Raw genomic sequence first — 46906 nt, forward strand, 5'->3', positions numbered from 1 at the left:
AGTCTTGAAGCCCCGTTGTCAGCAGTTGCACCGTGGATAGCCGGGAATCGACCGAGTGAGCTGAAGCCAAACGTCGCGTGCAATTGAATCGAAGCCGTGTTGTGTTCGTTCGTGAAGTAGTAGGCGTGGTCGCTGAGGGACCAGATCCAGTTCAGTCGTGTTTGGGTCAGTGCTGCCGCGACGCCTCGGCGGCGGTGGGTTGGGGTGACCATGACGCCTCCGAGGTAGTGACCGGCTGGAGAGCCGCTGTCGGGCTCTCTATGGGAGTGGGTCTTGGCGACGCCCACGAGTTCACCTTCTAGTTCCGCGACGAGGACCAATCGATCAGGCATTGGGACGAACACGTTCGGTTCCCAGCGTTCGCGGCCGCTGGCCACACTGATGCGCCGCGCGCTCTCGACGTCGTCTGGTGTTGCCGACCTGATCAGCACCAATTTATTCCTCCTGGCATCAGTGAACGCGTGCAAGCAAATAGACCCCGTTGGAGGGCTCAGTGATCCGTGCGGCACGCGCCCGATCGCTCAGCGAACGAGGTCGTGAGATCTTGTTCTGCTCTGAGTGGTTCCGTCGTGGCGATGGCCCATTCTTGTGGTCTATGTCAACGGACGCATGGAGTCGAGAACCCGGGTAGGCATCATGGTGAGCTGTTCGGTGAGGTCGACCGGAGCAAAGGCGGAATCGATGCAGGACTCCCAAAATTCGGTGTGCTTCGCATCGAGCCAGTGTGAGGACTCGTGAAGCTCGATACCGTCCTCACCCTGGACGCTGTACCAGTAGAGGTAGTCCACGCCCTCGATGGTCTCCGAGAAGATTGTTTCCACGTACATTTGCTCAGGTTCGAGAGTTTCCTGCACTGCCTCCATGTTGGATCGGAGGAAGTCCATCCATTCGTCTACTTGTTGCTTTTTTCCTGCTTGGACGCGGAATCGAGTGAGTTCAATACGCATGAATCAAGGGTCTCATGTGTAGTTGCCCTTGAGACAGGCTCTTGGGTGCTTCCCCACTGCCCGTAAGACGGTCGCCTACGGACATTCATCGTCCGGTTAAGAGCTGGATGCCTGCAGAGGATTTCCCTAGGCACTGGGCAGGATGAAAATCCCGTCGGGTCCCTCATGGACTGCTGGTGTGCCAGGCGCTAAGTAGACACTTACACACCATGGATCCCCTTGAAACGGCCTTAGGTGCCAGTTGGAGAACCGCTGATACAGGGTGAGCCCAGAGTCATGTGCCGCCTTGTCTTGATCTCTGGGACCGCCCCGCGATTCAGTTGATGTGCCAGTAACCAAGTGTCCTGCCGGGACCAGCAGCTGCGCCGCGGTCATGAATATCGCGTGGAGCTCATCTGCCGTCAGGAATGCCGGGACATTTCCAGCCATGAGAAGTCCCTCGTACTTCGCTGGAAGCCCCAGTTCTGTGAGTGTCTGTCTCGATACTTCCTTGGCATCGAGCTGGTGATACCAACTTGGGTTGAATAGATCCGTTGCGACGTCGAGGACTGGTTGGGAGGGATCGATGCCGTAGGCCGGATGGTTGCGGTGCCTCAGAGCGTTGACGGCGGTTCCGACCCCACACCCAATGTCCAGGAGTCGAGCCTGAGGCTGGACGAGCATGTCGATGAAACGGGCATCGGCTTCCAGATTCACCCCTGAGGTGACAAGTCTGCGCATCTTGGCGGCGTAAGAGGTGTAGTTCGAAGAAACTTCCATGGGGCAAGTGTGTCAGCAGCGTTCAGCGCAATAGCGTTCGAACGCAAGGACATGCTCCAGGGCTGCCCGCAGGCAAGCCGGATCAAATGCTGCCGATCAGTGCGGCAGGCCCGCGCTATCTCAACACCTTTAGCTGAACCCCTGCCGCAACCTCGCATCCGGTCTATGTCACCTGCCCACAGAGGGATCCCTCTGCGTGCATTGAGCCGCCGACTGGAATACGCGCGCCCTCAAGACCCCCGGCTATCGCACAACGGTCGCGATCGTGCACCGTACACTCCTTCATCTCCGAGTAGTTCGAGTCTGCGAGTCGCAGCGACAGTCGCCGCAGGACCGACCATACGGTGACCCTTGAGATCCACGGCCACCGACCGTCCGGCTCCGACTGGAAAATCTATGAAAAAGTAGAATTGAAGCGGACGTTTTGGGCTCGGCCGGACATGTACTAGGTGAGAAGGTAGTCACCTACCAGTGGAAAGAGCGCAAGATGACTGGCTCACCTAATGACCACAGCCAACCACCAGACGGCGATGATCCTCTAGACGTCCGATTGGCCTCTTCCGCGCCCAACGGCACGCCGGCGACCGATGAACTTCAAGAAGAGCTGAACAGGCTCTCCGCCGCAACTCGCGAGCAGGTCCAGGGGCGCCGCCGGTCTGGGCGGTCTCGTCTCTCACGTGGTGCCGCTTTGGGGCTCGCTGCCTTCGCCCTGCTGGGCACCGCCACTGCGGCAGTGGCCGTGGTCGAGCTGCGCGACTTCTGGTCGGACAGAGGAATAGAACCGCACGCGAGCTACAGCTTCGAGCTCCCCAGCGGCGCCGAATGCGAAGTAGAGCTCCGGATGCTCAGCATGGGCCCGCCTGGCGTGGAGAACACCGGGGACTACTTGATGACCGATGAACAAGACGCCTTCGCCCGCGAGATGTACTCAGATGCCCAGGCCAGAGTTGATGAGCTGGTGGAAACCGACAGGTTTCAGGAAACACTCGAGATGCAGAGAAATTTCCCTGGCGCTCCAGATACAACCGAAGACGACGCATACTTCCATGCTGTAGATACCGAGCTGTCCCTCAGCGTCACAGCCGATTACTACGACGCCATGGAAGAGATTCGCGTAGGCGGATACCTCATGGGGCACTCCTGCCCCGGAGCAGATTTCGAAGGTAGCCCACTGACCGAGTACAACGATATGGACGCCCACGAAGACACCGGTGGGGGTGTTGGTGGATGACCCATTCACGAGAATCCCCAGTAGAGACCGCGCTGCGAGCCAACTCCATCGACCTGTTGCACTACTTCGAGCGCCGCACCGACCGAGACGCGGCAGCAGATCTGATGGCCGAGACCATGCTCACCGCGTGGCAACGCGAGAAGGACCACCCCGAAGGTACTGAATCTTCCCGGATGTGGCTCTTCGGCATCGCCCGGAACGTCTTGAAGAACTCCGAACGAGGAGCTCGTCGTCGCCACCGGTTGGCCAGCAAACTCAGAAAGCTGTTGCACCCGGATGAGGCATCACACTCGGCCGATGACGGTGTCGAAGTCCGCGACGCCATCGAACAACTCGACCCCGCTCTGGCTGAACTGGTGAGACTTATCCACTGGGAAGGCTTCAGCATCAATGACGCCGGTCAGATACTGGGCCTCCCCTCCTCCACCGCGCGAGGAAGCTACCAACGGGCGAAGCAACAACTTCGAGAAGCTCTCGAACCCGGTAACTCAGAGGCCCAGCACTGCCCAGCCACGCTCCCCCACGTGGACCTCAACACCTTTACTGGGAATGAACGCGTGACTGGCATCGACTGAATGAACGCCTAATGCCACATCCGCCAATGACTCAGGGGCACCGAGTGCACGGTCGGAGTGGCTCGCACGACGCGATGCTATCCAAGCAGCCGAGATGTCCGCACGTAGGCCGAAAGGCTAGATCTTCCCGAATGTTTTAGTTGGTGTCACTATTTTTATAGGCCTCTAATACGACCATAAGGATTGCGCAATAATGTCACTACACCCCCACCACACCACCCCTTTAGCTATTGCGACACTTGCCGGGCTGTTGCTGACTGCCTGTGCTTCTGGAGGCGACGAAACCGTGGAAAATGCCTCCGTACAGTCAGCCACACCCACTGCGACATCTACCGCAGGCGCAGGTGATTCGACCGAGGCGTGGGACCCGGCTGATCCTGAGAATGAGCTAACAGTTCATTGCACTGACGCTGACGCTCTGAACGAGAACGAAGACCGCGAACCAGCAGGATGGCCACAGGACTGGGAAGAAGGTGAGCCGATGCCCGACCCTGAGTGTCACCCGGATTTCATCGAAGTAGAAAGCTGGGCTCTCTACGAAGAATTCCGGGCCTGCTGGGAGGGCTCAGAGACCAGCACTGCCGTGCGCGAACCCGACATGACAGACCAAGACACATACGAGATCTTATGGAGTCAGTCCCAGGATCGAGCGGAGTGGGAGATGCCTAGTGGCGAAGGCGCCCCTTTCGAGGGGGCTAGCGAGGAATGCATCGCGCTCTATGAGGACGGTCAGGACAGTAACGACATTTGATCGTAGACCCGTGAGACTCAAGTTCGCGGGGCGCTGATGGTGGCATCCAGTGTCCCGCACGAAGAAGGATCCTTTTACCGGGCACAGAATCCTCGAGCGGGGCGTCAGTGCTCGCAAGACGAGCTTTCACGGGCGAGAGTTAGATTTCCAATGCGGCTCATATCGGCTCGCAAGTGGCGTCGGCATTTCGCGGGGAGCTACTTAATGACTCTTAGATCCAGCAGCGCGAGGTAGGGGTCTCCGTCGAGACCCAAGCTTCAGCGAATGCGGGCTCGGTCTTGAGTCCAGAGGCTTTGAGGCTCCTGATCTCCTCCTGGAAAACAGAACCATGGCGCTGGAGGAGGATGTACTCCACCACCAAGTGCCGGAATGCTCTCTGTTCACGGATCGCTGTGGTGTGGATGAAGAACTCAACCAGGTAGACCTCCGACCGGAACGACACACACCACGCGCCAGCCTCTTTCCCATGCGGCCACTCCGCAAAATCCGGCTTGTGAGCAAAGCGTGCGGTGAGAGCATCGCGGACAACTCCGGGTTCTGGCGCGCAGATCAAGATGTCTAGATCCGATTCTGGAAGGTCGACATCCAACGGAACAGTGCCCGCCAGCGCCCACTCCTGGACACCGGTGATCGTGTCGAGGCCCAACGCGTCCAGAGTCAGAGCGGCCGAACGATGTCGTGGGTTTCCGTCCCGAAGATAGTCGGTGTCCAGGAGTTTCTTCTCAGCGTCACCCACCACGCTGGTGCCTGCTGTCCGTTGGGCGACAGAGAGGGCACTTGCGCTGCTCGTCGTCGGCTCATCCATGGGGGTCCACGGAGATGTCTTGGAGCTGCTTGTGGGCGAACCTGCGGACGCCTTCTTTGGTTTCGCTCAGACCCAGGACCTCGTTCTTGGTGAACCAGCGAACGTCGTGCACTTCGGATTCCAGTGCCGTGAGATCGGCGTGATCGTCAGCAACCAGGAGGTACATCGCATCCATGTGGATGCGCTCGACGTCCTTCGGTGACTCTGGAATGAGCTGTGCCGCCATGGCGAGCGGGGTCGGCAGCTGAACCTCTGTCGGGTCATCCAGCTCCAAGTCCAGAGCACCCGCCCCAACATGTCTGGCTCGCACCCCGGTCTCTTCGAGCACTTCTCGGAGGGCAGCATCTGCGGGGTATTCGTCCGGATCGACGTGCCCGCCTGGGGGGAGCCAGCACTCCAGGGTCTTGTGAAAGATCATCAGCATGCGGGTGTGGTCCTGGTTCACAACATAGCCCGTGGCGGTGAACTGTTTCTTCATACCGGCTGAGTACTCGATCAGACTGCTCATCATTCCAGCCTAGCTTCCGCCACGCCTTGCCCTTCTCTGCCCCAGAAAGACAACCGGATCCACTGCAGCACGACAGCCTCGAACTCTGACATCGCACAGGGAACTTCTTCAGAACACCTGCCCAGATGGTTCTCGTCCATCTCTTGAGGACAAATGGGCGAACAACTCGAACCTCGCAGAGAACCGTGCGTCGTAGCGCCTCGTGCAGATCACTGCGGCTGGGCGCGAGATCCTGGACCAGGCGTGGACAATAGCGCTGGCCGCAAATGACCTCAGTGACCCGGGACTCAGTTGGGACGAGAGCGTCGAGCTCAACCGATTGCTGCCAAGGTCGCCCTGGCCACGAAGTTGTAGTTTTGCCGCGGTCACGGCTGTTCTCGTTGAGCCTAGACACTGTTCGGTAGAGGATCCCTCTGCGGGCATCAAGTCTTGGAGTACATGAAAAGTGCCCGCAAGCCGGCCGTCTTACGGGCAAGTGCTACTTCGGGCGCTCCAAGATCGTGTTGCCCCCATTGTTACGACTCACGGCTGGAGAATCTCGCGGATTTGGCAATCGGGGGTTAGGTGTTCCATCTACTGCCCCAACCTCTGGGTCCCGAGACGACGGATCGCTGCTCCGCGGTGATGGTGACACCGGTCACAAACATGACGAACGCGTTCAATACACAGCTGTCTCACCGTCCGGTGATCCCGTAGATGGCCAGGCCGATGCCGAAAAGTATGAATGCGGCTCCGGCGACGACCGTGGTTATGGGTGTGGTTCGTCTGCCGACCGATTCCCCTAGGGATCCATAGATATTGTCATTAATGGACACCGCCACCCTGCGGACGTGGTGTTTCCTCGCAATGAGGAGAGCTCCGAGAAACAAGGGGACCGGGGCGAGCAGCAAGGCAGGTAGATACATGGGGTGGTCGTTCCGTTCCTGAGGTTTCACGTTCGCGCTCTCACGTTTGACCCCTGGGTGGCTTCTGGATGTGAGAGCGGCCAGGTTGAGTCCTTCAGGCGGTTCTTAGTGCACCCCACTGGGGCGACGTTCCTCGTACCTGAGTGTCAACCCAGGGCCTGTGCTTAGCCGTCGAAGATCCCCATAGCGATGAAAACTAAGCCGCAGACTATAGCGCCAACTGATGGGATAATAACTTGAAAGGGCGCAAAATGCAGTCCATCTTTGTCAGTATTATATAATCGGTTGTGACTATTCCTGGCAGATATGGCGATTTTTCTACGGTTTATTAATCCAAGTATCCCTAGTACGAGCACCGTTACGCCTATGGCAACTTCCAAGATCTAACCCTTTCCCTTGAGTTGGAAGCCTTTCACGCCGCAACATGAAACGCCACCACCGAAAACTGCCCGGCAAGACCCACTTCAGTCTCTTTGGCGTCCTAGTTGGTGGCGCCGTTGAGGTCGACTCGTAGGCTCTACGGGAGTCTGCTAGAGCTAAGAAACCTTCGGTTCCATCATTAGCAGCTTCTATAGTTGCGCCACTCACTGGCTCCGGCGATTCACCGGACTCTCCTGAGCTGCGACTGCTGAGCTGATGCCGGCTCGGGTCAAAGAGTTTTTGCCAAATCCTGCACAAAGGGATCCCTCAGCGGGCGTTGAGTTCTCCACTGGGATACGAGTGCCCGCAAGATGCCCTCCTATCGGGCAACGGGCGCGATCGGCTCACCGAACTGTGGGTCACATCGATTTGAGAGCGAGTCCGCTAGATCCAGCTGTGGCCGTCCCAGTTCCTTGGCGCGGGACGCCGCCAGCCTGGAATGATCAAGGTGCAAGGGAGATGCGTGAGCGCGGACGAGAGAACGAATTAAACACCCTTTAATCGCATAGATCTGTGCCATAGTGAGTATATGAAAACCAAATCATCAAAGGCCGTCACGGGCGCCTTTCCGATACTTGCGGTTCTTCTGGTGGCGACCTCATGTAGTGCAGCCGCCAGTGATACAACGTTCGAGGATGTCGCAGATCTCTCATCCTCCGTGGAGTCTGCAGGGCACGAATGCAACGCTATGACTAGCACGACGTACGACCTCGGAGAGCAGGCCATGTGCGCGGAAGGCCACTCGCTCACAGTGTGGGATGAAGAGGCCGACCCTGGGGAACTCGGCGAGGATGACGCCCTGGTCCAGGAAATGGAAGAGCAGGACCTGATTGAGCATTTGCGCGGAGCGAACTGGCACGTGATGTCCGTCGACGGCGACCTGCTAGATGAGATGCAGCAGAATTACGGTGGCCAACGCAATGAAGAAGGCGTTCCTGACCTCAACGACTAACTGAATCGCCGGGATCCCCCTCACAGCGTGCTACAGGGTTCGCCAGCAGCCCAGTGCTTCCTTGTCACTCCAGCCGACGAGGAAAAGTGCCAAGGTGATGAACCCGGCGCTGCGCGCAAGCCGATCCCTCAGCGTGCTCAAGCCCTCGAGTGGTGCCTCAGTAACCCCAAGACCGCCTGCCCTGCGCTTCTCATTGAAGTCGCGCGAGGGGTCTGGCTGTGTGTCTCAACACCAAATGTCACTCCTGGCGTTGCGGCTCAATTGGGCGGACCGCCTCCTTCCTGCCGCAGGAGGCACCCGCCCCCGACGAGAAATGCCACTCCCGCGACGACCACCCCGAGGAATCCGTACTGGGGCTCCCCAAGCGTCGCGAGACCTGACGCCAGAGGCGCCCCGATACCAACACCGACACTCGTTCCGCTGGCGAAGACCGTCATCATCGTGACCTTGAACTTCTCCGATACGGCCGCCCTCGTCTGGTAGTAGGCCTCACCCAGGACAGGAGACAGCCACAGCCCTACGACAGCGCACACCACGCACGATGCAGCGAACCCTAGGGATCCTGCGCTGAGCACAAGAACTCCGACACCGGTAAGCACCACACCCGCCACAGGGATCACCCAGGCGCCTCGCGCCCTGTCGGGTATCTGGGCCCAGACGAGACCACCGAGGATGCTTCCCGCCCCCATGACCCCGTAGACCAGTCCAACCAGGGCGGGAACCTCGAGCGCGGCGAAGACGGCGTTCAGCGATGCCTGAACGGAGCCGAAGACCAGACCGACAGAGGTGGCGAGCAACAGCGCCGCGGACGCGACCAGCGCGGGTCGGCGGACCTCCTTGGCATCTAATACAGACCTCGAAGGTGCACCTCGACGCCCGGGATGAGCTCCAGCGCCGGTCGCGACGTGGAGAGGCACCAGTCGCACGAATTCCAGGTGTATGACGAAGCCGACCAACGCCAGCCCGATCAGAGCCGTGCGTGGTTCGATCACACTCAGCAGCAGTGACGCGGTCACAGGCCCGATGACGAATGCAGCCTCAGATGAGGATGCTTCCCATGCCATCGCTGAACGCATAGCGGGAGGGTCCAATTCGCCAGCGTCAGCGCGCCTGGCCCAGGCCGCACGACCAAGTGCGCCGATTGCCGGGTTGGAAACACCTACGACGAACGCTAGGACCAAGAGCATCAGGGTGTCTTCGAGGCTGCCGAACTGCACTGCAAGACCAATAAGGGCTGCGGACTGAATCACCGCGATTAGCGTGACGATGAGTCGTGCGCCGAACCGGTCGATGAGCAGTCCGACGACTACACCGCTGGTCGCGGTTCCTAACGCGGCGGACCCGACAGCTGCTCCTGCCTGAGTCAGGCTGCCACCCCCGATGGGTATGGCCACCAGGAGCAGCATCGGTGTCATCGCGGTGGGGAGGCGGCCTAGCAGGCCGATGATCATGAGCGGGGCGCCGCCGGATCGGAAAAGGTGAAGAAGGCCTCGGTCGTTCGGTAGGGGCATCACGGACTCCATGCATAGCTCGGAGGCGCACTCCCGACCTCGCCGTGCGCTGTGATGCCCTCTGCGGTTCAGGTTACACGGGCAAAACAGTCAAGAGCCTCCCAGAAAGATCCGCGAGCCACAGCAACAGACGGAGGTCACTGCGCGACGCAAAGTGTCATCCCTCGCTGCCCGCTAGCCGATCCCTCAGTGTGCGTCGATCGCTGAACGGGAGTTGCGTGCACGCAAGCCGCCCGGCTTACGGGCAGGCTTTTGCCGCTACTTGGATAGCATGGCGCCATACGAGCCACTCCAACGGTGCACTCAGAACCTCTTTGGGATGAGAGGTCACCGACTTACCGAATCGACATCTGGCACCGGCCCACTAATGCCGATGGCTCTTGGGCTTTAGAGGCATACGTCTTGGAAGAGGCCAAAGACATCAGAGAAGTCCTCGCGTGGGTGGATGAACACGCCTCGGAAGGTCAGGTCGTGGAAGTCTTCGTTGAGACTGAGAACGAATCCGTTGGGTCCTTTCAGACTCCTCGAAAGGCTGCGCTCGTGAGAATTCTAGGAACCAGCCCCAACGAGAACGAGTCGTTCTTTGCTTCTTTTCGGAAGGTGTAGTTGCGAGGGTGCGGGGATTGCTCGAAGTCGTTTGAATTCGTGCACATTGGCCTGCTCCATGGGGATCGCGGACTCACCACGGCGAGCGTTCAACCAGAGCCCTGCGGGGCGACCCGGAGTCGGAACTCACTTGGGTTGATCAGTACTCACGGGGCGTGGCCGTAAAGCCAAGGTCGCACTAAGTCACTTGACCACCCGGCCAGCACTAGTTGGCAATATCTACGGTCGCGTTGTCGTCCAGGGTGCCCCCTACCGCGAACGCCCACTGTGCACTACGGGGGCCCTGCTCCGTCTCGATTTCCAGCCACCCTGCATACGAGGAGTCCGTAAGAACTTCATAGGCTTGTCCTTCTTCCGAGCAAGGCATAACCTCCTGTTCCTCACCGTCCAGGGAGAACGAGGGCCCGTGATCGGCGCCCTCACACCACACAAATACCGCGGTAGTCTCATTCTCTGGGGGCAACATTGTGCCTCCGCCGGAAGGGCCCGAGTTCTCGACCGCATACGCGTACCAGGATTCGAAACCCTGTTCCTCCAGAGCTGCTGTTGCCTCGTCCATACGTTCTTGTACGTCCTCGTCAGTCTCTGATGCTCCGGTGCCCGATTGCTCGGCACCTTCAGCACAAGACACGAGTAAGAGCGGGACGCTCGCAAGGCCTAAGAGTCGAGAGGTTCGCATACTTCATCGTCTCAAATAAGAACCCCGGGCGAAGCTCCATCCCTGGCCTTCGTGTCTCGATCGCCGGTGAGACCTCCTGTCGGATCCTCATTCAAAAAATTAATGGATGCTAGACCCGCGAGCCACCCCTCCGCGGGCATCGAACACTCAACCCGCCGATAGGTACGGGCGCAGTTGTCGCGTCTTGGCGAGTTGACTCCTTTTGATAACGCGATTTGTGTGTCGAGCCTGCGGCGTCGCACGCGGCCCCTGTCGCCCGAAGCAAAGGCTGCGCACCACCACCTGCTGCGCGGCGGCCCTTAAACGGAGTCATCACCTGGGCCTAGCATTTATCAGACTCGCTCTAGACGCCGTTGACTTATCGCACAGAAACCACTGGGTCCAATGTCTGGAAACTAAGTTAGCGATTAGTGAGCCTATCCACTCACATCCAGAACCTGCGAGCCCACTGAAATACACCTTGTGTCTGCCTGTGACTTATGACACAGTGCAGCTAAAGAAAACTGTACAAGGAAAAGAAAGCCGCAATCATGGGTATGAAATCCACTCTCGCTGCGATCAGTGTTTTAGGTCTCCTAACCACGGGATTCGTCTCGGAAGACGAGACTGTAGAATCTGATCCGCGCATACCAGGTGTTTCCGATATGCAACTTCTCAACGGCGGTCCCGTGAACTGCCTCGCTGGACATCGAGTTGGTGTCAGCAGCGTGCATTCGTCGAGCGTGTCTATTCAACATAGGTATATCAACCGAACGGGAAGCGTCCGAGTGCTCACCTCACCAACTTTTACGGACTACTGGAGCTCCAGGGGTCCATTCCAAAATGTATCGACGTGGCTTGTAGCGAGTTCAGGGAGCAACACCCTTATCCGCGCAAGCGCTGTGTGCTACACCGGATAGCGGCATGATGCATGCTTCGGCGCGATCACTAGTGCCCTTGACTGCCCTGCTGACGCTTCTGTCGTCCGGTTGCAGTCAGGAGCCAGAGACTACCGTCCCCGATGACCATGATGGGTCCGCTATTGATGCTCCTGAGTCTCAGGCTGAGCATTTCGAAAGACGGCAAGAATTCTACGGTTTAGGAGATCCACCAGAAGTATCCTCGGGGCCGGTCCTCTCACCCGAGGAGCAGGCTCAGCGAATCCCTGACTGCATGGCCGAACAGGGGTGGACTGTTGATCTCTACGAGGATGGATCGCTCGGCGGGTCTTATCACATCGATCAGGAAGAGCACTATAACGAGGCCATGTATGTCTGTGAGGTGCGCAACCCCCTCCATCCCGTCTTCTACGAAGAAATGTCCAGTGGAGTGTTAGAGGCCGAGTATCGGCATCTCACTGAGACAGTGAGTAAATGCATGGAGGATCACGGATTGGAGCCCAACGAAGCTCCCTCTCTGGAGGTCTTCATCGACGATTACCGAAATAGTGGGTGGCAGTGGAACCCCTACCGAGGGAAGGAGGAACAATTCTTAGATAACACCGACTGTGAAATGCGACCACCCTCAGATGTACTGATAGACGCCTACGAACAAGAGAGCTAACAACATCAGACATGGGGCTCCACTGTGTTGTACCTTGCCTTCGCAATACGCCCGCTGAAGGCATCCTTCCCTTGGAAGACACAGATTTCATCCCGGGTGCGTCCCATCGACGCGGCAAGGTCTGGTTGTCGCAACCTCTGACCTCGCGCTGCAGACTGTGTTGGTTTGTTCCAGCGGCACCTAAGCACTCACTGTGGCCATAATCTAAGGACTCCGTGGAGGCATACGACGCGTGATGGAAGTAACTGGCACGCCGAACCTCACCTCACGATGGCGTTCATGGGCAGTGTTCGTTGCTGTCATTGTTCTTGCCGTCGCGACTGGTTGGTGGGCCGCGTGGGCCACCCTTTCTCCTAGCTCTGGGGAGGCACCCGAGGTAGCGTCTACCAATGAAGTCTGGGCAGAAGCCACGACGAGCGCTGTGGGTCGATCGCTGAGTCTATCCACGACGGTTCAGCAGCCGTCTCGGGTGATCGGGATCAACCAGTTCAGCGGGATAGTCCGTCAGGTCAATCCCGGCCAGCGCCAGAACGGCGACATCGCCTACCTCGTCGACAACAAGGCAGTACGAATCATCGAATCAGAGGAACCGTTCTGGCGAGACCTCACTACCGGAACCACGGGGGCCGACGTAGAGGCAGTCCAGTCGTTCCTCAGCACAGAGGGATACCTCGAGGCGGAACCGTCCGGGACTTATGATTCCACGACAGCCCAGGCGGTCACAGCCTGGCAGTCCGATCTTGGTGTCCCCACTGGCGATGGTGCAATCCAGCTCGGGGAAATCGTCGCAGTCGACCGAACTCCCCTCGCTATCGAACTCGGAGAACAGATCCAGGTAGGGTCCCAGCTCAGTGGTGGCGAAGAAGCGATGACCGCGACCACTGGTGACCGGGAGTTCGTATTAAACGTGACTTCCGAGCAGGCCCGGCAGATCCCAGCAGATTCGACCGTGGAGATCACCCATGGTGAACACCGGTTCGAGGCAGTGGTCGACGAGGTCGCGGAATCCGGTTCAGAAGGAGCTGGCGGCCTGGTCGAGTACTCCCTCACATCCCCTACGCAGGACAGAATCTGTGGTGAGTACTGCGACACTCTTCCGGCTGGAGAGGAGATCACGTTGCGCTCCTCGGTGATCGTCAGCCCGCCTGTGGAAGGGGTCTCCGTGCCGGCGGCTGCGGTGCGTACCGATACTGACGGGGCCACCTATGTCAGTTCCCCTGACGGCGATATCCTTGTCGAGGTGATCGGTTCTGGCCAAGGTCTGGTCATCCTCGAAGGCCTCGAGGAAGGCACGCCGGTGAAAGTCTTTGCAAGCTCCACCCCCGGAGTTTCATCTGACTCCAGTGGCCCTGGGGAGCAGTGATGGCGCTAGCCATAGAGTCTCTCTCGTTCCGCTACGACCGCACAGAAAAGGACCTCTTCGGCGGCTTGGACCATACCTTTACGCCGGGACGCGTAACAGCGATCACCGGGTCCTCTGGTCGTGGTAAATCCACCTTGCTCTACATTCTGGGACTGATGCTCACCCCCACCCAGGGCACCGTCCGCTTACACGGACAGAAGGTCTCCACCTCCACCGATACCGACCGATCGAAAACCAGGGCGGCTGACATTGGATTCGTCTTCCAAGACGCCGCCCTGGACCCATCACGATCAATCCTTGATGCAGTGATCGAACCCGGACTCTACGCTGGGTGGCGCTCATCCGAGGCTCGAGCGCGCGGACGAGAGTTACTAGAGAGCCTCGGCTTAGCTCACAGAGCAACACATCGACCGGGAGAGATTTCGGGAGGTCAGGCACAACGAGTCGCCGTCGCCCGTTCACTCATCGCCGACCCCTCCGTGCTCTTGGCCGATGAACCGACCGGGAACCTCGATGCGGCCAACGCCCAATCGGTCCTCGAAGCACTCTCCCACACCACCGAACATGACCACCGGGGGGCAGCAGCTGGTCGAACCGTAGTCATCGCTACCCACGATCCCTTCGTCATCGACTTCGCCGACGAGGTCTTAGACCTATGAGGCCCTCGACGTTCTTCGCCGAATCGCTCAAGACAGCGTGGGCCAATAAAGTTCCCTCAGCCCTGATCATGGTCCTGGTAGCGGTCATGTGCGCGACCACGTTGGCCACCGTGGGGCGCACGGCCGCCGCGGAATCTCTCTTGGCCGATCGACTCAATTCAGCAGGCTCGCGGATCATCACGATTACTGAACCTGCCGCGAATAGTCAGGGTCTCATCAACCCCGCTACCGTCTCGCAAGCTTCCCACCTCAGCACCGTCGATCGAGCCATCGGATCACTAACCGCTATAGATGTTCTCAACGGCCCTATTGGAGACGGTGGCACACGCGTACCAGCCTGGGGTATCGAAGGCTCTCTGGAGGACGTCATGACCCTCACCGCAGGGAGATGGCCCATGCCCGGAGAAGCGCTGGTGTCCCACACCGCGATGGAAGATTTAGGTATGGACCATCCCGCGGGGTGGGTCCAATCCCCTGCCTCCGATTCCGGAGAAAACTGGTCGGTGGTCGGCATGTTCGAGCCGCGGCCCCCCTTCGAACGATACGACGCTGGAATCATCTACCCCACGGAACCAGAAACCAACGAACTCACGACCCTGCATGTCATCTCTACGAACAGCCGTGTAGTAGGCGCCACTCAAATGACTCTGCTCAGCATGCTCGATCCTCCAGCGCCGGACCACCTGACTGTTAATTCCCCAGTATCTTTGGCTGCTCTGCAGACAGAGCTCAGCTCCGACTTCACTACATTCAGTCGGGCCCTGCTCTTTGGCGTCTTCGGAACAGGCGGTCTACTGGTCGCCACGGTGACGCTTGCCGATGTGCTCGTGCGTCGGGCCGATTTAGGACGACGTCGAGCCCTCGGGGCCACCCGAACGATCATCACTGCCCTGGTGGTAACTCGCACCCTTATCCCCTCGTTACTGGGAGCGACAATCGGGGCCATCGTCGGCGTCGGCCTCACCATCGCCCTTGAGGCGATCCCACCCTGGGAGTTCGTTCTAGGGACTGCGGTACTCGCTGTGCTCACCACCACGCTCTCAGCGGTGGCGCCTGCTGTATACGCCTCACGCCAAGATCCCGTCCGAGTGCTCCGGACCCCTTAGCAAAGGCTGCTGTGCCGGCACCCCATTAGGCCATCTCGCCCTGTGGGGTCGAGGCAGCGGGAGGCCTCCTCCGAAAGCTCATCTTCTGAATACCGGCATGCCGGTTCCACTGGGTAGTCCATGTAGAGAACTTCACACCAACACAGGCGAGAGTACGCCCGTAAGCCGATCCTTCAGCGGGCAGTTCGTTGGCTTATTCGAAAGCTCTCAAGTGGTCTCGTCAGTCATGGCGCGCAACGCGGCGACATGACCGATATACGCTTTCCGACCATTTCTAGTCAGTGCCACTCGGACGTGGCTGCGTCCACCTTTGGAAAACCTCTCTACCTCCACGTACCCGGCTTCGGAGAGTTGCTTGAGGTGTTTGCTCAATACTGAATCTGCGACCTCAAGCGCGTCCCGTAACTGTGCGAACTCGGCCCACTGCAGAGGTGCCAGACTCGCGCAGATACGCAGACGAATCGGGGCATGGATCAATTCGTCGAACTGAACCTGTCTAGACGCAGCTTTCATGGGCGTCCTTGAGTCGATTCTTCAGCTCTGCCCGACGTGCGAGCGAGATGAAAGTCCAGGCGAGTGCGAAGACCACCAGCCACTTCGCAGCAACCTCCCCCCACGAATCCGGCACCCAGTATCCGCTCAAGAACAGGACCAAGTAGAACAACAGGAAATACCCCATATACGGCCTCGAGCGTTCGAGCACAGGGCGTCGTTTGGGCCGCTTCCTCATAACTAGGTGATACCAGAGGAACAATGGCACCGAGAGTGCACCCAGACTAAGAATCACCAACCACGGAACCGTGTTGACAAGCGCAGCGAAGGTCGCGACAAGCGCGACGAAGACGACCATGAATCCCCGTGGCGCGTCCGTAGACTCCACCATAGACCTGGAAGCACCGTCGGCGTCTGCCAGTGCCCGAGTCGGGTTGAACTCTGTGGACCGTGAGTCGTCACTCGTCATAACACCCTCTCTTTCCGTTGCAGAAAATCTAGTTTTTCCAGCCTGGAAAGTCAAGGATGAGGCGCAAGACGGGTGACTCCAGTCCGAACACGTAGTGCAGCGCGCCCACTTAACCTGCCCGTAAGCCGGTCCCTCAGCGTGCATCCGGCCCTCCACTGGAGTTTGAGCGCCCGCAAGCCGACCCCTCAGCGGGCTCATTGTGGTCACCGATCTATAGAGAAGCGAACCAGCCCGATAAGGTTTCGGTACGGTCGAAGGGACTCGTCAGACCTTTCAGGAGACTCCGAGCATGACAAAAACCCTCAACGCCCAACTCGACGCCATCCTTGCCGCACGAGACCGAGAAAACATGACGCCTACTCTTCAGGCTCTGTTACCCATTTACGAGCAGTATCCCAACAACCCCAGGGTGTTCTACGAGCTAGGAGGCGCCTACGACACTGCCGGGGAGGAAGCCACCGCACTCGGGTTGTATGAAGATGCAATGGCGGAGGGGCTCACTGGGGAAATTCGTCGCCGTTGCTACCTGCAATACGGCAGCACCTTGCGCAACCTTGGCAGGTTTGAGGACTCGAGTGCGGTCTTTTCCCGAGCACGTAGCGAGTTTCCTGAATCCGCAGCTCTGGCAGTCTTCGAGTCGCTCACGCTCCACGCTGCCGGGCGAGCCGCGACTGCTGTTGCAAGCCTGCTTACTCTTCTGTCGGACCGCTTGGACGACCCTGAACTCCACAGGTATGAACCCGCCATCCGGGACTATGCGCAGGATCTGTTCTCGCTCGATGCAGAAGCCGTGAGGCCTGCGCGGTAGCCGATCCTTCATCGGCCACGAATGTTCGAGCAGAACTGGATGCTGCCCCTTCGTCGTAGTCTGTGATGATGCGCCACTTCGCTTCTGTCTCCGCCGGTGTGCTGCTCCTCTCCTCTCTTGTCGCATGCGGCGATCAATCATCGACCGCGACGCCGGAGATTGACGCCTGGCTCCAGGGGCAGATTGACACAGTTGATTCGCTTCCTGAGAGCCACGGGATGATGTCGGCGCGCGAGACGGCCGGCGCTCCGTACAGGGAAGGCGAGGGTATTCGGATCGACTACGCGGATTCCCACGAGGTTCGGACGATCAGCTTCTCCTGCTTCGGTTCAGGATCGATGCATCTGCGCCTCGATCTTGAGAAAGTCGGTGGCGCCCAAGGCTTTGACGGAGATTCCTACGAGTGTGACGACAGTCCCCACGAGCTCGACCTATCTTCTATGGACCTCGGGGACGTCAACGCAGTAGAGGGGCAGGGTTACGGGGCGTCTGAGTCGGGAGCTTGGTCCGTTGTGGTCGAGGCTACGCCGGAGTGACGGCGCGTAAAGGCCTTTGATCAGGAGATGCCTTCACAGTTCGCCCGCCGAGGGGTTGCTCACCCGTGACGAACCACTCCAAAAATGCGTGCACGATGAGGGATCCCTCAGAGGGCATTCAGCAACGCGCGGCGATCGCTGCATGAGGTCGCTGACCGGCAGTCTTTCGGACATGGGATTCGACCACATCGAAGCCGGCCGCATTCAACTCAGTGCAAAAATCATCGATAGGCCACCAATACGCTGGCGTGACAGCATGGGCGAATTTCTCCACCGTCGGGCCCTCGAAAAAGCCAACCAGCAGCGTGCCTCCTGGCTTGAGAACCCGGCTGAACTCCAGCAAGGGGACTTGGATGGCTTCGGGCTCATAGTGGATGAGGGAGTACCAGGAGAGAATTCCGCCGACTGAACCCGGGTCGGCATTGAGGGAGTCGAGGCTACCGGCGGTGAAGTCCGTGGCCGGATATGCATGCCGGGCATGCTCGATGAACTCGGGGACCAAGTCGATTCCGCGGATAGAAGTTCCTTGATCGGCCAAAAAGTTCGTCCAGTGACCCGGACCGCATCCGACGTCAATCACATCACCGGCGTCGCGGGCCCAAGTAGAGACAAGCTGGCGGTCCGCGGGGTGTACGGCGGCCATTGATCCCAGGAGTTCGATGTACTCCGTCGATCTACGTGAGTACGCTTCTCTGCTCGTTTCGTTGGCCATACGACCGAGTCTAAGTAGTGCTGACTTTCGCGCCCGTAAGCCGGTCGTTCACCGGGCACTCCCCCACCCTCAACCAAGCTCCTGCAGACTCGCGCCGCGAGGAGAACGTTTAACCCGCCCGAATAAGAGCACGGTCAAGGGGACTCAAATGAAACACCGCGATACTCAGAAAATCAGGTACTCCCCGTTGATCCTTGCCTCCACTCTTGCGGATCCATGCCGTTTCGAAGGATCCGGACAGAGGCAACACCTGAGACTTTCCGGGCGGCACCTTCTTAGCTGTGTACGAGCCGTTGAAAGAACAGGAGTCCAGGCGGATACGTTTACCTGTCTGAAGTTGCCCGTAAAGTGAGGCGCACTGCATAGAGTGGGAGGGTCGGACTGACAAATGCCTACACGTGGTTAGTGTCAGGGCGCCGGCGGCATCCCGGACCAAACCGAGGACAGGACCTGCCATGACCGCAGAAACTAGTAGCACGTCACCTGAGAACACCCTAAAGGTGCGCGAGGATGCCGAACCCGTTCGGTTCACTATGAACGAAGGCGAAGCGCGAATAACGTCTCCGGGCCAACCGAATTGGGTTGGTGAGGATTTTGGCAGGGCAGTACTACGCTCACGAATCGAGCCCTGGTTAACGTCTCTAGTTCAAGCTGACCACTTAAACCTTCTGATCGGATCAGGACTCACCCGAGGCATCCACCAGATAGCCGGAGCACACTCTCCCGCGAGTATGAGCGCAGGAAAATTTGAGTCATTCAGCGAACAGATCGCCGATGCCGCAGAGACATCGGCTAAGGCCGCAGGACGGAGTGCGTCCAATATAGAGGATGAGATACGTACAGCAAATCAGCTCTTTCGCGGTTTAGAGATTCTAAAAGACGATGCCGCCGACGACCTAGGATCTGAAATATCGAGCGTCCTGGAAATGTTTGCTAATTCGATTCTGGAAGGTGAACGAAATCTAGCACTAGCTGATCATGTTACACGGGAGGAAGCATTCACGACTCTGGCATCCTTCCTAATGAGCTTCTGCAGCCGAACTGGAACTCGGGATCGCCTCGGCCTCTTCACCACTAACTACGATCGCTTAGTAGAAGTCGGAGCCGAACTCGCTGGGCTACACCTCATTGACCGTTTTGTTGGGACCATATCTCCTATCTTCAGATCTTCCCGAGTCGATCTAGACCTCCACTACAACCCTCCCGGCATCAGGGGAGAACCGCGTTTTGTCGAAGGAGTTGCTCGCTTCACCAAGCTACATGGCTCTCTAGATTGGATTGAGACCAAGGATTCCATACGAAAAGTTGGCCTCCCGTTTGGGGCTTCCCGCTTAGATCCTTACCTCGCAGTGCCAGGGTATTCTGACGCCGAGTTCCAACGACTGATGATCTATCCCAACGCAAGCAAAGACCGAGAAACAGCGGACTTCCCCTACGTTGAATTGTTCCGCGATCTCGCTGCTGCAGTAGTTCGGCCCAATGCCGTCACCGTCACCTACGGATACAGCTTCGGAGACGAACACATTAATCGAGTACTTCAGGACGCCCTCACGATCCCCTCCACACATCTGGTGGTCATCTCGTACGGAGATGAGCTTGGTCGCATCCAGGACGCTTTCAACTCATGGGGTCACAAGTCGCAGATGTCTCTACTCATAGGACCGGAACTAGCAGACTTAGAGACTTTAACCACCCACTACCTCCCGAAACCGTCGATCGATCTGGCAAGCCGGCGTATGGGGGAGTTAATACGACAGAGACACGGAGAACCCAGCCACCTTGGCATCAATAATCATCGCGAAAACGAGGAGTCGAAGTGAGTGTCACTCCAATGGCGTTCGCGGACTCTCTTCAAGTTGGCCATATTGAGTTTGTGTCGCCCGACAAAATTGAAGTCATGCTTGATATTCAGGCACCCGACGCGACGGCGATCAACACAGGAACACCCAGCTCGTTTCCTCGTGTCAATGCCTATGTCCTCGTACCTATCGAGGGTGGTTTCACAGTAGGACAGATCGAGTGGATCACGGTTGAACGAACTCCCCACCCCCAGCGAAAGGGCGCGCGCGACTTTGGATTGGTCGATGTCCCTTACCCGATGCGAAAGCTGAGCCTCAGCCCGGTTGGCGTTCTTGCTCTGACAGTTTCGTCGGATGGTATAAAACGCTTCAAGTTCAGCAGAGGTATCCGTGCATTCCCTACCGTTGGGGATCCGGTGCTTCTTCCGACCACCGCTCAACTAAAAGCGATAGTCGAATCCGGTGACCGAAGACGGGTCAACATTGGTACGAGCCCGTTGGCTGCTGACGCAGAAGTCACCGTAGATCCCGACCGTATCTTCGGACGACACCTAGCCGTACTTGGTAGTACGGGTAGCGGGAAATCTTGTTCCGTTGCCGGCCTCATCCGTTGGTCTCTCGAAGCAGCCGCGGCACAGCGAGGCCCGGAGGAGAAGAGTCAACCAAATGCACGGTTTATCGTTCTTGACCCGAACGGTGAGTACTCTCAGACGTTCAAGGATCTAAACGCCAAGGTCCTATCGGTTGCAGCTGACGGCGACTCTGATCAGCTGAGCGTCCCCTTATGGTTGTGGAACACGGAGGAGTGGGCGTCCTTCACACAGGCGACCCCAAAGACGCAACGTCCAGTGCTAACTCATGCACTGCGTGCACTGCGAGATGGGCAACTGGATGCTGAGCCCTCCCCCAGTCACGCGATGCGCAGATATCTGCGCACCGTCGAATCCACGATTCATGTTGAGTACAAAAGAGGCAGTCCCTGGGGAGAGTTCCCTAGACCCAAGAATTTTACTGAGAAGCTTATTAATCTTCGTAAAGGATTCATTGACGATCGGACATTCACGCCTCACGAAAGTCAGTGTCTCAATGACATGTCTCAGTATTTCCAGCAACTAATTGACGCTCGATCTGGCCAGTACCCTACATACGATGCCAGCCTCCCAGAGACAAGAACACTCCTAGAGAAGATTCGCACTGCCCATCACGCCTTCGGTGGATCAGATACTGAGACGCGGCCGATAGACGCAGACGTCCCTCGCCATTTCACTGGTGACCAATTCGTGAAGAGCCTTGAAGCCCATGCGGAACTCCTTGGCGTCACAGAGTATGTAGAGACACTGCTCATGCGGGTGCGGACCTTACTTGCGGATTCAAGGCTTCAACCGGTCATCGGGGACACGAACCAGCTCGACTTACAAGCCTGGCTCGAGACCAACCTCGGTGACCACTCAGGTCCAGGCGTGACGGTGATCGATTTGTCACTGGTGCCAACCGAGGTCGTGCATATCGTGACCTCCGTGATCGCGCGTTTAGTTCTCGAGGCATTACAGCGGTATCGAAAAGCTCAGGCCGGCAACACCCTCCCAACCGTGCTGGTCATGGAAGAGGCGCACACCTTCATTAAGCGCTACATCTCGGATAACGAAGTTAAATCGGCGCAGGAAACTTGTTCGCACACGTTCGAGAAGATTGCGCGAGAAGGTCGCAAGTTCGGCCTAGGACTGATCCTGTCTTCTCAACGTCCCAGCGAACTCTCCCCAACGGTGCTGTCACAGTGCAATACGTTCCTCCTGCATCGTCTCAGCAACCACACAGACCAAGACCTTGTGCACCGACTAGTGCCGGACAATATGCGAGGCCTTCTACGCGATCTCCCTTCACTACCTTCCCGGAACGCAGTCCTTCTCGGTTGGGCGTCGGAGCTACCTGTCGCCGTAGAGATAAGAAACCTCGCACGTCAGCATCGTCCAAGATCAGACGATCCTGATTATTGGAATGTCTGGACCGGAAAATCTGACTCAGGTGAAAAGGTAACGAGGGAGGTTGACTGGGGCTCCATCAGTCGCGAATGGCAACAAGGCTCGTAGCCGCGCATCTCGGTTCCCGGGGCCGAGACGCGTGGGGCCTGTCCGAATACCCATGTTGGCCTGCTACCTCTGGTCAACCAGAACTACTACATCTGGCTCCCAGTACTTTGGTGTCGATAGAAGGTCGCCCTGCTCCACCCGACCAGCTTCGCTGCCTCTGTCGCAGTTCGCCCTCGAGCGCGAGCATCTTGAACCACCCGCAGCTTCTCTGCGGTCTCCACTGGATCTGTCGGGGGTCGGCCAAAGCGTGTGCCACTTTGCTTCGCAGCCGCGATGCCGGCATTGACTCGCTCGGTGATGAGCTCGCGTTCGTACTCCGCCAAGGTTGCCAGCATGTTCAACATGAGCCGGCCCGTTGAGGTCGCAGGATCGATACCGTCACTGATGGACTTCACCGCCACTCCCCTATCCCGGAGAAGATTCACAGTGTTCAGCACATCAATCAACGACCGGCCCAACCGGTCAACTCGCCAGACCACCACAGTGTCCCCAGACTCGGCATACTCCAGCAGCCTTTTCATCCCTGGACGAGAAACCGCGGTCTTCGATCCAGAGGTCACATCGAAGAACACATCCCGACGTTGCACCCCCTCCCCCAGCAACGCATCGACCTGCAGCTGCGAATCCTGACTCGCGGTGCTAACCCGTGTGTACCCCAAAAGCCTCATAGGACAAGAATGCCTCACAAACGTGTGGACAGAGTAGTTCTGAGACGAATCACGCCGAGACAAGTTAACGAGACATAGCGAGTGCCGGATTCACGCGGAGCTGTAAGCACTCAGCAGCATTCCGGCTGAGTGTCTTATAAAGCTACTGGTTATCGAGGCATCGCCCGGGGCAGTTGAAGCGAAGAGTGGCAGTCACCGCTGCGGCTTGATTAGCTGGACACTACAAGCATTACGAAGACTGCGGTGCCCATAGCGACGAGCGTGAGGAAGACGATCGGCGTCACGCGAAGAACGTTCTTCTCGGCCGGCTTCCCGCGTTGCCGGTCTGCAATCGCAAATCCGAACAGGTAAACCCCTCAGTGGGGGCCTCTCTTGTCTTAATCCACGTGGTGCTGCAATGCAGAACTCAGAAATTCTCTCGTTGATACTGTGCAGACGTGTATCCCCATCACCGAGAGAGACAGGAGCGACCGTGCAATTAACTATCGCGTATCGCTTGCGATGGCTGGTGTTAGTTTTCTGTGCGGTATTAGTCGCCGCAGGGGTGTACCTAGTCATATCCGGTCGTATGGACGGTTGGGCATTACTGGCGACTGGCGCATTCGGAGTCTTGTACCAAGTCGCGATCAACTACACGTATCGGAACTCGAAGGTTGATCCAGGCAACACTATTTGACCGTCATATCCCCATCACAGGGGGCTCGTTCCGTGTCCGCGCCTCAGAACCTCATGCTTAACAACACTGAGCTTCCCAATGCCTGGGCCCTTGAAGCTCAACTGGAGTGCGTGGAGGTATCGCCGGCACACGCGAGCGAATTCGCTACGTTTCAATCAGACCGGTACCGAGAGCAAAAACTTGGAACACGGCAATCACGATCATGCCCACAGCAGCAAGCTGATAAAGACGACCGTCTGGATCACGGTGACTCGAGCGCATGAACTGAGGAATCTTGAAGCGCTCTTCGATCCGCCTATTCCTTTCGCTGACTTTCTCGCGATTCAGCAAAAGATAGACGGCGAAACCTACGATCGCCAGCGGCATAAGCATCCAGATGGATAAGGTGAACTCCATTCGTTGACCCTACGGGACCGAGAGGTCTGCCGTACCGACAGCTGATGTTCATCCACTCTTGTAGCGTGCGACGTCGAGTGGATTCCATCAGTTCCCCGGACCACGTCTTGCATCTCTTCTGTTCTCCATGGGTTCCCCATGCCTCTCGTTCTGCTACGTTAACAAAGTACTTTGCACTGCAAACCGCTAAGGAGCGACACCGTGGCTGAGCAGAATGAGACCCGGAATGATGCCTCACGAGAAGACGTGATGGACCCTGCGGAGAGTCTGAGAATTCTTGACCAAGGGGCTTCGATGGTCCGGGACCGTCTTCAACCCGATGACCGTCAGATACTGGTGGCCTGGGGCTCCAGCTGGCTCATCGGGTACATCCTCTTGTGGCTGACCTCTGATGCAGACGGAACAATTTCGTTCTGGGCCTTTGCGGTGTTCATGGCGTTGCTCATCTCAGCTGCACTCTTTACCGCCATTCACCTCGGCCGTCGCACCGCAGGCATCAGAGGACCCAGCGCCACCAGCGGTTCCATGTACGGCGGTGCGTGGATCATCAGCTTCATCGCAGTCTTCGTGATCAACAACAGACTCGCCGCCTCCGACCTCGATGCCTCCATCACAGCCCCGGTGTCGTTCGGCCTGCCGGTCATGGTCGTGGCGATCCTCTACATGGCAGGAGCCGCGATCTATCGATCCAGAGCACAGTTCGTGCTGGGCGCCTGGATCATGGGATCTCTGCTGTTGTCGCTGTTTGTGGAGATGCCGACCGCCTACGCGGTGATGGGCTTCGCCGGCGGTGGAGCCATGCTCTTCACCTCCCTGGTGCTGCACGCTCTTCGCGGTCGCACCACGTCGAGGACCGCATGAGCACACTCGATCCGGTCATCCACACTCCCGCGCGGCTGCAGATCGCAGCGACACTAGCCCAACTACCCGTCGGAGACTCACTGGCGTTCACCCGGTTGCAGAAGGAACTCTCTATGACCGCCGGCAACCTCTCCACTCACATCCACAAGTTAGAGAACGCTCGATACGTCGAGGTCACTAAAACATATGAGGGCCGCTCCCCCGTCACTTATCTAGCATTGAGTACCTCTGGTAGGGGTGCGCTAGAGACCTACACGCGCCAGATGCGCGAGATTCTCACGAAAGGCTCTCCCGAATAACTCCGCGTCGACACTCCACGCATGTCTCGGAAACCTAATGGTTGCTGAGACAGCCTGAGGACGCTTCGCCCTCAGGGTTCAACGACGACTACCCCGTATGTCGCCAGTCTGTCCGGCGCACACTGGGGCGTGGTGACGATCAGCTGCGACTGGATGGAAACCGGGGACTTGAATCCCACTGTGGAGCTGGCTAGGTGGCTAAGGTGGCCGGATGTACGTTCGGTTTGAGTCCCCCACCGCGAACAGGCACGGCACCCGACTAGGCGTCTTCGTCCTGATGAACGGCCTGGCCCACGAGGGGAGACTCTCACCCACACAACATCAACAGTGGCGAACGACGAACGACTGGTTCAACGCGGCTTACCCGAACCCCAGCCATCTTGACCCCACCATCTATGACCGTGCCATCAATCCTGGTGCGGTCGCTTGGTTCAAGGAAGAGGCCACACACCTCATGGACCGAGTCCCCGCCTATCTGGCTATCCTCGCGTCACACGGCGTCGCGTGCGTGCGCCGAACGACCACCGACCCTGGTCGGATCGTCTACGAAGATGAGTCACAGGTCATTGCCATCCCACACCAAGAGCCACCAATGCGTGACGAAGTTCTCGAATTGCGCCAACTGCGGCAAAGCGCGACGTCGACCCGACCTGTCGTGCGTCAATCGGACCGTGGTGGTGACTAGACGATCGTCATCTCATTGCATTTCTGAACCATATTTTTAGCTGGCAGTTTGCTGACCATTCGCCAGGTCAGGGTGGATTGTGATTCCTTAAGTACTTGAGATTAGATAGATCATCTGCGGGACCGTTCCCCCGCAGTATGAGATCCGATGGACAAGGTCTAAGACCGTCGTCCTCGGCGAGACAGTGAGGTGGTTTGAGATGGCGCAGAAGGTAGAAGTGGTTTTGGTGGATGATCTCGATGGCAGCGAAGCTAAAGAGACCGTCACGTTTGGACTCGACGCTCGGTTCTACGAGATCGATCTCAGCGATGACCACGCCAAAGAGCTGCGGGAAACGCTGAAGAAGTACATTCGCAAAGGCCGCGCGATCGCCCCGCCATCCCCGCAGAATGAGGCACGTCAGATCCGTGAGTGGGCGGTGAAGAACGGCCACCAGGTCTCCTCACGGGGTCGGCTGCACCGCGACATCGTCGAGGCCTACCGCAACGCGAAGAAACGATAACCACCCACCAGCACAAGCCGGTGACGCACGTGGGGTCTGACAGGAGCTTTCAGCTCCTGCCAGACCCCACGTCGTTTTACCCCTTAGCTGCTCCCCCACACTCCGACACGGGCGCTGCGGTGACGCACTGACGGTGGAGGCTAGAAGACGCGGAGCTTATAGAGCTCCGCGATAGACACCAGCTCGGACGCTGTGGGGTCGATGGGGCTGGTTTTCGTTTCCCGGAACTCTGCCCCGGCGAATACCGCCCAGCATTCGAACCGGGTATCTACGCGGGAGAGATACCGCAGACCCCCATAGATGGGGTGACCCGCTGCGTCTCGTTGGTCGAAGGCCCACGAGGCAATCGCGCGGGTGAGCAGTCGGTTGCGTCCGCGGACGCTGGCCACATCAATGACTCCCTCTCCCAGGTCAACAAGTTCTGTGGCCAGCGCGGTGGTGAGCACCTCATGGGTGTGCGGGCTTTCCACATCCAGGAAGGGCAGCGGGTCTCTCAAGATTGCTTCTGCGATGGTGCGCTTATCTCGCCCATCACGAGGTACTCCCCCGACCATCATGAAATGCGGATCTTGTTCTGCCACGTGCTTCCTGATGGCGGGGGATGGACGGAACCGGGCCAGAGTCTCCGCGTAAGCGCCTTCCAAGGAGCTCGCGAAATAAAGCACACCATGGCCGGGGACATCGAAGCGGTTCCCGGCGTGTTTGCGTGGGCTGTCTTCGGCGGAGATCTCAGACCAGTAGAAGGGGTTCTCCGCTCGAGCGACGCGAAAGAGCCGCTTGTCGTGAAGATCCGTGATGGCAGGCGGTTCCAGGGGATCAGGCAGCATTGAGATACGCGCGTGCTGCGGCCATGACGTCCCGGGCCGAGCCCTCGCGGATCGCTTCAGCCGGGGAGGCATCATCGAGCTGGGGGTTCATCCCCATGAACCAGGCCCGGATCGTGGCCGGCTCTTCCTTGTGCCGCAAGAACGTGAACACGGTATCGAGGTCGCGGACCCTCTTCTCTGAGTCATACCGGATGCCGTGACCGCCAGCCCACCGCTGCAAAGACCGGGGCTCGACGTCCATGATGAAGGACAGCAACGAGGACCCGAAGACATCTGTTAGTTCTTGGACGATCTCTGAGATGTCCCTGACTGGGAACTCTGCTGCTGAGTGCGTACGCATGGTCTCACTCATCGTGGCCACCTCCTACAGGTCTAGTGCAACCTATTGTCGCACTAACGTCGCTGCTTTGTCTCTACTATCCGAGGTGAAGAAATAGCAGGCCTAAATACCGGTTCCGGTATTTAGGCCTGCTTCGCGTGCCAAGCTTCAAGCGCTTCGATGAGAATCGAAACCTGGGTCCGGTCTGATTCTGCGGCAGCAAGCTTGAGACGACGGTGCACAGAGACCGGCAGGTCGTATGACGTTCGCTTCGTCTGCTCAGCACTCCCCTGCGTCTGCACAAAGGTCGGCTTCGGCTCCGAAGCCTGCTGCTGCGCCCGCCTGTTGGCCAGCTTTGATTTCATGTCACTCACCGGCAATCTCCTTCAGTTCCTTGTACACGGTCTCGTATCCGTAGAGCTTGTGTGGGCGGGAATAGGTGTTCTGCGAGATCGCAGTTCGTCGCCGAATTTCTGTGCTGAACTTCGGTGGGGCGGCATCATCCGCAAGGACATCGCGAGTAGTCAAGGTGAGCTTCTCTCGGTTATCGACAGCCCCCAAGAGCAGGGCAGCATCTTTTCCGTGAGCCAACCCATCGAGAGTTGCATATGCGCGATCAAGCCCCATGGGTTCTGGCATGACAGGAACGATGACAAAGTCAGCGAAGTCGACCGCGGCCTGCATAACTTCTGCTTGACCCGGTGGAGTGTCAACGAAGACCCATGCAGTGCTTGTCTCTTTGCGGCGAAGCTTTGGCAGCGACACCGAGTGGACTTCGAACTCCAACGGCTCTCCTTCATCCTGTGCGCGAGAGGCCCATTCGGTAGCCGACCCTTGGATATCTGCGTCCCATAACTCGACATGCCTGCCATCGCGCGCTGCAGCGGTAGCGAGGTAGATGGCAGTCGTGGTCTTCCCTACCCCGCCCTTACTGTTCACAATCGCAATGCGCATCTAGCTCTTCCCTGTCGCGGTACTTCGGTACTGCCAGTATTACCGGGATACCGGGATACCGCCGCAACGACACACCAATGATCGCCATACCAGGATGCCGGTCTGGCTAACCAACCCGCTCTCGTTATTACGGTACCCCGGCATTACCTTATAAGCGATTTTCTTTATACGCATAATTACCGCTCCCGGTATTTAGGCACTACAGCATTGAGTGGTGGCGCGGGCAAGACGCCGCTAGTCGATTATCGACCGTAATACCGTTCCCGGTATTCCGGTATACACTTATATCGGTACTACAACCTTCCTGTTTATACCGCGTCCGGTATTTTGGTATTACGTTAGGCGCATATTGCTATCGAATGTATGTTCGATAGATACTGAGGCTCCCATGCGTATCGACCAGATCCAGAGTCTCGATGAGGCCGACCTGACCCAAGGGCTGCACCAGGCCCCGGGGTCCGTCGCGGCGGGCTTCCCGTCTCCGGCCCAGGACTACCAAACTGCGCCGATCAACCTCACCGAGCACTTGATCCGGGATCTCAACAGCACCTTTCTCGTCCGAGTGGCAGGCGACTCGATGGAGGGCGCCGGGATCAGCCATGGGGATGAACTGATCGTGGACCGCTCACGCACAGCGCGGGACATGTCCGTGGTGGTCGCTATCCTCGACGGCGAAATGACCGTGAAGCGGCTGAGGCTGATCAACGGGGGAGTGGTGCTCCAAGCGGAGAACCCTTCCTATCCCTCGATTCACGTCCAGGGGCTCTCTGAACTCGATATCTGGGGAGTGGTCATCAAGTGCATCCACAACCTCTAGACACCGCCTCGATGCCCGCCGGGTCGGAGGCGCGGGAGTACATCGCTCTGATCGATGTGAACTCGTTCTACGTCTCGGCCGAGCGGGTCTTTGATCCCACCCTGCGGGGTCGGCCGGTCATCGTGCTCTCGAACAATGACGGCTGCGTGATTGCTCTGAGTAAGGAAGCTAAGGCACTCGGGGTCACGATGGGCCAGCCCTGGTTCAAGCTCTCGGAGACGGCTGACCAGTTGGGCTTGGTCGCGAAGTCCTCGAACTATGAGTTGTACGGGCAAATGTCTGACCGATTCGTTGGGGTCCTGGGCGAGTGTGCCTCTCAGGTGCAGAAGTACTCCATCGATGAAGCGTTCGTAAAGCTCACCGGCACACCGACTGAGTTGCTGACCTGGGCGAAGATGGTCAAGGAGCGCGTGTGGAAGCATCTCGGACTCCCTGTCTGCGTGGGTGTCGGAGCCTCGAAGACGCTGGCGAAACTGAGTAACCGTGCTGCCAAGAAGCTTGATCACCTGGGCGGGGTTTGTGTGTGGGAGGCCGTGCCAGAAGCGCACCGGGAACAGTTGCTTTCGAACCTTCCAGTCGATGAGGTCTGGGGGATTGGTGGCCGGATGGCGAAGCGGCTCATCGGGCGGGGCATGTACTCGGTGAAGGATTTCCGGGATGCAGACCCGGTGATGCTGCGTGACCGCTTTAGCGTGGTGATTATGCGGCTGTGTTTGGAGCTGCGCGGCACACCGTGTCTTCCTTTTGAAGAGGAGACAGAGGTCAAGGGGCAGTTGATCGTCTCTCGGTCCTTCTCTGAGCCGGTCACCACGAAGGCTGAAATGGCCCAGGTGCTCAGTGTGTATGCGCAGCGGGCCTCGGAGCGGTTGCGGCGCAATCACCGTGAAGCCCGCACCCTCACGGTGTGGGCCAAGACCAGTGCCTACAGCAGCGATGCCGGCAATGAACCCACCGTGACCGTACGCCTGGCCTCGGCCACGGCTGATCCGGTGACCCTGACTCGCGAGGTTAAAGCGCTCCTGCCGAAGCTCACGGAGGGCACCAGGTACGCCAAGGCCGGTATTGGGCTCACAGATCTTGAAGAGCCAGGCCAGGCCGCGACGTTTGATCTGTTCGCTGATGCTCACGAGGACCGCAATATCGCTCCGCTGATTGAGTCGATCAAGAGCAAGTGGAGTCAGCCCTCGATAGGGCTGGGCGCTGCGGGTCTCAAGGTCGGGCAAGCGTGGGAGATGAAGCGTGAGATGCGCAGCCCGAGGTACACCACCCAGTGGGATGAGCTGCCCATCGTGCACGCGAAATAGGACACCGAGAACCAACAAGGACGTGGGAGCAGATGACGGTGACGCAGATGGATCAGGATGCACCAGCACCAGGGGAGTACGCGGCGTTATTGGCCGTACTCAAGCGCATTGGACAGAGCCCTTTGCCGATTACGTTGTGGAGCCTGAGCAATGCAGGGCTCACAGCAGCCGAGTTGAAGACGGCTCTGCATGAATTGGCCACGCGGGGCTGTATCCGGGCGTCGTACCGGGCAGGGCTTCCCGATGCTGTGATGGAGGTGCACCCGGAGGCGGGGCGGTTAGCCGCTGCGTGGACCGCAGGATGGTCCTGAGCCTGTCGGGGGAGGGGAGTCGGGCCCGTGGGGAGAGATCTCGCAGGGAGGCCGACGCCGGCGCAACCGGCGGAAGTGGGGTCGAGAGTGCCGGGGAGCTGGGGCCGGGGTCTGCGGACCACCTGATGCTCCACTGATGAGAATCGGCACTGATGCTGCACATGGCGGCGCAGCCACCGGTACACCGTGGCCGGTGAGGCGGCGAGTTTCTGGCCGATAGCGGCCACGGAGTGGCCCTGTGCGCGCATCTTTTGGGCCGTGCGGGCTTTGGTGTCCGTGCGGGGTTTGCGGGCCTTTGCGGACGCGCTTGGGCCAAGCGCGCGGGCGGCGCGCTGCGCGGCCGTGTTGGCCAGCCCTCCACGTCGGCCCATCTCTGAGAGCGCCTCACGCATCTGCGAGGGCATAGCCACGCCTGCGCGGTGGCCACGGGAGTTAGCCATGTATCGGGTAATGCTGCGGATGATCCCGCGCACCTCGCCCGCGCCCATTGGCTCGGGGGCGGCATCGTTGATCGCCCAGGCCACGGCCTCGAAATCCTCCCCGGCGTAGGCGGCATGGCGGGCGAGGTCGAACACGGTTTGGTTCCGGTTTCCGGTGTCGATCGCGGCCGCGATCGCACTGTGCGCCTGCTTGGTCGCGCTGCGGCCGGTGAACCGCTTCCCCTCGGGCCACAGGTCCGCCGTTTTGAGTCCCTGGTGGAGCTGCTTGAGCCCGTACACCGGGGGAGTGGCTGACGCGCGTAGCTCCGCGCGAGTGTAGGTGGGGTTGCGCACGCGCACCGGGGTCAACGGGTCTACCGCTTCGTCGCCGGCCAGCGCGGCGCGCAGTGCTGCGCCGATAGCGCGGGCGTAGGCGACGGGGCGCTCACGGGCAGTCGATCGCAGATCAACGGTGTCGATCATCCAGCCGGCTTGTGCGCCTTTGCGGGTCTCCACGATCCAAGAGGGACGGATCTCGGCCGGGATCGTGTCGAAAATATCTAGGACGGCCTCGGGCCGGTCAACGTCGATCACCAAGACGGACCCGGCTGACCGTGAGGGCGTGTAGAACTCGAACTCAGCCAGGTCGGAGGCGCTGACCCGCACTGATGGTGCGGTTTTAGTCGGGGACGCGCGAGCCCAGGCGGTGGCCATGTTGCCGAGGAATGAGGCGCGGAAGGCAGCACGAAACGCCGTGTTGTTGCGTGGTCTCTGGGGCGTTTGGGCGCGCGGTGCTACAGTAGGAAGCACAAAAGGTGCCTCCCATGCACGGGAGTCATCGGTTCGATCTCCTCAGGGGATTGGATTCAGAACCGTCCGGTCGGCAAACTAGAGCGGTTCTGAAAAGTCTTGGGGAAGCGCTCACCATTAGGTGGGCGCTTCTTCGTTTATGCGGTCAAGGGAAGTGGCTCCTGGTTTCTCTCGAGGCTTTCGAGGTCGACTCGGTTGAGCCGTTCAATGATGAGCTCCCTGACGAAGTCGTTCTTGGATTCGCCAGTGAGAGACAGGTACCTGTCCAACTTCTCAAAGTAAGGCTGCTCAATACGCGCGCTCACTTGGGTCCGTTGACCCTTGCTGATCTGCGGCATCATTTCCTCCTTTAACCGTGCTCCCCAGTCAATCCCATAAGCGCCGCAGATCTATGAAACTGTTTCAGCGTGTCGGGACTTTTCTTTCCGCCCTGGGCTCCCTGGGACATGTGGCGTGACCGGCCACCAGTGCGCTGTTCTGCGAATCTGACGGGGCCAGTCACGAGCAGTTCCTTTCCTGGTTGGGAGTGGTTAGGAGTTGTTGGCGATGAACCAGAAGACGAACCCGGCCGCTGCGGAGGCGAAGAACAAGGCAAACCCTGTACAGAGGATTGCTGTCCTGAACCTTCCCCAGCGGTTAGAGGCCGCAATCGCGCCGTAGAGCGTTCCAAGTCCGACGATCCAGCAGATAAGTCCGACGAACCAGAACGGGTGCATGGCGGCTAGAGTCCTCGGGCGACGGCTGCGGCTGCGCGCAGCCATGCGCGCTGTGTGGAGCCGCGCAGCGCGTCGTAGTGCAGCACTCCATCGACCATTGCCGGGTCATAGGGGATCGAGACCGCTTCGCGGGCGAGCTTGCTGAATCCGTCGCGGACCTCGGCGGCTTCGGTGGCCTTGGCGGAATCGTTGGATTCCGAGACGATCACCACGGCCTCATCGGCCAGGGCGGCGGAGCGCTCGTCGCGGTCTGCCAGAGCTTCCAGCAGAAGGGCGCCGGCCTCGGCGTGCTCGTCCTTGGTGGTGGTGGCCACCACGAGTTGGTCGGAAAGGTCGATCATGCGCTTCCACAGCGGATCGGACTCGTCGTTACCGGAGTCGATGAAGATCAGCCTGTAGAACTTGCTGGTGACCTGGTGAATGGCGTCCACGTCACCGGCATCGACGCGCTGCGCGTCGGCCAGGGCGACCGGCTTTGAGCGCAGCACGTCGTAGCGGTCGGTGGTCTGGTGGTGCACGAAGTGCGCCAGATCCGCCGACTGGGCTCCGGTGGAGAGAAGATCAGTGGCCTTCGGCAGCAGATCCAGAATGGTCGCATCGTGCGGGCCCTGTTCAGTGCGCCACCCCAGGGTGCCGCGCGTCTGGTTGTTGTCGTAGGCCAGCACCCCGCCGCCGCCGTAGCGGGCGAACACGGCTGAGAGCAGGATCGTCGTCGGGGTCTTCGAGGCTCCACCCTTGCCGTTGACAATGGCGATAGTGCGCGGCCCGGGCCAGTGCTGAGAGACTGCCTGGCGGTCGATCCGCTGGGCCTTCTCGGCCTCGCTTGGGGCAACACGGATACCCATGCTCGCCAGGAATCCGCGCCACCCCTCGGTGGCTGGCTGCTCGCGCTGTTCTTGGTTAAGGAAGCTCTGTCGCTGCTCGCGGACCTGCCGCCGGCTCGATACCGGCGCGGCAGACGAATCCGCGGTGAGCGGGTTGGGCCGTGACGGGGCCGGCTGTGCCGGGGCGTTCACGGGCTGCTCGGCAGGGCTCGCAGCGGTAGGCGCGGCCGGTGGGGGAGTGACTGCCGCCGGCTTCGCGGGGCTCGCGGCCACTGGCGCGGCCGGAGTAGCTTCGGTCGGCGCTGGCGCAGCGGCGGGCTGCTCGGGCTGCTCGGGCTGGGCCTGAGCAGGTGCCGTCGCGCTGTTGGGAGCCGGATCGGCAGGAACGGGAGTCACCGTGCCGCGTGGCTCGATGAGCAACGTCGTCGGGGGAGTCTCATCGGTCACCGCGTAGAGCTGCTCACCCGACGCGCGAGCTCGGCTAATGAGCGCGTCAATGGCCTGCTCTTGGGCCTGGTGGTAAGTGCCGGCGACGATAGTTTCGGGCTCGATTCCCTCCCCGTGCAGGGTCGCGGTCCCGTCATCGGTGATGCTGATCTGAATAGTCATCAATCCTCCTGTTCGTCCTGGGCGGTCTCTTCGGTGTCTGTCTCGTCCGCGGAAACCTCATCAGCGTTCTCTCCTGGGGTCTCTGTGGCCGCGCGGTAGAGAATGGTCTGATCCAGTCGGGGTGCCACCACGTAGACGGCATCGTCAGCGACGACGAGCGGAGCGGTGTCCTCGTCGGTGAAGGTCGCGTAGGGCTGCGCGCCGTCGTCCGGTCGGCCCAGATTCACCAGGGTCGGACCGTCCGTGGTGTTGCCATAGAGGGTGTTCCCAAAGATCACGGGATCTTGAATCGCGGGGATCTCATTGAGGCTTGGATCATCGTCATAGCGGACCGCCAGTGTCCCGATCACTGCGCGCTGCGAGTCGCCGTTAGAGGTGATCTCGGCGGACTCGTTCGGCAGTTGCTCGACCGGCTCTTCGATGATCGTTTCCCCGGTCTCCTGGTCGATGACGGCGATCACGGGGGAGTCCTCAGAGTCGGGCGCAGACCAAGCCAGCACGAGGGCATCGGTGCCGATGGTCCAGAAGGTCTCCGCGGGGCCCTCAACACTCTCCGGGGCAGTGAAGTCGGTAGAGGTGGCTTCACCGTCTATGCCGGTGCGGTAGATGGTTTCAGGGCCAAGTGAAACGGCTTCGCCCTCTACTGCGGACACGGGCTCGGACCCGGCGGGGATCGTGACCTCAGTGAGCACGCCTTCATCGTTGGGAACCAACACGATGAAATCGCCCAGGGACACCAAGGGGGTGTCGCCTTCCCAGAGGATGTCGGCTTCATGGGCGACGGGGACTTGCTCGGGGGCTACCGCGTCACCGGGGGTGACTTCTTCTAATGCCCACAGGTTGAGGTTGCCGCGACTGTAGGAGCCGAGGACCGGCTGCCCGGTCCAGGTGCTCTCGTGGATCTCGGAGAGATCCTGCGGAGCACCTGTTCCGGCCCAGACGGGTTCAGCCGTCTCGGGGTCTCGGATCGAGAGGATTCCGTCACTGTTGGCGGTGATAATCCCTCCATCGTCGAGCCCGGTGACTGAGGTGTCGCTGTTGATATCTACTGACCAGTCCGAGGGTCCGGTGAATCCCTCGGGCAGTCCTACGGGGATCTGCTCGCCGGCCCCGGGGGTTTCCCATGCGGGCACGGCGTTCTGGTCGGGGTCTGTATCGGTGCTCAGGTGCACGGCGAGGGCGGTTCCGCCTCCTAGTGCACCCAGGGTGATGACTGCTCCTACCAGGATGGTGGCGGGGCGTATCAGGGGTTTCTTCTGCTGTGATTCAGGGGTGGGGGTGGTGTCGATGGTCTCGCCATCAACGGTGACGATCATCGTCCATTCCTCGCCTAGTGCGGAACGGATTCTTACTCGTACAGCGTCGAGGCCGTGGGCCTGGGCTTTGCGGGCTGCGGCCTGGGTGGCCGCTTCTGCAAGGTTCACTCCTTGTGCTGGTTCCACCGGAACGCCGTCGAGCTTGGCGGTCTCGTTCGCGTCGTCGTAGTCGATGACGTAGAGCGGGAATGCCGGCACGTTCTCAGGAGTGGTTCGGCCCATCAGTCTGCGTGTTTCTCCTTTACGTCAACGTCATCACTGACACCGGCCTCTGTATCGGCCCCAGCATCACTCTCGGAGTCCGTATCCGGGATCTCGTCCGCGTGGAGAAGGAACTCCCGCAGCTTCGGTTTCATGATCCTGTTGACTCGGCGGCCGGCGTTGATCGAGGACAATCGCCCATCCCGGATCCACTGGTTGACGGTGTTGAGCTTCACCCGCAGCAGATCAGCGATCTCCTTGGGCTGGGCGAGGTCGGGAAAGTCCTTGAGTAACTCATCAATGGAGTCCGGATCATTCACTCTCATACTCCTTATAGTATAGAAAAGCTTTAGATGCGTAAACAGCGTTATAGACTTTAGTGCTCTTTACTGCGCGAGTAGATGACTTTAGGCTGTTGCCATCTCCAACGATTGTACGAACACCCATGCTGGTGAGGGTGTCGCAGCACACATGAGGAAGCAGAGGTCACGCGAGTCGGTGCAGCGCAGTAACCCCTTCACCCACGTACCCGAGGACGAACCAGAGGACGTGGGCGACCTCCGTGATGATGTCTTGGGCGCCGAGACCATCATCAAAGGACCCCCAGAGCCCTTAGCGACGATTCCTTCTCCGGCAGGGGCGACGCCGTGGCCACGGGTCACCCTCGAGGACCATCGATTAATCACCGTGGTGGGACTCCATGGGGGAGCGGGCACCTCGACAGTGGCGTCGATGCTGGGGGAGAGGTCGCTCGACGCCGGTACTGGCTGGCCGGTCGCCTCTGGGTGGGTGCGCCCCTTACCGAGGCTCGGTGTCGTCGTTGTCGCCCGGACCCACTGGGTGGGGCTGAAAGCAGCGGAAGACTTCACCCAGCAGTGGCTGGCCGGAGACCTCCACGAGTCCCGGCTCCTGGGGTTGGTGTTGGTCGATGACGGACCCAAGCTGCTGGATCAGCAGCAGCGCGCCGTCAAGAGGCTCTTGCGCAAGGTCCCTATCGGGGCTCATTTGCCCTGGGTAGAGAGTTGGCGGATTCATCCGCCGGACTTCGGCAGGCCGCCGAGGCGGCTGCAGAAGATTATTCGTACGTTCCATCATCAAGCAGAAGAGGACCCCGCATGATCATGATCGAACTCCTGTCCGCACTGACTGGACTGAACCCCGTGGGGATCGTCCCGGACGTCTCGCCGGAGGCACCTCCTGGGGTGGAGGGGTTCACCACGTTGCTGAACTGGATCTCCTGGGGCGTGATCATGCTCGGCCTGGCCGGCTTCCTCGCCTCGGCCGGCTACCTGGCGTTCGCTTCCTTCACAGGGCGTGAGATCCAGGGCTTCAAGGGTCTGGTGATCTCGATCATCGTGTGCATCCTGGCCGTGGCAGCGGCCGCGATCATCCGAGTGTTCATCTAGAACACTGACGCCACCACGGAACGGGGACCGATATGGCACGGAAAGAACAGCAAGGCGGCGGGAAGTCGTGGATCTTCTGGGGCGTGGGCCTGTTGATCGTGGTCGTCGTAGTGATCGTGGGACTGCTCACGATCCCCACGGGCTCCAATGAGGCCGAAGAGCCCGACGAGGGACTGAACGCAGAAGGTCCAGATCCCTCGGCGCAGCCGGTAGAACCAGAAGAGCCAGCCGAGACGGACGGCGAGGCTCCTTCACGGTGTGAGGATATGGACGCCGACGACTCCTTCCCCACCGAAGCGCCAGAATTCACCTGGGAAGACTTCGAGGGAACAAACGGTTTGGCCCTGCCCGTCTCAGAAGAGCACGGACCAGCGGTGCAGGAAGACGGCTTCTGGCGCTGCTTCTCCCAGACACCAGCCGGTGCAGCATTTGCCGCCCCGAGCCTGTTCCTCGACTTCGTCGTGAGCCGCGAGTACCACGCCGCTGTAGACAACCCCGGAGCCCGCCAGGCCCTTCCCGACGATCCACCAGAGACGTCTGCCGAGAACTTTGACGACGTTCTGGTGCGGGGTTTCCGGATCGTGGATTCCTCTGATGCGGATGCGACGGTGCGCGTCTGGTTCGGATACCCCGAACTTTCGGCGGATGGAGCATATGACTTCACTCTGATTTGGGACGAGGAAGCGAACGACTGGCGACTGGATCTGTCGCCCGGAGAGGCACCTTTTAGCGACCTTACGAACACATCTGACTTCACTGAGTGGAGGTAGGTCCAATGGTCCTGATGACTCTCCTAGCCACCGCTGAGGAAGAAGGTTCCGCGTGTGGATGGGATAACGGCGCCTGCAAGATCGCTGAGGGGCTTATAGGCGGCACCCAAGCGATCGCAGGCGGTGCGGCAACCGCCGCTTTAGAGGCGGTCGCCCAAGGTCTGGCCAATGGAGCTGTGGCGTTTTTGGAGATGATCTCGACCTGGTGGATGAACGCACCAGGGCCGGACCTGGATAACCCTGCGGTGGCCTCGATCCAGGCTGATACGGGTTACTTCATCGCGGCCTTCGCGATCATCGGGTTCTTGCTCGGGCTGGGCAGGATGCTGCTCAGCATGGACTTCAAGAAGATCATCACCGCCTTCGCCCCGGTCGTGACCCTCATCGTGGTCACCGGGGTCTACGCCGTAGCTATCGGCGCGCTGCTCACCGCCGGAGACAGCACCGCCGCATGGCTCCTAGACCGCGCCACGGACGGTGACGCGAACCTAGAGATCCTGGCAGCTCCGGTCGGTGATATGGGGCAGAACATCGGGGTGTACCTGATCGTGTCCCTGCTGACGTTCTTCGGCGCGATCATGAACTTCTTGCTGATGATCTTTCGCGACGTCGTGATCCTCGTCTTGCTCGCCTTCCTCCCCGTGGTCGCTGCCTCGACCGGCTCGGTCTCAGGTAAACAGGCATTCCAGAAGATCAACGGCTGGCTTATCGCCCTGCTGCTCTTCAAGCCAGTTGCAGCCGGAATCTACGCGCTCGGGCTGCGCATGATGACCCAGGACTCAGAGATCGACGGACTCGGTGGTGAGCTGCAGAATTACGCTGCGGCGATGACCGGGATGCTCATTCTCGCCCTCGCGGGCCTTGCCCTGCCGGCCCTGATCAAGTTCGTGGCCCCTGCGGCCGCGATGGGCGCTGCCGCCTTCGGCGGTGGCGCAGCTGTCGCGGGTGCGGCCACGGTCGCGGCTGGTGCCGCCGTGGTCGCTGGAACTGGTGGCGCTGCCGCCCCTGCCATGGCCGGTGGCGCTGCTGCTGGTGGAGGCGCAGCGGCTGGCGGTGGTGCCGGCGCTGCTGGCGCGGCCGGTGGTGGCGCGGCGTCTGCCGGTGCCTCCGGTGCAGCTGGCTATGCAGCTGCTGGGGGTGGTTCCTCCGGGGCTGCTAGTGGAGGCACTGGACAGGCTGCCAGCGGTGCTGGCGAGAGTGGAGCTGGTGCTGGTGACTCCGCTTCCGGCGGTGGTCCTGCTGGGGCTGCTCCCGCCTCTGATGGTGAGTCCGGTCCTGCTGACGGTGGCTCCGGGGACTCCGGGGTCGGCGGCGCAGCGGGCGGCGCTGATTCGACCGGCGAGGGCGCTTCCTCGTCGGGCGGCGCGGGTTCCGCTGGTGGTGCTTCCTCGGGCGGATCTGCCGGCGGTGACCACGGTGGGGCAACTCCGGCCGGGGCATCTTCGACCGGCGGTAGCTCTGGCTCTGGCGGTTTCGAGACCGGCGGCGGCTCGGGTGGTTCTGGCGTGGACGCCGGGACTCCCGGCGGCGCGGAATCCTCCGGCGCTGGCGCAGCCAGCGAGAACGGATCTGGTGGCGGATCTGCCGCCTCGGGCGCTGCGCCAAGTACTGGCGGCGACTCGGGCGGGAAGTCCGGTGGATCGACTGCCGCCAAGACACAGCAGCTCAAGAACGTCATTGATACCGGCACCGCTTCTGGTGCCGGGATCAACAGGGCGGTTGAAGGCGACGATGGGGAGACAGGCGCATGACCAATACCACTTCCGGGGTTATCCCTGGCGTGTACGGCAATCTTCGCCACCCTCAGCGCACCGGCATCCTGGGGCTCTCCCTGGGTGTCTCACTGGCCGGGGTGCCCTTCATCCTCGTGTCCATCGTCCTTATGGCCACCGGCCGCGCGGCTGCGGCTGGCGTGGTCATCGGCGTGGGCGTGCTCGGTGCAGTGCTGTTGGTGGCCACCAAGCGGCAGGGCCGCTCGATCTATGGGAGAAAGATGCTGAAAATCGCGCAACGACGTAAAGAGAAGTCCGGCAAGCACCTCTATATCTCGGGCCCTACCGGGTTCACCCCCGATGGAGCTACGCGGCTTCCTGGGCTCATGGCAGATACCGAACTGACTGAGCACTTGGATAGCTCGAATCAGCCCTTCGGGCTACTGCGCACCTCCGGGCGCGGTGCCTATAACTACTCGGTGGTCATCGAGGCGCGTCCAGATGGTGACGCGCTGGTGGATGGTGACTCGGTGAATCGTCAGGTGGCTCACTGGGGTGGCTGGCTCCAAGCTCGCGGCCAAGAGGACGGAGTCCGCGGGGCCTCGGTGACCATCGAATCCGCGCCCGATTCCGGGCTGCGGCTGCGCCGGCTGCTCTCCCATAACCGGGCCGATGGTGGACCGGAGTTCGCGCGGATCGTCACCGACGGGATCGCCAACGGGTATGACCACGGCGCACCGGAAATGACGGTGCGGCTCACGGTGACCTTCGACGGTAAAGCCTTCGAGGCGAACAAGGATCGCGGCCGCGAGGAAATGGCGATAGACATTGGCGACCGGCTCCCCGGAATCCTCGGTGGTCTGCATTCCACCGGGGCCGGGGTCGTGCGGGCGTGCACGGCTCAGGAGATCATCGACTTCACCCGTGTGGCCTATGACCCGACCACCGCCTCAGCGGTGGAGGAAGCCCAGATGGACGGTGGCACCAACCTTCGGTGGGCTGACGCTGGCCCGTCCTATGCTGCGGATCTCTTCGATTACTACAAGCACGACAGGGTCTTTTCCTCGTCCTGGACGCTCTACGAAGAGCCGCGCGGCACCTTCACCCATGATTCTCTGCGCCGGCTCCTAGAGCCGATGCCGGGGGTGCTGCGCAAGCGCGTCACTCTGCTCTACCGTCCGGTGCCTATCGACCGGACCACGGATCTGGTGCAGCGCGAGATCAAGGAAGCGACCTTCGGCGGATCTCAGCAGCGGGTCTCAGTCCGGGCGGTACAGCGACAGAAAGCAGCGCTGAAGTCGGCGCAGGAAGAAACGATGGGGGCCGGTGTGGCCCGGTTCGGGACCATCGTCACCGTCTCGGTGACTGATCCTGAGCAGTTCCGTCGACTGGATAAAGAAGTGCCTGCCCTGTTCTCGAGAACACGTCTGAGGGTGCGCAAAGCACTCGCCAATCAGGCGGTGACCTTCCAAGCTGGCTTGCCGCTGGGTGTGGTGTTGCCGGATCACATGCTGCTCAACGATGAAATCCAAGACTTCTTCTCATGACCCATACCGCTCGGGAAGCGCCCATGGGGCCAGAGAAGAAACGGCAGAAGCGAAGTGCGAATTTTCGAGACCGGTATTACGGGGTGTTGTTTCTCTGCCTCACGGGGTCATTCGCGGCAACGCTGGCCGTGCTCGTTATCCCGCTACTCGTGATAGACACCCGGGGTCCTAGCTATGTTCCGGGTATGGCTCTGCTGGTGTTTCTCGCGGCCCTTACGGTGATGTTAGTGAGTTCACTTTGGTTGCGTTGGTGGCCAGCAAGACAAGCAGATCTGCCTGCAGAGGTTGTTCACGAGGCACTGACGCCGGAACGCTCTTTGGTCTTCTCGTTCTGTTTAGTTACAGCAGTAGCCAACCTGAACTTCGCAGTCGCCTTCAACGACGCCGTTCTGGGCATCTTGGCCTCTGCTGTTGTTCTGGGGCCGTTGGTGACTTATGCCAAACACGCAGGTCAGCTCCGCATCCTTCTCGAACACGGCCCCATGGCAAACCCGACTGATGTTGGCAAGCTCCAGCAACACAACGAGTGCCTCCAACTCGAGATAGACACTCTGAAGGAGCGTTTAGCTGCGATGGAACGCGCCAGCGTGTGGCAACGCCTGATTCGCCGGTATCCACAACCCCAGGAGCACACATGATTCGCAAGGAACACCCACGCGCTTCGGATGCCGGTACCGCGGGAGCGTCCTTGGGTTCGGAGGAATCGGGACTTGTCTTATCCAAGCGTGATGCGGCCAGACTCGCGCGAGAGGACCGACGAGCTCGCGCGGAAGACAAGCCGTTCAAGGGGCTGCGCCGGGTGTTGGCGCAGATCAGTGCAGACCGGCAGGGGAGTCTTTCCCGTCCTGGGGCAACGGGCTGGAATCGTCGTGGTGGTGGGCCTATGGGCTTCGTGGAGCGACCCTATGAGCTGCAAGGCACCAGCGTGCAGCTCTGTGGCTACTGGCCGTTTATCGCCGGGTCTGGGGTGGATCTGGTGGGCGCGCCGCTGGGCGTGGATTTGCGGCGCCGGTCTCTGGTCTGCGCGGACCCAATTTCTTGGTTCACATCTGAGCTGATCCGTAACCCTTCGGCGTTCGTGCTGGGGCAACCGGGCCTGGGGAAGTCCTCACTGGTCAAGCGCATGGTCGCGGTGCTCCTAGATTGGGGCATCATCCCTATGGCGCTCTCTGACGCGCGGCCCGATTATGTGGACCTCATTCGCGCAGCGGACGGTCAGGTGATCGAGTTCGCGCCTGGGCGGTCGCATATCAACCCTATGGACGTCTCGACCTTCGCGGCCGCGTTGGCCGATGTGCAGAATGAGAACGCGCGGGAAGAAGGGCTCAACGATCTGCGCACGCAGCAGCTTTCGTTGATGAGTGGGCTGGTGGCGATGTTCGCCAGGCGCAGCCTTCAACCGCACGAGATCACGATTCTTTCCCACGCGATCCGCACCCTGGACCCGGATCTGGCGACTCCTGTGCTGATTCCGGAACTGACCGAGTTCATCCGGTCCCGGCCGGTAACTTTGCGGAACCTAACCCTGACCCACGATGACAGCGAAGCCTATGACGCTCGCGTGCAGGGCCTTCTCGATGCGCTGATCTCGATGGGACCAGATGGGCTCTACGGGGATCTGTTTTCGCAGCCAACCTCAGCCCACATCATCCCGGGTAAGCCGGTGGTCTTCGATGTGTCCGGGGTCAATGAGAACGACAGCGTTCTCATGGCTGCGGTGCAGTCGTTGTGCTGGAACCTTGGCACGGTCACCGTGGCCACGGAGAAGATCGTGACCACGGATCGAGGCATTCCGCCGAAGCACTATCTTCTGGTGATGGATGAGCTGTGGAAGGTGCTGCGGGCATCTGAGCAGATGGTGTACTTCGTGGACTCCCTGACCAGGCTCAACCGGGGGAGGGGGATCGGGCAGATCATGATTACTCACACTATGAACGACTTGAAGCTCTCGTCCGAGACGTTGACCGATGTGGCGTGGGGGTTCGTGAACCGTTCGGAGATGGTGTTCCTGGGCGGGCTCGCGCCCGATGAGATGGGTAACCTAGAGACCGTGTTCGCCCTGTCTAACACGGAGAAGTCCTGGATCACGGACTGGACTGATGATTCTGGTGGGGGAGTGGGGACTGAACGACGTCCGCACACGGGCAAGTTCATCCTCAAGACGGGTAAGCGGCCAGGGATTCCTTTTAAGGTCGTGCAGGTCAAAGCCGAGATCGCGGTGACCGACACCAACCAAGCATGGATGACCTCCCGGAATGGGACGCCTGCTAGTCAATAGCAGAGACGAAATGTCCGACACCAGCACCAAATCGTCGTCGTCCTAGAACGAGCCTCGTCCGTCGAAGACGTGAACGATCTGCAGGGCAAGCGCAGCGGGTCAATCACCGAGTACCTCGCCGGCCTCGACAACACGATCACGATGCGACTCGACGCGCCGAGCCTTATCGCGGATCAGGACACAGCGGAGATCCAGGTCCAACGATCCACAGGACTCAAAGTGGTAGGTCGTCATGTCGTAGCGTGAATGGTTCTCACGTCAGCGGGCGGTTGAGTTGCGTTGTCAGTCATCTCGGATGCGGGCGCTAACGCAGACCTGGGAGTAATCATAAATACCGGGATACGTTTCTACAGAACGCTGTTCGGCAAAGGCGTACCCTCGAAGTTACCTGAGAGAACCGGTCGATGTTCGGCGAGTCAACGGGCAAAGTCGGGCTAGGGGACATACATTCCACCTATTTCTGCGCCGGCGCATAGGACGCACCTCCACAATCGCATCAGCCAAGTCCTTGGCGCGAAAGGTCCCCGACCCCCGCGACAGTACTCGCTCGCGAACTGTTGAGGCTCTTAGGCCCTATTATTTGGGACAGGACGACCTCTAGTGAGATTCAGATACTCGGTGCCATGTGTAGAGCTATCGCATCTGGCGCTGGGACAGCCGGTAGTCCAGGAGCACCAGCACCAGCACGACGGCGAACCCTGCGGCTCCCAGCCCCAGGGCCAGTCCGAGGTTCTCACCTGGGCCCAGCAGTCCCCTGGCTTCGTCCTGCCAGGGCCACAGCGTGCGCAGCGCCCCGACCATCACCCCGGTGAGCACGATCATGGTGATCCGGTGCCGATGATCGAGCAGCCACTTCAAGCCCTTGACGATGCAGATCATGCCCAGCGCCAGGCCCAGCGCGAAGATGCTCAGGTAGCCGAGGTCGAGGTCAGCAGCGGCGCGCAGGGTCGGTTCATAGAGCCCGAAGGTCAGCAGCAGGAAGGACCCGGAGAGCCCGGGCAGCAGCAGCGCCGACACGGCGATGGCGGCCGCGGGCAGGATCACGTACCAGGTGGGCTCCATGGACGTGGCCGGCAGCGAGACCAGCCAGAAGGTCAGGGCTGCGGCGAGGATCCCGGCGAACAGATGAGACACCTTCAACGGCCCGGACCGGTCGAACCAGGCCATCTGCAGCGGCACGAAGATCGAGGCCAGCACCATGCCGAAGAAGGTCGCGCGGGTGAGTTCGGGATAGGTCTCCACCGCCGTGGCCATGGGGCCCGCCACGGTGAACACGGCGATCACCATACCGATCATGACCGGGATGATGATCTTCCACTCGGCCTGGCGCAGGTGGTGTATGAAGCCCGCCCGACGGTCCGGACCGGTGATCAGCGCCTTGCCGGCGGAGACCACGTGGGAGGCTGAATCGATCAGCTGGCGGTAGATCCCGACCACCAGCGCCACGGTGCCGCCGGAGACTCCGGGCACGGTCTCCACCGTGCCGATCATCGCGCCGCGGATCAGGTTCCCCGGCAGCGAGGTACGGCGAGCCGAGAGCGCTGACTCACCAGCAGCTATGGGCTTCGCCTCAGGAGGAGTTGAGGACTGGGAAGACTCGACTGTAATGATGTACTCCTCGATGAAGTGTGAAACGAAGAACGACAAGGCCCCAGCGTCCGGGGCAAGGAACTGGGTAGGGCGGTTCTGACGAATCGCTGTACCTATGTGTTGCATTCCTTCTCGGTAGGCTGGTCTAGGTCAACGGTGACATCGATGGAGGAGGAACTGTCGCTACCTGGAAGATCCAGTCCGGAAAGGACACGTTCAAAGTGTACGGTGGGGACCCCTTTATCAAGGCGGTTGATCGAGCCGTAAATGAGTATCTGCAGCGGAACACCGGGTTTACAGTTCACAGCCTGCACGGAGCCGCGGGGCTCCCGGTAGGGGATGAAGTCTCAGTGTGGATTAACGCCTCGACACCGCAGTTGTTCATCTACTCGTCAACCGTGAACGAGGCAGAGACCGAGAAACTGTTCCTCCTTTTACTGGAGCAGCTCGAAGCAGGCGGGCGACTTACCATCCCTCAGCATCACGAGGCCCCATTGTCCGCGGATCGGTGTGAACTCAGCGGTACTGTTTGACGAACCTTCTGAGGGATTCCTCCCCAGAGCCAGCGCGAACCGAGGCGACTGAGGTTGCTAGATCTTCGGAAGCTCGTTGTACTGCACCTCGGGGAGAGGAACTCCTGATCTGAAGGTTGCGCGGCTTAGCGCAAAGCCACCCACCGGAGCCGTCATCAGCTGCAGCAGTATTGCAAGGCCCAGTGTGATCAGGTTCGCGATAGAAGGATCAAGCACTAGCGTGCCCAGCAGCATGAGACAGATCCCAAGCGTGCCAGACTTCGTTACTGCGGTCAGCCGCGTGTAAGCGTCTGAAAACCGCAATAGACCTACGGCGGCAATCACAAACAGCGCGAGCCCCAGGACCAGGGCAGAAGCTCCAAGTAATGTTTGAGCAGTGCTAAGGATCGTAGCCTCGGAGCTCACTGACGTCTCCTTCCCAGGAATCGGGCAAGAATCAAGGCGGAAATGAACCCGACGAGGGTTCCCACCAGCACCAAGTCGAACAACAGGTCTCTCTCCCACGCCAAGCCTAGTATTGCAATAGAAGCCACCAGGACGAAGAAAACATGGTCTGCGCCTACTGCGCGATCAGCATCAGCTGGTCCCAGTGCGACCCTCCACATGGCCGGCAGAAGCGTGAGAGCCAGAATGACGAGCACTATCGCTGAAATTGTTAGACCTAGGATCTCGACTCCTAGGAACTCTTCAGGAGTCACTGGTGCCTCCCTTCGTCGCGACTAACCCCGACAGTGACAAGGCGCATCCGGCCCTCTAGTTCTTCGAGTTGTTGACGGAACCTATTCGGGTCGGAAGGGGCGTAGAGGCCCAACACGTAGAGCACGTGCTGACCGTTGTTCGTCTCCACGTCTATGGTCAAGGTGCCTGGTGTCAGGGTGATCAAGTTCGATAAGAGGGTCAGTTCCCACGCGCTGCGAGATCGCGCCGGGTAGGCCACCACTCCGGGGGTCAATGCAGATCCTGGCGTGAGAATATCCACAGCAACCTGCCAGTTGGCTCGAAACATCTGCACCAAGAAGTAGACGAGGAATCCTGGGAGTCTCAGTAGTTGGGTCAGGCGTCGCTTCATGGGCTCACCACAGCCTGTGTGTACGCCTCTGGGTTGGACAGCCCCTGCGCTGCAGTTTCGGCCAGGCCAAGTACAACATCGGCCCCGAGCCCTATGCAGATGGTCAGCAGCGCCAGCGTGGCCGCTGGCGCAATCAGTCTCCGAGGGACCCGTCCGCCATGGTCGCCAGGTTTGTTTTTTCCTCCTCTTGGGTGTTTAACCCTGGTTCGTAGTCGGTCACTTCCAGGGTCGGTGCGGTCAGGCATGATCGCGGAAGTGGCCTGGT

The 46906-nt window shown here is 59.9% G+C and carries 49 protein-coding genes (1 of these 49 running past the window's edge); 26 read left to right on the forward strand and 23 right to left on the reverse strand.

Going from position 1 to position 46906, the window contains the following annotated elements:
• The 3 genes from HNR11_RS13595 to HNR11_RS13605 all read right to left on the reverse strand — a co-directional run.
• Positions 1-431: the 5' portion of a GNAT family N-acetyltransferase gene (locus tag HNR11_RS13595; protein WP_179443085.1), read on the reverse strand. It extends 61 nt beyond the left edge of the window; only the first 431 of its 492 coding nucleotides appear in the window; the start codon lies at positions 429-431; the stop codon falls past the left edge of the window.
• Positions 432-593: 162 nt separating this feature from the next.
• Complete coding sequence (locus HNR11_RS13600) at positions 594-947, reverse strand: DUF6176 family protein (RefSeq protein ID WP_179443086.1); 354 nt, start codon at positions 945-947, stop codon at positions 594-596.
• A 126-nt stretch (positions 948-1073) separates the two neighbouring features.
• Positions 1074-1706, reverse strand: a complete 633-nt coding sequence (locus tag HNR11_RS13605) for a methyltransferase domain-containing protein (protein WP_179443087.1) — start codon at positions 1704-1706, stop codon at positions 1074-1076.
• Between the two features lie 733 nt (positions 1707-2439).
• On the opposite strand from HNR11_RS13605, the gene HNR11_RS13610 reads away from it, so the two are divergent.
• From HNR11_RS13610 to HNR11_RS13620, 3 genes are all read left to right on the forward strand, one after another.
• Positions 2440-2937: a hypothetical protein gene (locus HNR11_RS13610; RefSeq protein WP_179442765.1), complete on the forward strand. Its 498-nt coding sequence runs from the start codon at positions 2440-2442 to the stop codon at positions 2935-2937.
• On the forward strand, positions 2934-3512 hold the full coding sequence (locus HNR11_RS13615) for an RNA polymerase sigma factor (protein ID WP_179442766.1): 579 nt from the start codon (positions 2934-2936) through the stop codon (positions 3510-3512). The genes HNR11_RS13610 and HNR11_RS13615 overlap by 4 nt, the downstream gene beginning before the upstream one ends.
• A 193-nt stretch (positions 3513-3705) precedes the next feature.
• Positions 3706-4263: a hypothetical protein gene (locus HNR11_RS13620; RefSeq protein WP_179442767.1), complete on the forward strand. Its 558-nt coding sequence runs from the start codon at positions 3706-3708 to the stop codon at positions 4261-4263.
• A 211-nt stretch (positions 4264-4474) separates the two neighbouring features.
• Here HNR11_RS13620 and HNR11_RS13625 read toward each other — a convergent pair whose 3' ends face one another.
• Positions 4475-5068: a DUF4269 domain-containing protein gene (locus tag HNR11_RS13625; RefSeq protein WP_179443088.1), complete on the reverse strand. Its 594-nt coding sequence runs from the start codon at positions 5066-5068 to the stop codon at positions 4475-4477.
• Positions 5061-5576 carry an NUDIX hydrolase gene (locus HNR11_RS13630; protein WP_179443089.1) on the reverse strand — a complete coding sequence of 172 codons (516 nt, stop codon included), beginning with the start codon at positions 5574-5576 and terminating at the stop codon, positions 5061-5063. The genes HNR11_RS13625 and HNR11_RS13630 overlap by 8 nt, the downstream gene beginning before the upstream one ends.
• Positions 5577-7430: 1854 nt before the next feature.
• Here HNR11_RS13630 and HNR11_RS13635 point away from each other — a divergent pair.
• Entirely contained in the window at positions 7431-7853 is a 423-nt protein-coding gene (locus tag HNR11_RS13635) for a hypothetical protein (RefSeq protein ID WP_179443090.1), read from the forward strand.
• Positions 7854-8110: 257 nt separating this feature from the next.
• Here HNR11_RS13635 and HNR11_RS13640 read toward each other — a convergent pair whose 3' ends face one another.
• Positions 8111-9304, reverse strand: coding sequence for an MFS transporter (locus HNR11_RS13640; protein ID WP_179443091.1), 1194 nt, complete (start codon positions 9302-9304; stop codon positions 8111-8113).
• A 2281-nt stretch (positions 9305-11585) separates the two neighbouring features.
• On the opposite strand from HNR11_RS13640, the gene HNR11_RS13645 reads away from it, so the two are divergent.
• From HNR11_RS13645 to HNR11_RS14390, 4 genes are all read left to right on the forward strand, one after another.
• Positions 11586-12191 (forward strand): hypothetical protein, encoded by a 606-nt coding sequence (locus HNR11_RS13645; RefSeq protein ID WP_179443092.1) that lies wholly within the window; start codon positions 11586-11588, stop codon positions 12189-12191.
• 469 nt (positions 12192-12660) lie between these two features.
• Positions 12661-13554, forward strand: a complete 894-nt coding sequence (locus HNR11_RS13650; protein ID WP_179443093.1) for a peptidoglycan-binding protein — start codon at positions 12661-12663, stop codon at positions 13552-13554.
• Positions 13554-14213, forward strand: a complete 660-nt coding sequence (locus HNR11_RS13655; protein WP_179443094.1) for an ABC transporter ATP-binding protein — start codon at positions 13554-13556, stop codon at positions 14211-14213. The genes HNR11_RS13650 and HNR11_RS13655 overlap by 1 nt, the downstream gene beginning before the upstream one ends.
• 656 nt (positions 14214-14869) lie before the next feature.
• The gene (locus HNR11_RS14390) at positions 14870-15319 is read left to right on the forward strand and encodes an ABC transporter permease (protein WP_425488280.1); all 450 of its coding nucleotides are present in this window, start codon (positions 14870-14872) and stop codon (positions 15317-15319) included.
• 207 nt (positions 15320-15526) lie between these two features.
• Here HNR11_RS14390 and HNR11_RS13660 read toward each other — a convergent pair whose 3' ends face one another.
• Both HNR11_RS13660 and HNR11_RS13665 read right to left on the reverse strand, forming a co-directional pair.
• Positions 15527-15832 carry a transcriptional regulator gene (locus tag HNR11_RS13660; protein ID WP_179443095.1) on the reverse strand — a complete coding sequence of 102 codons (306 nt, stop codon included), beginning with the start codon at positions 15830-15832 and terminating at the stop codon, positions 15527-15529.
• Positions 15816-16280 carry a hypothetical protein gene (locus HNR11_RS13665; protein WP_179443096.1) on the reverse strand — a complete coding sequence of 155 codons (465 nt, stop codon included), beginning with the start codon at positions 16278-16280 and terminating at the stop codon, positions 15816-15818. Before HNR11_RS13665 ends, HNR11_RS13660 begins: the two co-directional genes overlap by 17 nt.
• A gap of 289 nt (positions 16281-16569) precedes the next feature.
• Here HNR11_RS13665 and HNR11_RS13670 point away from each other — a divergent pair, with 289 nt between their 5' ends.
• Positions 16570-17088 (forward strand): tetratricopeptide repeat protein, encoded by a 519-nt coding sequence (locus tag HNR11_RS13670; RefSeq protein WP_179443097.1) that lies wholly within the window; start codon positions 16570-16572, stop codon positions 17086-17088.
• Between the two features lie 68 nt (positions 17089-17156).
• Positions 17157-17624 (forward strand): hypothetical protein, encoded by a 468-nt coding sequence (locus tag HNR11_RS13675; protein WP_179443098.1) that lies wholly within the window; start codon positions 17157-17159, stop codon positions 17622-17624.
• A 118-nt stretch (positions 17625-17742) separates the two neighbouring features.
• On the opposite strand, the gene HNR11_RS13680 is transcribed toward HNR11_RS13675, so the two are convergent.
• The gene (locus HNR11_RS13680; protein ID WP_179443099.1) at positions 17743-18336 is read right to left on the reverse strand and encodes a class I SAM-dependent methyltransferase; all 594 of its coding nucleotides are present in this window, start codon (positions 18334-18336) and stop codon (positions 17743-17745) included.
• 455 nt (positions 18337-18791) lie between these two features.
• On the opposite strand from HNR11_RS13680, the gene HNR11_RS13685 reads away from it, so the two are divergent.
• Positions 18792-20156, forward strand: a complete 1365-nt coding sequence (locus tag HNR11_RS13685) for an SIR2 family protein (protein WP_179443100.1) — start codon at positions 18792-18794, stop codon at positions 20154-20156.
• Positions 20153-22222, forward strand: a complete 2070-nt coding sequence (locus HNR11_RS13690; RefSeq protein WP_179443101.1) for a helicase HerA domain-containing protein — start codon at positions 20153-20155, stop codon at positions 22220-22222. The genes HNR11_RS13685 and HNR11_RS13690 overlap by 4 nt, the downstream gene beginning before the upstream one ends.
• A gap of 86 nt (positions 22223-22308) precedes the next feature.
• On the opposite strand, the gene HNR11_RS13695 is transcribed toward HNR11_RS13690, so the two are convergent.
• Both HNR11_RS13695 and HNR11_RS13700 read right to left on the reverse strand, forming a co-directional pair.
• Positions 22309-22890: a recombinase family protein gene (locus tag HNR11_RS13695; protein ID WP_179443102.1), complete on the reverse strand. Its 582-nt coding sequence runs from the start codon at positions 22888-22890 to the stop codon at positions 22309-22311.
• 820 nt (positions 22891-23710) lie between these two features.
• Positions 23711-23962 (reverse strand): hypothetical protein, encoded by a 252-nt coding sequence (locus HNR11_RS13700; protein ID WP_179443103.1) that lies wholly within the window; start codon positions 23960-23962, stop codon positions 23711-23713.
• A 201-nt stretch (positions 23963-24163) separates the two neighbouring features.
• On the opposite strand from HNR11_RS13700, the gene HNR11_RS13705 reads away from it, so the two are divergent.
• The 4 genes from HNR11_RS13705 to HNR11_RS13720 all read left to right on the forward strand — a co-directional run bounded on the left by HNR11_RS13705 (position 24164) and on the right by HNR11_RS13720 (position 26309).
• Positions 24164-24823: a hypothetical protein gene (locus tag HNR11_RS13705; RefSeq protein WP_179443104.1), complete on the forward strand. Its 660-nt coding sequence runs from the start codon at positions 24164-24166 to the stop codon at positions 24821-24823.
• Positions 24820-25122: a transcriptional regulator gene (locus HNR11_RS13710; RefSeq protein WP_179443105.1), complete on the forward strand. Its 303-nt coding sequence runs from the start codon at positions 24820-24822 to the stop codon at positions 25120-25122. The genes HNR11_RS13705 and HNR11_RS13710 overlap by 4 nt, the downstream gene beginning before the upstream one ends.
• A gap of 277 nt (positions 25123-25399) precedes the next feature.
• A complete protein-coding gene (locus HNR11_RS13715) occupies positions 25400-25807 on the forward strand; it encodes a hypothetical protein (RefSeq protein ID WP_218850040.1) in 408 nt (135 codons plus the stop codon).
• A gap of 199 nt (positions 25808-26006) precedes the next feature.
• The gene (locus HNR11_RS13720; RefSeq protein WP_179443106.1) at positions 26007-26309 is read left to right on the forward strand and encodes a histone-like nucleoid-structuring protein Lsr2; all 303 of its coding nucleotides are present in this window, start codon (positions 26007-26009) and stop codon (positions 26307-26309) included.
• Positions 26310-26449: 140 nt separating this feature from the next.
• Here the strand turns inward: HNR11_RS13720 and HNR11_RS13725 are convergent, their stop codons facing one another.
• From HNR11_RS13725 to HNR11_RS13740, 4 genes are all read right to left on the reverse strand, one after another.
• Positions 26450-27136 (reverse strand): RES family NAD+ phosphorylase, encoded by a 687-nt coding sequence (locus HNR11_RS13725; RefSeq protein ID WP_179443107.1) that lies wholly within the window; start codon positions 27134-27136, stop codon positions 26450-26452.
• Positions 27126-27488, reverse strand: coding sequence for a hypothetical protein (locus tag HNR11_RS13730; RefSeq protein ID WP_179443108.1), 363 nt, complete (start codon positions 27486-27488; stop codon positions 27126-27128). Before HNR11_RS13730 ends, HNR11_RS13725 begins: the two co-directional genes overlap by 11 nt.
• A 110-nt stretch (positions 27489-27598) precedes the next feature.
• Positions 27599-27829 (reverse strand): hypothetical protein, encoded by a 231-nt coding sequence (locus HNR11_RS13735; protein WP_179443109.1) that lies wholly within the window; start codon positions 27827-27829, stop codon positions 27599-27601.
• Complete coding sequence (locus HNR11_RS13740; RefSeq protein ID WP_179443110.1) at positions 27822-28409, reverse strand: ParA family protein; 588 nt, start codon at positions 28407-28409, stop codon at positions 27822-27824. Before HNR11_RS13740 ends, HNR11_RS13735 begins: the two co-directional genes overlap by 8 nt.
• Positions 28410-28797: 388 nt before the next feature.
• Here HNR11_RS13740 and HNR11_RS13745 point away from each other — a divergent pair, with 388 nt between their 5' ends.
• On the forward strand, positions 28798-29226 hold the full coding sequence (locus tag HNR11_RS13745) for a LexA family protein (RefSeq protein ID WP_179443111.1): 429 nt from the start codon (positions 28798-28800) through the stop codon (positions 29224-29226).
• 11 nt (positions 29227-29237) lie between these two features.
• Positions 29238-30530, forward strand: a complete 1293-nt coding sequence (locus tag HNR11_RS13750) for a Y-family DNA polymerase (RefSeq protein WP_179443112.1) — start codon at positions 29238-29240, stop codon at positions 30528-30530.
• 52 nt (positions 30531-30582) lie between these two features.
• Here HNR11_RS13750 and HNR11_RS13755 read toward each other — a convergent pair whose 3' ends face one another.
• The 4 genes from HNR11_RS13755 to HNR11_RS13770 all read right to left on the reverse strand — a co-directional run bounded on the left by HNR11_RS13755 (position 30583) and on the right by HNR11_RS13770 (position 36056).
• Complete coding sequence (locus HNR11_RS13755) at positions 30583-31926, reverse strand: replication initiation protein (RefSeq protein ID WP_179443113.1); 1344 nt, start codon at positions 31924-31926, stop codon at positions 30583-30585.
• Positions 31927-32791: 865 nt separating this feature from the next.
• Positions 32792-34219, reverse strand: a complete 1428-nt coding sequence (locus HNR11_RS13760) for an AAA family ATPase (protein ID WP_179443114.1) — start codon at positions 34217-34219, stop codon at positions 32792-32794.
• Entirely contained in the window at positions 34219-35757 is a 1539-nt protein-coding gene (locus tag HNR11_RS13765) for a hypothetical protein (protein ID WP_179443115.1), read from the reverse strand. The genes HNR11_RS13760 and HNR11_RS13765 overlap by 1 nt, the downstream gene beginning before the upstream one ends.
• The gene (locus tag HNR11_RS13770) at positions 35757-36056 is read right to left on the reverse strand and encodes a helix-turn-helix domain-containing protein (protein ID WP_179443116.1); all 300 of its coding nucleotides are present in this window, start codon (positions 36054-36056) and stop codon (positions 35757-35759) included. Before HNR11_RS13770 ends, HNR11_RS13765 begins: the two co-directional genes overlap by 1 nt.
• Before the next feature lie 151 nt (positions 36057-36207).
• Here HNR11_RS13770 and HNR11_RS13775 point away from each other — a divergent pair, with 151 nt between their 5' ends.
• The 8 genes from HNR11_RS13775 to HNR11_RS13810 all read left to right on the forward strand — a co-directional run bounded on the left by HNR11_RS13775 (position 36208) and on the right by HNR11_RS13810 (position 43695).
• Positions 36208-36855 carry a DUF6668 family protein gene (locus HNR11_RS13775; protein WP_179443117.1) on the forward strand — a complete coding sequence of 216 codons (648 nt, stop codon included), beginning with the start codon at positions 36208-36210 and terminating at the stop codon, positions 36853-36855.
• A gap of 2 nt (positions 36856-36857) precedes the next feature.
• Entirely contained in the window at positions 36858-37142 is a 285-nt protein-coding gene (locus HNR11_RS13780; protein ID WP_179443118.1) for a hypothetical protein, read from the forward strand.
• A gap of 32 nt (positions 37143-37174) precedes the next feature.
• The gene (locus tag HNR11_RS13785; protein ID WP_179443119.1) at positions 37175-37912 is read left to right on the forward strand and encodes a DUF8175 domain-containg protein; all 738 of its coding nucleotides are present in this window, start codon (positions 37175-37177) and stop codon (positions 37910-37912) included.
• A gap of 14 nt (positions 37913-37926) precedes the next feature.
• Entirely contained in the window at positions 37927-39663 is a 1737-nt protein-coding gene (locus tag HNR11_RS13790; protein ID WP_179443120.1) for a hypothetical protein, read from the forward strand.
• Positions 39660-41171, forward strand: coding sequence for an SCO6880 family protein (locus HNR11_RS13795; RefSeq protein WP_179443121.1), 1512 nt, complete (start codon positions 39660-39662; stop codon positions 41169-41171). Before HNR11_RS13790 ends, HNR11_RS13795 begins: the two co-directional genes overlap by 4 nt.
• On the forward strand, positions 41168-41809 hold the full coding sequence (locus HNR11_RS13800; protein ID WP_179443122.1) for a hypothetical protein: 642 nt from the start codon (positions 41168-41170) through the stop codon (positions 41807-41809). The genes HNR11_RS13795 and HNR11_RS13800 overlap by 4 nt, the downstream gene beginning before the upstream one ends.
• On the forward strand, positions 41806-43449 hold the full coding sequence (locus HNR11_RS13805; protein WP_179443123.1) for a hypothetical protein: 1644 nt from the start codon (positions 41806-41808) through the stop codon (positions 43447-43449). The genes HNR11_RS13800 and HNR11_RS13805 overlap by 4 nt, the downstream gene beginning before the upstream one ends.
• A 69-nt stretch (positions 43450-43518) precedes the next feature.
• A complete protein-coding gene (locus HNR11_RS13810; RefSeq protein WP_179443124.1) occupies positions 43519-43695 on the forward strand; it encodes a hypothetical protein in 177 nt (58 codons plus the stop codon).
• A 387-nt stretch (positions 43696-44082) separates the two neighbouring features.
• On the opposite strand, the gene HNR11_RS13815 is transcribed toward HNR11_RS13810, so the two are convergent.
• The 4 genes from HNR11_RS13815 to HNR11_RS14395 all read right to left on the reverse strand — a co-directional run bounded on the left by HNR11_RS13815 (position 44083) and on the right by HNR11_RS14395 (position 46641).
• Complete coding sequence (locus tag HNR11_RS13815; protein WP_246310693.1) at positions 44083-45096, reverse strand: DUF368 domain-containing protein; 1014 nt, start codon at positions 45094-45096, stop codon at positions 44083-44085.
• 533 nt (positions 45097-45629) lie between these two features.
• Complete coding sequence (mnhG, locus tag HNR11_RS13820) at positions 45630-45977, reverse strand: monovalent cation/H(+) antiporter subunit G (protein WP_179443126.1); 348 nt, start codon at positions 45975-45977, stop codon at positions 45630-45632.
• Entirely contained in the window at positions 45974-46270 is a 297-nt protein-coding gene (locus HNR11_RS13825; RefSeq protein ID WP_179443127.1) for a monovalent cation/H+ antiporter complex subunit F, read from the reverse strand. The genes mnhG and HNR11_RS13825 overlap by 4 nt, the downstream gene beginning before the upstream one ends.
• The gene (locus HNR11_RS14395) at positions 46267-46641 is read right to left on the reverse strand and encodes a Na+/H+ antiporter subunit E (RefSeq protein WP_179443128.1); all 375 of its coding nucleotides are present in this window, start codon (positions 46639-46641) and stop codon (positions 46267-46269) included. Before HNR11_RS14395 ends, HNR11_RS13825 begins: the two co-directional genes overlap by 4 nt.
• Positions 46642-46906 lie beyond the last annotated feature (265 nt).

The sequence above is a fragment of the Nesterenkonia sandarakina genome (genome assembly GCF_013410215.1).
GTDB classification, from domain to species: Bacteria; Actinomycetota; Actinomycetes; order Actinomycetales; family Micrococcaceae; genus Nesterenkonia; species Nesterenkonia sandarakina.

Coding starts and splice junctions, on each gene's coding strand:
- HNR11_RS13600 (WP_179443086.1), bottom strand. CDS start 947: ATGCGTATTGAACTCACTCGATTCCGCGTCCAAGCAGGAAAAAAGCAA.
- HNR11_RS13605 (WP_179443087.1), bottom strand. CDS start 1,706: ATGGAAGTTTCTTCGAACTACACCTCTTACGCCGCCAAGATGCGCAGA.
- HNR11_RS13615 (WP_179442766.1), top strand. CDS start 2,934: ATGACCCATTCACGAGAATCCCCAGTAGAGACCGCGCTGCGAGCCAAC.
- HNR11_RS13620 (WP_179442767.1), top strand. CDS start 3,706: ATGTCACTACACCCCCACCACACCACCCCTTTAGCTATTGCGACACTT.
- HNR11_RS13625 (WP_179443088.1), bottom strand. CDS start 5,068: ATGGATGAGCCGACGACGAGCAGCGCAAGTGCCCTCTCTGTCGCCCAA.
- HNR11_RS13630 (WP_179443089.1), bottom strand. CDS start 5,576: ATGAGCAGTCTGATCGAGTACTCAGCCGGTATGAAGAAACAGTTCACC.
- HNR11_RS13635 (WP_179443090.1), top strand. CDS start 7,431: ATGAAAACCAAATCATCAAAGGCCGTCACGGGCGCCTTTCCGATACTT.
- HNR11_RS13640 (WP_179443091.1), bottom strand. CDS start 9,304: ATGATCATCGGCCTGCTAGGCCGCCTCCCCACCGCGATGACACCGATG.
- HNR11_RS13655 (WP_179443094.1), top strand. CDS start 13,554: ATGGCGCTAGCCATAGAGTCTCTCTCGTTCCGCTACGACCGCACAGAA.
- HNR11_RS14390 (WP_425488280.1), top strand. CDS start 14,870: ATGCTCGATCCTCCAGCGCCGGACCACCTGACTGTTAATTCCCCAGTA.
- HNR11_RS13660 (WP_179443095.1), bottom strand. CDS start 15,832: ATGAAAGCTGCGTCTAGACAGGTTCAGTTCGACGAATTGATCCATGCC.
- HNR11_RS13665 (WP_179443096.1), bottom strand. CDS start 16,280: ATGACGAGTGACGACTCACGGTCCACAGAGTTCAACCCGACTCGGGCA.
- HNR11_RS13670 (WP_179443097.1), top strand. CDS start 16,570: ATGACAAAAACCCTCAACGCCCAACTCGACGCCATCCTTGCCGCACGA.
- HNR11_RS13675 (WP_179443098.1), top strand. CDS start 17,157: ATGCGCCACTTCGCTTCTGTCTCCGCCGGTGTGCTGCTCCTCTCCTCT.
- HNR11_RS13680 (WP_179443099.1), bottom strand. CDS start 18,336: ATGGCCAACGAAACGAGCAGAGAAGCGTACTCACGTAGATCGACGGAG.
- HNR11_RS13685 (WP_179443100.1), top strand. CDS start 18,792: ATGACCGCAGAAACTAGTAGCACGTCACCTGAGAACACCCTAAAGGTG.
- HNR11_RS13695 (WP_179443102.1), bottom strand. CDS start 22,890: ATGAGGCTTTTGGGGTACACACGGGTTAGCACCGCGAGTCAGGATTCG.
- HNR11_RS13700 (WP_179443103.1), bottom strand. CDS start 23,962: ATGGAGTTCACCTTATCCATCTGGATGCTTATGCCGCTGGCGATCGTA.
- HNR11_RS13710 (WP_179443105.1), top strand. CDS start 24,820: ATGAGCACACTCGATCCGGTCATCCACACTCCCGCGCGGCTGCAGATC.
- HNR11_RS13715 (WP_218850040.1), top strand. CDS start 25,400: ATGAACGGCCTGGCCCACGAGGGGAGACTCTCACCCACACAACATCAA.
- HNR11_RS13720 (WP_179443106.1), top strand. CDS start 26,007: ATGGCGCAGAAGGTAGAAGTGGTTTTGGTGGATGATCTCGATGGCAGC.
- HNR11_RS13725 (WP_179443107.1), bottom strand. CDS start 27,136: ATGCTGCCTGATCCCCTGGAACCGCCTGCCATCACGGATCTTCACGAC.
- HNR11_RS13730 (WP_179443108.1), bottom strand. CDS start 27,488: ATGAGTGAGACCATGCGTACGCACTCAGCAGCAGAGTTCCCAGTCAGG.
- HNR11_RS13740 (WP_179443110.1), bottom strand. CDS start 28,409: ATGCGCATTGCGATTGTGAACAGTAAGGGCGGGGTAGGGAAGACCACG.
- HNR11_RS13745 (WP_179443111.1), top strand. CDS start 28,798: ATGCGTATCGACCAGATCCAGAGTCTCGATGAGGCCGACCTGACCCAA.
- HNR11_RS13750 (WP_179443112.1), top strand. CDS start 29,238: ATGCCCGCCGGGTCGGAGGCGCGGGAGTACATCGCTCTGATCGATGTG.
- HNR11_RS13760 (WP_179443114.1), bottom strand. CDS start 34,219: ATGACTATTCAGATCAGCATCACCGATGACGGGACCGCGACCCTGCAC.
- HNR11_RS13765 (WP_179443115.1), bottom strand. CDS start 35,757: ATGGGCCGAACCACTCCTGAGAACGTGCCGGCATTCCCGCTCTACGTC.
- HNR11_RS13775 (WP_179443117.1), top strand. CDS start 36,208: ATGAGGAAGCAGAGGTCACGCGAGTCGGTGCAGCGCAGTAACCCCTTC.
- HNR11_RS13780 (WP_179443118.1), top strand. CDS start 36,858: ATGATCGAACTCCTGTCCGCACTGACTGGACTGAACCCCGTGGGGATC.
- HNR11_RS13785 (WP_179443119.1), top strand. CDS start 37,175: ATGGCACGGAAAGAACAGCAAGGCGGCGGGAAGTCGTGGATCTTCTGG.
- HNR11_RS13790 (WP_179443120.1), top strand. CDS start 37,927: ATGACTCTCCTAGCCACCGCTGAGGAAGAAGGTTCCGCGTGTGGATGG.
- HNR11_RS13795 (WP_179443121.1), top strand. CDS start 39,660: ATGACCAATACCACTTCCGGGGTTATCCCTGGCGTGTACGGCAATCTT.
- HNR11_RS13800 (WP_179443122.1), top strand. CDS start 41,168: ATGACCCATACCGCTCGGGAAGCGCCCATGGGGCCAGAGAAGAAACGG.
- HNR11_RS13805 (WP_179443123.1), top strand. CDS start 41,806: ATGATTCGCAAGGAACACCCACGCGCTTCGGATGCCGGTACCGCGGGA.
- HNR11_RS14395 (WP_179443128.1), bottom strand. CDS start 46,641: ATGAAGCGACGCCTGACCCAACTACTGAGACTCCCAGGATTCCTCGTC.